Source organism: Natrialba sp. PRR66 (genome assembly GCF_034808065.1).
Taxonomy (GTDB): Archaea; Halobacteriota; Halobacteria; order Halobacteriales; family Natrialbaceae; genus Natrialba; species Natrialba aegyptia.
Genome location: NZ_JAXHGN010000001.1, coordinates 115343 through 171795, shown reverse-complemented (window position 1 = coordinate 171795; position 56453 = coordinate 115343). Strand labels below are relative to the sequence as shown.

56 protein-coding genes and 2 pseudogenes (2 of these 58 running past the window's edge) are annotated in these 56453 nt (G+C 64.4%); 34 read left to right on the top strand and 24 right to left on the bottom strand.

Annotated elements, in window-relative coordinates:
- Both SM755_RS00780 and SM755_RS00775 read right to left on the bottom strand, forming a co-directional pair.
- Positions 1-841, bottom strand: the 5' portion of a protein-coding gene (locus SM755_RS00780; RefSeq protein ID WP_323171032.1) for a hypothetical protein. Its footprint begins 278 nt before the window's first position; 841 of the gene's 1119 nt are visible here — the first part of the coding sequence; it begins with the start codon at positions 839-841; its stop codon lies off the left edge, out of view.
- Between the two features lie 231 nt (positions 842-1072).
- The gene (locus tag SM755_RS00775; RefSeq protein WP_323171031.1) at positions 1073-2377 is read right to left on the bottom strand and encodes a transposase; all 1305 of its coding nucleotides are present in this window, start codon (positions 2375-2377) and stop codon (positions 1073-1075) included.
- Between the two features lie 44 nt (positions 2378-2421).
- On the opposite strand from SM755_RS00775, the gene tnpA reads away from it, so the two are divergent.
- The gene (tnpA, locus tag SM755_RS00770; protein WP_323171030.1) at positions 2422-2829 is read left to right on the top strand and encodes an IS200/IS605 family transposase; all 408 of its coding nucleotides are present in this window, start codon (positions 2422-2424) and stop codon (positions 2827-2829) included.
- 51 nt (positions 2830-2880) lie between these two features.
- Here the strand turns inward: tnpA and SM755_RS00765 are convergent, their stop codons facing one another.
- The 3 genes from SM755_RS00765 to SM755_RS00755 all read right to left on the bottom strand — a co-directional run bounded on the left by SM755_RS00765 (position 2881) and on the right by SM755_RS00755 (position 5741).
- A complete protein-coding gene (locus SM755_RS00765) occupies positions 2881-4077 on the bottom strand; it encodes an ABC transporter substrate-binding protein (protein WP_323171029.1) in 1197 nt (398 codons plus the stop codon).
- 75 nt (positions 4078-4152) lie between these two features.
- Complete coding sequence (locus tag SM755_RS00760) at positions 4153-4914, bottom strand: SIMPL domain-containing protein (protein ID WP_323171028.1); 762 nt, start codon at positions 4912-4914, stop codon at positions 4153-4155.
- A gap of 41 nt (positions 4915-4955) precedes the next feature.
- Positions 4956-5741 (bottom strand): glycerophosphodiester phosphodiesterase, encoded by a 786-nt coding sequence (locus SM755_RS00755; protein ID WP_323171027.1) that lies wholly within the window; start codon positions 5739-5741, stop codon positions 4956-4958.
- A 158-nt stretch (positions 5742-5899) separates the two neighbouring features.
- Here SM755_RS00755 and SM755_RS00750 point away from each other — a divergent pair, with 158 nt between their 5' ends.
- Complete coding sequence (locus SM755_RS00750) at positions 5900-6271, top strand: hypothetical protein (protein ID WP_323171026.1); 372 nt, start codon at positions 5900-5902, stop codon at positions 6269-6271.
- Between the two features lie 23 nt (positions 6272-6294).
- Here the strand turns inward: SM755_RS00750 and purH are convergent, their stop codons facing one another.
- Positions 6295-7938, bottom strand: coding sequence for a bifunctional phosphoribosylaminoimidazolecarboxamide formyltransferase/IMP cyclohydrolase (purH, locus tag SM755_RS00745; protein WP_323171025.1), 1644 nt, complete (start codon positions 7936-7938; stop codon positions 6295-6297).
- A 176-nt stretch (positions 7939-8114) separates the two neighbouring features.
- Here purH and purB point away from each other — a divergent pair, with 176 nt between their 5' ends.
- From purB to SM755_RS00730, 3 genes are all read left to right on the top strand, one after another.
- Entirely contained in the window at positions 8115-9527 is a 1413-nt protein-coding gene (gene purB / locus SM755_RS00740; RefSeq protein WP_323171024.1) for an adenylosuccinate lyase, read from the top strand.
- Between the two features lie 183 nt (positions 9528-9710).
- Complete coding sequence (locus SM755_RS00735; protein ID WP_323171023.1) at positions 9711-10880, top strand: hypothetical protein; 1170 nt, start codon at positions 9711-9713, stop codon at positions 10878-10880.
- A 170-nt stretch (positions 10881-11050) separates the two neighbouring features.
- Complete coding sequence (locus tag SM755_RS00730; RefSeq protein ID WP_323171022.1) at positions 11051-11707, top strand: metalloregulator ArsR/SmtB family transcription factor; 657 nt, start codon at positions 11051-11053, stop codon at positions 11705-11707.
- Between the two features lie 109 nt (positions 11708-11816).
- Here the strand turns inward: SM755_RS00730 and SM755_RS00725 are convergent, their stop codons facing one another.
- On the bottom strand, positions 11817-12440 hold the full coding sequence (locus tag SM755_RS00725; protein ID WP_323171021.1) for a hypothetical protein: 624 nt from the start codon (positions 12438-12440) through the stop codon (positions 11817-11819).
- Between the two features lie 142 nt (positions 12441-12582).
- Here SM755_RS00725 and SM755_RS00720 point away from each other — a divergent pair, with 142 nt between their 5' ends.
- The 3 genes from SM755_RS00720 to SM755_RS00710 all read left to right on the top strand — a co-directional run bounded on the left by SM755_RS00720 (position 12583) and on the right by SM755_RS00710 (position 15080).
- Entirely contained in the window at positions 12583-12801 is a 219-nt protein-coding gene (locus SM755_RS00720; RefSeq protein ID WP_323171020.1) for a hypothetical protein, read from the top strand.
- Between the two features lie 80 nt (positions 12802-12881).
- Positions 12882-14144: a Glu-tRNA(Gln) amidotransferase subunit GatD gene (gatD, locus tag SM755_RS00715; protein WP_323171019.1), complete on the top strand. Its 1263-nt coding sequence runs from the start codon at positions 12882-12884 to the stop codon at positions 14142-14144.
- Between the two features lie 6 nt (positions 14145-14150).
- A complete protein-coding gene (locus tag SM755_RS00710) occupies positions 14151-15080 on the top strand; it encodes a GNAT family N-acetyltransferase (protein ID WP_323171018.1) in 930 nt (309 codons plus the stop codon).
- 30 nt (positions 15081-15110) lie between these two features.
- Here SM755_RS00710 and SM755_RS00705 read toward each other — a convergent pair whose 3' ends face one another.
- On the bottom strand, positions 15111-15395 hold the full coding sequence (locus SM755_RS00705) for a ubiquitin-like small modifier protein 1 (protein ID WP_006664675.1): 285 nt from the start codon (positions 15393-15395) through the stop codon (positions 15111-15113).
- 139 nt (positions 15396-15534) lie between these two features.
- Here SM755_RS00705 and SM755_RS00700 point away from each other — a divergent pair, with 139 nt between their 5' ends.
- The 3 genes and pseudogenes from SM755_RS00700 to SM755_RS00690 all read left to right on the top strand — a co-directional run bounded on the left by SM755_RS00700 (position 15535) and on the right by SM755_RS00690 (position 20800).
- Complete coding sequence (locus SM755_RS00700) at positions 15535-16716, top strand: NAD-binding protein (protein ID WP_323171017.1); 1182 nt, start codon at positions 15535-15537, stop codon at positions 16714-16716.
- A 367-nt stretch (positions 16717-17083) separates the two neighbouring features.
- A complete protein-coding gene (locus SM755_RS00695; protein WP_323171016.1) occupies positions 17084-19354 on the top strand; it encodes a cation:proton antiporter in 2271 nt (756 codons plus the stop codon).
- A gap of 182 nt (positions 19355-19536) precedes the next feature.
- Positions 19537-20800 (top strand): annotated as a pseudogene (locus tag SM755_RS00690) (sodium:calcium antiporter).
- Between the two features lie 5 nt (positions 20801-20805).
- Here SM755_RS00690 and deoC read toward each other — a convergent pair.
- On the bottom strand, positions 20806-21471 hold the full coding sequence (deoC, locus tag SM755_RS00685) for a deoxyribose-phosphate aldolase (protein ID WP_323171015.1): 666 nt from the start codon (positions 21469-21471) through the stop codon (positions 20806-20808).
- A 71-nt stretch (positions 21472-21542) separates the two neighbouring features.
- On the opposite strand from deoC, the gene SM755_RS00680 reads away from it, so the two are divergent.
- From SM755_RS00680 to SM755_RS00660, 5 genes are all read left to right on the top strand, one after another.
- The gene (locus SM755_RS00680; RefSeq protein WP_323171014.1) at positions 21543-22526 is read left to right on the top strand and encodes a ribose 1,5-bisphosphate isomerase; all 984 of its coding nucleotides are present in this window, start codon (positions 21543-21545) and stop codon (positions 22524-22526) included.
- A gap of 108 nt (positions 22527-22634) precedes the next feature.
- Entirely contained in the window at positions 22635-23456 is an 822-nt protein-coding gene (locus SM755_RS00675) for a DUF63 family protein (RefSeq protein WP_323171013.1), read from the top strand.
- A gap of 32 nt (positions 23457-23488) precedes the next feature.
- On the top strand, positions 23489-24424 hold the full coding sequence (locus tag SM755_RS00670; RefSeq protein ID WP_323171012.1) for a PfkB family carbohydrate kinase: 936 nt from the start codon (positions 23489-23491) through the stop codon (positions 24422-24424).
- Between the two features lie 138 nt (positions 24425-24562).
- On the top strand, positions 24563-24862 hold the full coding sequence (locus SM755_RS00665; protein ID WP_323171011.1) for a HalOD1 output domain-containing protein: 300 nt from the start codon (positions 24563-24565) through the stop codon (positions 24860-24862).
- A 56-nt stretch (positions 24863-24918) separates the two neighbouring features.
- Entirely contained in the window at positions 24919-25647 is a 729-nt protein-coding gene (locus SM755_RS00660; RefSeq protein ID WP_323171010.1) for a nucleoside phosphorylase, read from the top strand.
- Positions 25648-25685: 38 nt separating this feature from the next.
- On the opposite strand, the gene SM755_RS00655 is transcribed toward SM755_RS00660, so the two are convergent.
- From SM755_RS00655 to SM755_RS00645, 3 genes are all read right to left on the bottom strand, one after another.
- Positions 25686-26816: a hypothetical protein gene (locus tag SM755_RS00655; protein WP_323171009.1), complete on the bottom strand. Its 1131-nt coding sequence runs from the start codon at positions 26814-26816 to the stop codon at positions 25686-25688.
- A gap of 114 nt (positions 26817-26930) precedes the next feature.
- On the bottom strand, positions 26931-27128 hold the full coding sequence (locus SM755_RS00650; protein WP_323171008.1) for a hypothetical protein: 198 nt from the start codon (positions 27126-27128) through the stop codon (positions 26931-26933).
- A 110-nt stretch (positions 27129-27238) separates the two neighbouring features.
- Complete coding sequence (locus SM755_RS00645) at positions 27239-27400, bottom strand: hypothetical protein (RefSeq protein ID WP_323171007.1); 162 nt, start codon at positions 27398-27400, stop codon at positions 27239-27241.
- Between SM755_RS00645 and SM755_RS00640 the strand changes: the two genes are divergently transcribed.
- From SM755_RS00640 to SM755_RS00620, 5 genes are all read left to right on the top strand, one after another.
- Positions 27399-28094 (top strand): DUF1508 domain-containing protein, encoded by a 696-nt coding sequence (locus tag SM755_RS00640; RefSeq protein ID WP_323171006.1) that lies wholly within the window; start codon positions 27399-27401, stop codon positions 28092-28094. The two genes, SM755_RS00645 and SM755_RS00640, sit on opposite strands and share 2 nt — an antisense overlap.
- Positions 28095-28261: 167 nt before the next feature.
- Positions 28262-29281 (top strand): AI-2E family transporter, encoded by a 1020-nt coding sequence (locus SM755_RS00635; protein ID WP_049903349.1) that lies wholly within the window; start codon positions 28262-28264, stop codon positions 29279-29281.
- 68 nt (positions 29282-29349) lie between these two features.
- Positions 29350-30603 (top strand): tRNA (N(6)-L-threonylcarbamoyladenosine(37)-C(2))-methylthiotransferase, encoded by a 1254-nt coding sequence (locus SM755_RS00630; protein WP_323171005.1) that lies wholly within the window; start codon positions 29350-29352, stop codon positions 30601-30603.
- Between the two features lie 151 nt (positions 30604-30754).
- Entirely contained in the window at positions 30755-31744 is a 990-nt protein-coding gene (locus SM755_RS00625) for a trypsin-like peptidase domain-containing protein (protein ID WP_323171004.1), read from the top strand.
- 90 nt (positions 31745-31834) lie between these two features.
- Positions 31835-32077: a glutathione S-transferase N-terminal domain-containing protein gene (locus SM755_RS00620; RefSeq protein WP_323171003.1), complete on the top strand. Its 243-nt coding sequence runs from the start codon at positions 31835-31837 to the stop codon at positions 32075-32077.
- A gap of 30 nt (positions 32078-32107) precedes the next feature.
- On the opposite strand, the gene SM755_RS00615 is transcribed toward SM755_RS00620, so the two are convergent.
- Positions 32108-32647: an HIT domain-containing protein gene (locus SM755_RS00615; RefSeq protein ID WP_323171002.1), complete on the bottom strand. Its 540-nt coding sequence runs from the start codon at positions 32645-32647 to the stop codon at positions 32108-32110.
- 327 nt (positions 32648-32974) lie between these two features.
- Between SM755_RS00615 and SM755_RS00610 the strand changes: the two genes are divergently transcribed.
- Entirely contained in the window at positions 32975-33175 is a 201-nt protein-coding gene (locus SM755_RS00610; RefSeq protein WP_006664692.1) for a hypothetical protein, read from the top strand.
- A 376-nt stretch (positions 33176-33551) separates the two neighbouring features.
- On the opposite strand, the gene map is transcribed toward SM755_RS00610, so the two are convergent.
- Positions 33552-34454: a type II methionyl aminopeptidase gene (gene map / locus SM755_RS00605; protein ID WP_006664693.1), complete on the bottom strand. Its 903-nt coding sequence runs from the start codon at positions 34452-34454 to the stop codon at positions 33552-33554.
- Positions 34455-34514: 60 nt separating this feature from the next.
- On the bottom strand, positions 34515-35510 hold the full coding sequence (locus SM755_RS00600) for an isoaspartyl peptidase/L-asparaginase (protein ID WP_323171001.1): 996 nt from the start codon (positions 35508-35510) through the stop codon (positions 34515-34517).
- 118 nt (positions 35511-35628) lie between these two features.
- Between SM755_RS00600 and SM755_RS00595 the strand changes: the two genes are divergently transcribed.
- The 3 genes from SM755_RS00595 (at position 35629) to SM755_RS00585 (ending at position 38262) form a co-directional block, all read left to right on the top strand.
- Positions 35629-35931, top strand: a complete 303-nt coding sequence (locus SM755_RS00595; protein WP_323171000.1) for a hypothetical protein — start codon at positions 35629-35631, stop codon at positions 35929-35931.
- Positions 35932-36339: 408 nt separating this feature from the next.
- Entirely contained in the window at positions 36340-37602 is a 1263-nt protein-coding gene (icd, locus tag SM755_RS00590) for an isocitrate dehydrogenase (NADP(+)) (protein WP_006664696.1), read from the top strand.
- A 153-nt stretch (positions 37603-37755) separates the two neighbouring features.
- Positions 37756-38262 (top strand): GNAT family N-acetyltransferase, encoded by a 507-nt coding sequence (locus SM755_RS00585; RefSeq protein ID WP_323170999.1) that lies wholly within the window; start codon positions 37756-37758, stop codon positions 38260-38262.
- An 80-nt stretch (positions 38263-38342) separates the two neighbouring features.
- Here the strand turns inward: SM755_RS00585 and SM755_RS00580 are convergent, their stop codons facing one another.
- The 7 genes and pseudogenes from SM755_RS00580 to SM755_RS00550 form a co-directional block, all read right to left on the bottom strand.
- Positions 38343-39395, bottom strand: coding sequence for an SDR family oxidoreductase (locus SM755_RS00580; RefSeq protein ID WP_323170998.1), 1053 nt, complete (start codon positions 39393-39395; stop codon positions 38343-38345).
- A gap of 259 nt (positions 39396-39654) precedes the next feature.
- On the bottom strand, positions 39655-39888 hold the full coding sequence (locus SM755_RS00575) for a Fic/DOC family N-terminal domain-containing protein (RefSeq protein ID WP_323170997.1): 234 nt from the start codon (positions 39886-39888) through the stop codon (positions 39655-39657).
- Between the two features lie 112 nt (positions 39889-40000).
- Positions 40001-40903, bottom strand: coding sequence for a carbonic anhydrase (locus tag SM755_RS00570; protein ID WP_323170996.1), 903 nt, complete (start codon positions 40901-40903; stop codon positions 40001-40003).
- 170 nt (positions 40904-41073) lie between these two features.
- Positions 41074-41786 (bottom strand): annotated as a pseudogene (locus SM755_RS00565) (IS5/IS1182 family transposase); the annotation flags it as partial.
- Between the two features lie 69 nt (positions 41787-41855).
- Positions 41856-42203, bottom strand: a complete 348-nt coding sequence (locus tag SM755_RS00560; RefSeq protein ID WP_323170995.1) for a sensor domain-containing protein — start codon at positions 42201-42203, stop codon at positions 41856-41858.
- A gap of 27 nt (positions 42204-42230) precedes the next feature.
- Positions 42231-43592 carry a divalent metal cation transporter gene (locus tag SM755_RS00555; RefSeq protein WP_323170994.1) on the bottom strand — a complete coding sequence of 454 codons (1362 nt, stop codon included), beginning with the start codon at positions 43590-43592 and terminating at the stop codon, positions 42231-42233.
- A gap of 62 nt (positions 43593-43654) precedes the next feature.
- Positions 43655-43996, bottom strand: coding sequence for a cupin domain-containing protein (locus SM755_RS00550; protein ID WP_323170993.1), 342 nt, complete (start codon positions 43994-43996; stop codon positions 43655-43657).
- A 151-nt stretch (positions 43997-44147) separates the two neighbouring features.
- Here SM755_RS00550 and SM755_RS00545 point away from each other — a divergent pair, with 151 nt between their 5' ends.
- From SM755_RS00545 to SM755_RS00535, 3 genes are all read left to right on the top strand, one after another.
- Positions 44148-45098 carry a zinc-binding dehydrogenase gene (locus tag SM755_RS00545; RefSeq protein WP_323170992.1) on the top strand — a complete coding sequence of 317 codons (951 nt, stop codon included), beginning with the start codon at positions 44148-44150 and terminating at the stop codon, positions 45096-45098.
- A 79-nt stretch (positions 45099-45177) separates the two neighbouring features.
- Positions 45178-45702 (top strand): DUF5817 domain-containing protein, encoded by a 525-nt coding sequence (locus SM755_RS00540; protein ID WP_323170991.1) that lies wholly within the window; start codon positions 45178-45180, stop codon positions 45700-45702.
- 70 nt (positions 45703-45772) lie between these two features.
- Positions 45773-46120 (top strand): hypothetical protein, encoded by a 348-nt coding sequence (locus tag SM755_RS00535; protein WP_323170990.1) that lies wholly within the window; start codon positions 45773-45775, stop codon positions 46118-46120.
- Between the two features lie 53 nt (positions 46121-46173).
- Here the strand turns inward: SM755_RS00535 and hmgA are convergent, their stop codons facing one another.
- Entirely contained in the window at positions 46174-47448 is a 1275-nt protein-coding gene (hmgA, locus tag SM755_RS00530; RefSeq protein ID WP_323170989.1) for a hydroxymethylglutaryl-CoA reductase (NADPH), read from the bottom strand.
- Between the two features lie 174 nt (positions 47449-47622).
- Between hmgA and SM755_RS00525 the strand changes: the two genes are divergently transcribed.
- The 4 genes from SM755_RS00525 to SM755_RS00510 all read left to right on the top strand — a co-directional run bounded on the left by SM755_RS00525 (position 47623) and on the right by SM755_RS00510 (position 52553).
- On the top strand, positions 47623-49281 hold the full coding sequence (locus SM755_RS00525; RefSeq protein WP_323170988.1) for an amidohydrolase: 1659 nt from the start codon (positions 47623-47625) through the stop codon (positions 49279-49281).
- A 100-nt stretch (positions 49282-49381) separates the two neighbouring features.
- Positions 49382-50611, top strand: a complete 1230-nt coding sequence (locus SM755_RS00520; RefSeq protein ID WP_323170987.1) for an ABC transporter permease — start codon at positions 49382-49384, stop codon at positions 50609-50611.
- Positions 50612-50699: 88 nt separating this feature from the next.
- The gene (locus SM755_RS00515) at positions 50700-51458 is read left to right on the top strand and encodes a GIDE domain-containing protein (RefSeq protein ID WP_323170986.1); all 759 of its coding nucleotides are present in this window, start codon (positions 50700-50702) and stop codon (positions 51456-51458) included.
- A 111-nt stretch (positions 51459-51569) separates the two neighbouring features.
- Positions 51570-52553 carry an LLM class flavin-dependent oxidoreductase gene (locus SM755_RS00510; protein WP_323170985.1) on the top strand — a complete coding sequence of 328 codons (984 nt, stop codon included), beginning with the start codon at positions 51570-51572 and terminating at the stop codon, positions 52551-52553.
- A 111-nt stretch (positions 52554-52664) separates the two neighbouring features.
- Here the strand turns inward: SM755_RS00510 and gfo6 are convergent, their stop codons facing one another.
- Entirely contained in the window at positions 52665-53750 is a 1086-nt protein-coding gene (gene gfo6 / locus SM755_RS00505; protein WP_323170984.1) for a D-xylose 1-dehydrogenase Gfo6, read from the bottom strand.
- 209 nt (positions 53751-53959) lie between these two features.
- Between gfo6 and nadA the strand changes: the two genes are divergently transcribed.
- Both nadA and SM755_RS00495 read left to right on the top strand, forming a co-directional pair.
- Positions 53960-55093 (top strand): quinolinate synthase NadA, encoded by a 1134-nt coding sequence (gene nadA, locus SM755_RS00500; RefSeq protein WP_323170983.1) that lies wholly within the window; start codon positions 53960-53962, stop codon positions 55091-55093.
- A gap of 11 nt (positions 55094-55104) precedes the next feature.
- Positions 55105-56453: the 5' portion of an FAD-dependent oxidoreductase gene (locus SM755_RS00495; protein ID WP_323170982.1), read on the top strand. The gene runs 169 nt beyond the window's last position; 1349 of the gene's 1518 nt are visible here — the first part of the coding sequence; the start codon lies at positions 55105-55107; its stop codon lies beyond the right edge, outside the window.

Genomic DNA, 56453 nt, shown 5'->3' with positions numbered 1-56453 from the left:
TTTCTCCGCCGTCAGTCGAAATCGACACCTCGGGGGCTTTCTCGAATCCCTCGTCGACCCACTCCGGTCTCTCGAGTTCGGTCTCACCGACGCTCGAGAACGATGTTTCCACCGCAATCGTTTCGGTAGCGCCGGCCGATGTCCCCTCCAACTCGTACGCGTAGCGCTCGATGCCGTCGTCGGAGACGGAGACCGTTGCGACGAACTCGTCGTACTCGTCCGCCGGATTCATCCGCTCGAGAGCGTCACTCATCTCTGTCCCTTCGTAGGTGACGACCGTCGTCCCGTCGGACTCCTCGATGTCGATCAAGTCGTACTCCGAAACTCGCAGTACGGCTTCCAATTCCCGCCGAATGCTCCGTTCGTTCGTCGAGGGAGCCGTCGGTCCGTTCGCGATCCGGTACCGGTCGCCTCCGTCGAAGGTCTGGCGGACGAGCGTTTCGTTCGCCGATTCCGTGAAGAGCCAGGTTTCCTCCGTCGACGATTCGTGTCGGAGCCTCGTTTTCTGTACCTTTCGCTCGCCGTCGACGGCGAGCGCGATCGACTCTTCGAACGTTCTGGCGTCGGTGCTGATCGTCTCGGACGTGTCGACCGTGTACGAACCGTCTTCGAGAATCGCCGCCTGTCGAGACGCGAGTTCGTCGGCATCGAATCCGGTTTCGCCGGTTCCGTCAGGGTAGTCGATGGTCCTGTCCGTTTCGTTTACGGCCGTCTCTCCCTCTGCTGCCGCTCCGTCGGCGCCGTCGCCGGTGTCGGTGCTGCCGCCGTCGAGGACGCCCGCACACCCCGCGGTCGTTGCCAGTATCGCAACGGCGAGTACGATAACTAGTGACTTTTTCACGGCGTAATTATTCGATCCCCCGGTTATGACACTACCGGATAGAGGGCGACACGAGGACGATCACGCCGTATTCGGAACGGCACTCCGTATCAGAACTCGTCGGTCTCGATCTCCGCGGCCCGCTCGCGGATCACTTCGCCATCGAGTGCGGCGGCGAGGCGCCGATATCCAACGCGGATTCGCCCAGTAAACAGCCTCGGGCCACCGCGCCCGAGGCTTTTGTTGGTTCCCTCAGCTGTGTGCTAGCACTCCCTGCTCGGCAAGCGAGCGGGATGAGGTTGGGCGGCTTACGCGCCCCGACCCGGACAGACGCACCAACCGAACCTGTGGTTGGGTTTTGTGAGACCGGTAATTCGATTCGTTACCATCGAGTTTCGCCTTCTCACGCCACGCGATGTTCACCGACGCATTCCGGTCGGCGTGGTCTTGCGCGACGTCACACTCGTCGTTCGGACACCTGAACCGCCGACCCTGCCGATACCCACACTCACCACAGCACGAACACGTCTGTGAGTTGTAGTAAGCGTCCACCGTATCCGTCGGAATCTCCCGCCACGTCGCCTTGTACGAGACGAACCTCTCGAATTTGTGGAACGGCAGTTTGTGCAACCGGCGGTTCATATACGACCCGTACTGCATCTCCTCGCGGATACCACTCATATCCTCGAACACGATAACCGGGTTCGGGAACTGCTCTGCGAACTCTACGACAGCACGGGAAAGACGGTGCAACACCCACTCGGTGAATCGCTCTTCTTTGTCACTGAGTTTCTGGTGGATGCTCGTCTTGCCGTGTTCCTGACAACGTTTCGTAATGGTGTGGTAACGTTGGCGTTCCTGCTTCACCCGTCCGTAGTCAAGGACGAGCGTGCCCTTCGTTCGCATCGTGTCGCGGTCGAGGGCGGTGAGAGCGACGTTGCGCTCGTTGATGTCCACACCGACTACCGTATCGACGGTATCGGGTTCGGGCACGTCGAACTCGCGTGTGACCGTGACGTGTAGGTAGTACACGCCATCGCGGTACAGGAGTTCGGCCTGCCCTATATCCACCTCATCCGACGTGAGGGCGTCTCGAAGTTCGTCCATTGCGTCCGGCTCACCGCGAAGATGGCCCTTGACCTTCTTGTAGGGTTTCGGGCTGATGCGGAACTGGACGCGGTTCGTGTTGTCGTTCACGGTGAGGCGGTAGCCTTCCGTGTGCGCCATCACAAGCGGGTAGGCACCAGATTTGTCCGTACTCGGCGGCGTCGGCTTCCCTCGGTCAGGGTCGTCTTGATTCTCCCACCAGTCTTTGAGTGAGTGGTAGGAGTCCCATGTTTGGAGGGCTTTGCCGACGACCGCGCACTTGTTGTTCCGTAGGAAGTCGTCGCGGTCAACCTCCTTCTGTATCTCGGTGCGATTGTACCCTTGTTGTTTGAGGCGGATGGTTTGGTTGAATATCTCGCGAGAGGCGAGGCGGGCGTCGTGAAGCCACGATCGTTCACCAGACGCTATGTGGAGCCGCGTCTGGATCGTCTTCGTGGCTTCTTCACCCATGCATTGACAATCGTTCCAGATTGTCATAAATGTAGGGATTAGGGATGGAAGAGTACCGCAGTCACGCACATTCGGTTAGTTCCTGCAAGTATCATTTCGTGTGGTGTCCGAAGTATAGACACTCTGTTCTCGGTGTGGTCGAGGAGGACGTGAGAGAGTTGTTTGCGGAGACTGCCGACCACTTCGGCCACGAGATTTTGGCGTTGGAGATTGCAGACGACCACATTCATCTGTTCGTGCAAACAGACCCGAAACATAGCCCTGCTGAGGTAGCACGGCAGTTCAAGTCGTACTCTGGAAAGCACTTGCTGGAACGGTATCCCGAGATTCGAGAGTCGTATTTCTGGGGCGGTGGATTCTGGAAGGTTGGATACTACGTGGGAACGACGGGAGCAGTATCGGAGGAAGTGGTTGAACGGTATATCGAGGAGACAGAACATACGCCGGAGTGACGCGCTTCACCCCCGCCCACGGTGGGGCGGGGAACTCGCGCTGCTTTTCGTTTAGAACTCCCCGCGGACGATCGTCGCGACGCGCTCGCGGTCGAACAGCCGTTCGTCCTCGGGGATATCCGGGTACGGTGTCCCGGGCTCGTAGCCGGGCCAAGCACCGAACTCGTCGGGATAGAGCTGCTTGGCCGTCATCTCGAGTTGGAAGAGGTTCATGAGCGGCCCCTGGTATCGCATGCCGCCGGCGACGACGCGGTCGTTTTGCACCGCCGTCAGGTCGCTTCCGACGGGATGGCTTTCGAGTTCGTCGCGGATGTTGTCGATGCTGTACTGGGAGGTGATTCCCCAGAGGTGTAAGATAACGTCGGGATCGGCGTCGAGCATCGTCTCGTAGTCGACGGTACCCCAGTCGCCCGACCAGGAGCGGTCGGCGAGCGCGTCGTTGGCGGCGAGTGGACGCGTATCCGCCTGCCAGTAGCCGGGTGCGTTGAGGTGGTAGGTATAGAACTGGCCGTCGCCGAGCGTGACGCGGGCGGCGGTCGGGCGCTCGTCTTCCGGCGGAAGGTTCGACGCGATGTGATCGTGCAGTTCGTCGTACACTGCTTTGAGTTCCGCGTAGCGCTCGCGCTCTTGGAACACGTCCGCAACACGGTCGAACAGTTCCCAGAGCGTGTAGAACTCGTACTGGTCGGCGTAGGCGTCCGCGGGATCGCTGTGGACGCCGCTGTGGAAGTTGCCGATCCACGGCCCGACGGTCGAGGCGATGTCGTCGATGTCGTCCTCGGTCCAGTCGTCGTGTTTCAGGACGTAGGACGGGTCCAGAAAGTGAACGTCGCTGTCGAGTTCGTAGAGCTGTTCCTTCCGGAGGCCGCCCTCGAGCGGGTTCGGGAGGCCCTCCCAGTCGAAGGAGACGCCGGGGAGGTGGTCGTAGAACTTGTTCATCGTCGTGCCGGACATCTCGGTGGAAAACAGCGTGGTGACGGCATCGCCGTGGCCGAGTGCGACGGCCATGTCGGCGTACTGCGGGAAGGCGACGAAGACGCGTTCGGGGACGGTGTCGAACGAAACGTCGCCCACCGGTTGCAACGTTGCGGTGTGACCGTCGCCGTTCGACTGGCCGTTCCCGGACGGATCGTCTCCGCCGGAGATGCAACCGGCGAACACCGCACCGCCGAGTGCCGTACTCGCGGCGACGAATCGGCGGCGGCTCCGGTCGACCCCCACCCGTCCAGTGACACTTCGGTCGTCCATACGGTTTAGGCCGACCTAATCAGTCAAAAACGATTCGATTTAGGCCAGCCGAAACCTGTCGGCTGACAGCGGCGTTCAGTTTTGGAAGGCGTACACGACCGTCGCACTCGCCGTCACGGTCACAGGATCGGCGTCGATCTCGGTCGGCGGCGCATTCCCGTCGTCCGCCGAGGTTGCGAACTCGACATCGTGTCGCACCGAGTTCACCCGGACATCGTTCGTCGTCACCGATTTCGTCCCGGCGAGTTCGACCTCCCGATTCGATGCGATGTGGGCCGCCTCCTCGTCTGCGGTCGCCAGCGCGTCGTCGATCGCATCCTTGCGAAGCGCCGCTCGCGTCTCCTCCTGTAGCGTGAAGTTCACCCGGCCGATATCGTCGGCCCCGGCGGAGACGGCGGCGTCGATGACCTCGCCGACTCGATCGACATCGTCGATCGTCACCTGGTACGAGTGCGTTCCGGCGAACTCGTCGACGCCCTCCTCCCGTCTCGCCGCCGCCGACGGGCTGATCCGATAGCGGCCCTCTTCGACGTTCTCGTCCGGAATCCCGAGGTCGTCGATGGCGTCTCGGAGCTGTTCGGACTGCGTGGCCAACTCGTCGCTGACCGCCTCGGCGGACTCGTCGGTCGCCTCGACGCCAAGGCTCACTGTCGCCGTATCCGGCTCGGCCTCGACCTCGCCCTCGGCGCTAACGGTAATCTCGTTGTCCGTCGCGCTCGATCCCGTCTCGTCGCCCGAGTTCGCCGGATCGTCGGTCGAGAGTGCGCTGCCGACACAGCCTGCCATCGCCGCCACAACACCGACGCTCGATACCGCAAGGAACTGTCGTCGATCCATACGCTCCCGACACGTGCACGCCAAATAATGATTCGCCAGGGTCAAACCGCTCTTTCACCCTTCCGGGGCGTCGAGTTCAAGAACTCGAACGCGTAGTCCGGCCGGTTCGTGACGAACACGTCGGGTTCGGTGGTCAGTGCGTCGCGGACGCTGCCTTTGGTGTCGACGAGTTTCCAGACACCGGCGGTGAGTCCCGCCTCGCGCGCCGTCTCGAGGAATCTCGGGATGGCGCGTGGAACGTAGTGACTGAAGACGCTCCCAGCGCCGCAGTCGGTGGCATCATCCGCCAGCCCCGATGTCGGCACCGAGCCGACCAGACCGGTTGGAACGTTAGATGTCTGTGCTTGCTCGAGCGGCGCAGTCTCGAACGAGATCACTGTGACCCGGTCGAGAACGTCGTACTCGCGTGCCATCTCGAGAATGGCATCGGTGTAGCCCGCTTCTTTCAGTTCGAGGTAGATCGACACGTCGGTGTCGGCGAGGAGTTCGAGCGCGCGGGCGAGCGAAATGAGCGGTTCGCCGTCGATGCGAGCGCCCTGGATCTCCTCCCAGGTGGTGTTTCGAATCCAGCCGTGACCCGTCGAATCCCAGTCCAAAACGGGGTCGTGAAACAGCATTAGCGTGCCGTCACGAGTTCGGCGGACGTCGAGTTCGACGCCGTCGACGCCGAGCTCGATGGCGCGTTGAATCGCGGCTGCCGTGTTCGGCGGTTCCAGTCCGGATGCGCCGCGGTGGCCGACGATACGCGGGCGCGTCGATGGCACTGACCCGCTCGTAATAAGCGGCGACAGCCCCCAGACGGCAAGTGCGGAGACTCCCGTCCCCACCCCCGCCAGGAGTCGACGTCGGGAGGGACGACAACGTGACCAATCGGGCATGCGAAACACGTTGTTCTCGAAGACAGTAAGTTTTCTCAGTTGAGACGTTCACCTCGTGTGCACCGTCTTCCAAAATGACTATAGTGTCAACCCGCCAATCCGACCACGTGTCCCGCCTCGAATCCCTCCTGGAGCGGGCGGCCGACCGGCCCGTCACGACCGTCTTCGTCCTTCTCATCACCGGGCCGCTCGTCCTCGCCGGCCTCTCCTTTCGCCAGCCGATCGCGCTTCCGGACGCCCTGCTCACCGAACTCGAATGGGTGTTCTGGCTGCTCGTCTACGTGCCGGTCAGCGCGACCAGGAGGCTGTTGTTTGACCCGCTCGGTCTCGAACGGCTGTTTGCGGTTCCCGTTCTCGGACAGGGGCTTATCGTCCTCACGCTGGGTGGGCTCTACTACCTCGTGAGCTACCTCTTGGTCTACGCCGGTAGGACCCTGCTCGAAACGGCCGAGGCCGATGCCGACGGAGACGGTCGGTAGTCCTGTCCTGTCCTGTTCCGTCGTTAGTCGTGGCGGAAACTACGGCTGCCCGTAAACGCCATGGCTATCCCGTGCTCGTCTGCGGCCTCGATCACGTCGTCGTCGTTGACGGACCCGCCCGGCTGGACGACGGCCTCGATACCCGCCTGGGCGGCCTCCTCGATGCCGTCCGGGAACGGGAAGAACGCGTCCGAGGCCATCACGGCCCCCTCGGCGTCCTTGCCCTCGGCGTGTTCGTCCGCCTTCATCGCCGCGAGTCGAACCGCGTCGACGCGGGAAACCTGGCCCATCCCGACGCCGACGGTCTCGGTCCCGTCCGCGAAGAGGATCCCGTTGGATTTGACGTGTTTGAGCGTCTGCCAGGCGAAGACCATCGACTCGAGTTCGGCGTCGGTCGGCGAGCGCTCGGTGACGATTTCGAGGTCGTCGATGGAAATCGACTGCAGATCGCGTTCCTGGACGAGTCGGCCGCCGACGAGTGGTTTTTCGGTAAAGCGTTCGGTTCGCTCGACGAGATCGTCAACGTCGAGCACCCGCAAATTATCCTTCTCGAAGAGGACCTCGAGCGCGTCGTCGGTGTAGCCGGGCGCGACGACGACCTCCTTGAACGAGTCGATGATCTGCTCGGCGGTGTCGGCGTCGCACTCGCGGTTCAGGGCGACGATGCCGCCGAAGGCGCTCATGGGATCCGTCGAGAGCGCCTTCTCGTACGCCTCGGCGAGCGAGCCAGCGGTTGCACAGCCGGCCGGGTTCGTGTGCTTGATGACCGCGGCCGCGGGCTCGTCGAACTCCTTGATGAGGTTGAGCGCGCCGTCGGCGTCGTTGTAATTGTTGTACGACAGGGCCTTTGCACCCTCGTTTAGCTGTTCGGCGTGGACGACGCTCGCCTCGTCGCAGGTGGCGTCCGCGTACACGGCGGCGTCCTGGTGTGGATTCTCCCCGTACCGGAGCGTCTCGACGCGGTCGTTCGAGACGAATCGGCGGGCGGGTAGGCCGCTGTGATCATCGGCGTCGCCATCGGTACCCGCCACGTCGGCGTCGACGGATACCGTCCCGGCGTCGCGGTCGACGGTCACGACGCCCTCGGCGGCCCACTTCACCGCACGCGGGTATGCGCGGAACTCGCCCTCGTAGAGGACGCGCTCTTTCAGGCTCTCGGCGTCGTCGCCCTCGTAGATCGGCACGGGCTCCTGCGTGACGATCGGCCCGCCGTCGACCTCGTTCTCGACCACGTCGCCCTCCTCGTCGGTCGCGTCCGTGACGACGTGGACCGTACACCCAGTAACCGACACGCCGGCCTCGAGCGCGTCGCCCCAGGCGTCCGTGCCGGGGAACGACGGCAGCAGCGAAGGATGGACGTTCAGTGTCATCGGTGCTGCATCGAGGAACGTGTCCGAAAGGATGCGCATGTAGCCGTCCAGACAGACCAGGTCGAACTCGTAGTCCGCGAGCGCCTCGAGCACGGCCTCCTCGTGCTCCCGGCGGGTCATATCGTCCGCGAGCGGGACGACTTCGGTCGGAATCCCGCGCTCGGCGGCGGCTTCGAGCACCGGCGCGTCCTCGTCGGTCGTAAGGACGACCCCGAGTTCAGCGCCGCCCGGTCGTCGGTTGGCGATGTTCAACAGGTTACGCCCTCGGTTGCCGGCCATCCCGGCGATTCGCGTCATAGGTGTAACCCCACCCGCGAGAGCCAAAGTGGTTGCGGTCTCTCTCCACTAGATATACACATACGTGGGTATATTCTGCAATATACTCAGCAGTATCCGGAGAGGTATGCACACCCGTGGACGAACCCGACGATCGTTTCGATACGCTTTTGGACAGGGATAGAAACGCTCACACGATGAGCGACACCGACGCACTGTATGCGGTCTCGCCGCTCGACGGGCGCTACGGCAACCGAACGGAGCGGCTCTCGCCGTACGCCAGCGAGGCCGCCCTCATGCGCGCTCGCGTCCGCGTCGAAGTCGAGTACCTGGTTACGCTCGCCGAACTCGAGGCGACGCCGCTCGAACTCGGCCTCGACGAGCGCGAGGAGCTTCGGGGCCTGTACAAACACTTCGCCGAGGAGGACGCCCGCCTGATCAAGAAACTCGAGACCGAGGGCCACGACGAGTTCGAGGCGACGAATCACGACGTCAAGGCCGTCGAGTACTTCATCCGCTACCGGCTGGGCGACGACAGCGACGCGTCGGCGTGGATCCACTTCGGGCTGACGAGCGAGGACGTGAACAACCTCGCCCACCGACTGCTCGTCCGCGATGCCGTCGACGACGTCCTGCTGCCGGCGCTGTACGACGTGCAGGACACGCTCGCCGACATGGCTCGTGAACACCGGGACCTGCCGATGCTCGCGCGCACGCACGGCCAGCCCGCGACCCCGACGACCTTCGGCAAGGAATTGGCCGTCTACGCGGCCCGCCTCGGTCGCGCGACGGGACAGATCCGCACGGCGACCGACGGGTTGCGCGGGAAACTCGCCGGCGCGTCGGGCACCTACGCGGCCCACGTCGCCGCCTACCCCGATGTCGACTGGCAGGCCGTCGCCGCCGAGTTCATCGAGCGACTCGGCCTCGACTTCACCCGGCTGACGACGCAGGTCAATCCCTGCGACGACCTTGCGACGCTATTTGACGCGATCAAGCGTGCGAACACCGTGCTCCTCGATCTCGATCTGGACGTGTGGCTGTACGTCTCCGACCGCTATCTCGGGCAGGAGGCCGTCGAGGGCGAAACCGGCTCCTCGACGATGCCCCACAAGGTCAATCCGATCGACTTCGAGAACAGCGAGGGCAATCTCTCGAAGGCGAATGCCGACCTCTCGTTCCTCGGCGACTACATCACGACCTCGCGGCTCCAGCGAGACCTCTCGGACTCGACCGTCAAGCGAAACATCGGGGCCGCGTTCGCCCACTGTCTGATCGGCTACTCGAAAACGGCCGCCGGCCTCTCGAAAATCGTCCCGAACGAGCAGGTCATGCGCGAAGACCTCGAATCGACGCCCGAAATCATCGGCGAGGCGGTCCAAACGATCCTTCGCCGTGAGGGCCGAGCGGATGCCTACGAGCAGGTCAAAGCCCTGACCCGCGGAAAAACCGTCACGCTCGAGGACTTCCAGGACCTGTTCGACGACCTCGACGTCGACGCGGACGTGCGCGCTGAACTCGGGGCACTGACACCAGCCGGATACACCGGTCTCGCGAGCGACCTGGTCGATAACATCGATACCGACGCGAACTCGTCATCACGAAACTGATTGTTTCATCGTTCACGGTCTTCCTGTCGGCTGAAAATCGGCGCGAGATCGACCAACGGGAACGGCGCTGGGCGGGAGCGAGCGGTCCCGTTTCACGACCGTTCACCGCCCACCATCGGTAATGAACGGTTCGAACGAAAGATCGACTTTTTAGGACGGTCCGAGTGAGCCAACGTGAATACGATGTGTGCCACCCGGATCGTCGGTCTCGTCCTCCTGACGGTTATTGGACTCGCGATCGCACCGGTTGCAGGGAGCGCCCTCACAACGCCGGCCGCCCACCAGTCGGCTGCCGGCGCGAACGAACCGAGTGGGGGGCTACAGGCGCAGGTACAGGGACAATCACACGGACAGATACAGAGACAAACGCAAGCACAGACGGCGAATACAACCACAAACACGACCGTCGCAACCTACCTCCAGACCACGAGCGCAGACGCCCAATCGAGCGTCGACGACGGCCTCTTCGACGCCACGTACCACGCCGCAGACACCGAGCGTCGCGCCGCACTCGTCACCGACCGCGCCGACGAGTTCGAACAGCGCCTCGGCGAACTCGAGGCCGAACGCGAGGAACTCCGTGAACAGGAGGACTCGCTCTCATCGGCCGCATACGAGGCGCGCCTGACGAGACTCACGGTCTCCATCGCGTCGCTGAACCACTCGATCGAACGGACGAAGAGCCAAGGCGTTGCCGCCGGTCTCGACGAGGAGCGCTTCGAAACGCTCCAGCAAAACGCGAGCAGGCTCGCCGGACCAGACATCGCGGCGACGGCACAGAAGGTAGTCGGCATTGACCAGCATCCGGGCGGCGGCATCGGCGTCGCTAACGGTCCGCCTGCTGACCGCGGCCCGCCGAACTCGTCGGCGTCGGCAGGAGCCGCGGAGCCGCCCGGACGGCAGCCGTCGGCGGCTACCCCGGGTAACAGCCCGGAGAACAACGGACAGGAAGCCGGTCAGGATCGCGGCAAGGAACACGGCCAAAATCAGAGCCAAACTCACGGGCAAAATCCGACTCCGACTCCGACTCCGACCCCCGCACAGAACGCAGGCTCCGGGTCGCCCACTGACGAGACGGGAACCGACGACAAAACCGGACAGGGAAACCAGTCCAATCGGGGCACGGCTCAAGAACAGAACTCGGGGAATTCGGGTGAGAACTCCGACCCACCGGGCAACGGCTCGCCGGCACAGACCGGCCCGCCGACCGACGCCGCGGAACCATCCACGCCGGAGACGGACTCGGGCTCGCCCGACGGCGCGGCCACCGACGACACGAGTTCAGCGGACGCTGATACTGACGCCGATAGCGAGACGGACACGACAACCACCGAGACGACGACAGACGACTGATACTGCCGAATACTACGGCAGACGCCGCGAGAGAGCGGCCATCGCTGTCGGCAGTCGGCATCGAGATACGATCGAGCGGTGACAGATCGGCGGCTGATAGGATGACCGCACGCAGTCGGAACTTCCCCGAGCAGACACGCTTTTCAGCCGCGACGCCATACGGCCCCACGATGGATTCCGCCGCCTTGTTGGATCTGCTGGGAAACGAGAACCGGAGGCGGATTCTCCGCCTTCTCGCTCGCAAACCCTGCTACGTAACCGAAATCTCCGAATATCTCGGCGTGAGCCCCAAGGCGGTCATCGAACACCTCCGGAAACTCGAGTCGGCCGGACTGGTCGAAAGTCGCGTCGACGACCAACGGCGCAAGTACTTCCACATCGCTCGCAACGTTCGCCTCGAAGTCACCGTCTCTCCCTACGGCTTCGCGAGCAAGAGCGCCTATCCGACCAACAACGGCTTCGACATCACCACCTGCCGGCATCTCTCGCTCGACATCGCCTGTGATGAACTCGACGAACTCGGTGACCTCCTGCAGGCGCTCGAAGAACTCGAACAGCTCGAAAACGAACTCTCGCTCGCCCAGCGATGGGTCCAGAGCCAACTCTACGACGTCCTCGATCAGATATCCGAAACCGTCGGCGACGGCCCGGAAAGTCGCATCTACGCGGATCTCCTGGCGACCATCCGGTCGGAGCCGAAATCCGTCGGCGAACTGCGTTCGGAACTGGACGTTCCCCGCGAGGTCATCGCCGAACTGCTGGAATCGATGGCCGACAACGGACTCGTCCGCCGAACCGAACGCGGCTGGGAGCTAACGACCGCCTGACGGCCGGTTCGAACGGGTATCGTTTCTGTCTCGGAGAACCGAGCGCCGCGGGCACGGGAACGGGCACGAAAAGGAGAGTATTACGGCCAAACGCCCGGTGGAACGGCGGCTATGTCACATCTCGCGAGAGGCCGTCGCGGAGGTCCCGACCGAAATAGTAGCCGGCGACCGACGCGACCAGCCCCATTGCGACGCCGATCGCGATGAGCGTCCGGCCGGCCCCGAGCGCCACGTAGACTGGGTCCAACGACGTTATTGCGCCGGCCGAGGCACCCGCAGCGGTCAGCTCCAGATACCGCCGCTTCGACGTGATGAGTCCGACTAGGAAGGCCGTCGCGAAGATACCGATCATCTGGCCGGCGATCGGGAGCACCGCGTCGCCGGCGAACAGGCCGACCCCGAGCGTCACTACCAGCGCGAGAAACGCCTTCGGCGAGAAGTACTTGCCAGGCGACAGTCGGTCCGTGAATCCGGCGAGGCGAGAGTCGTCCGATCGGTCATCCGCCGGCTCGGCCGACGTGGCTGGCTGGGCGAACTCGTCGGCCGACTCGGACCCGACAGCGGGCCCCGAGTCGATCGCACCCTGCTCGCGTCCCCGGTCTCCCGAACTCGTACTCGTATTCGGCCCGGTTCCAGAACCGGTGTCTGAGAGCAACTGCTCCGTCTCTGAGAGGAGGTCGTCCGTCGAGGGGGACTCTCGACGCTCGGTCACCTCGTCCGAGCGATCGTTCATATCCGAAGACTGGGCGGCCGGCACCATGGTCTTTTCGCCACGCTGTCAGCTATCCCGTCGAGGGAAACGAGAGAAAGCGCAGTCGCTCGTCCGATCCGGTTTCGGGGGATGACCGTCCGCTTTGGCACGAACGACGTTTATCATGGCTCGGCTGCTAGAGAGCAGTGTGAACGTCGATCTGGTTGCTTTCGGGATCATTGCAATCGCGATCGGGTTGGGAGTGCTCTCCGCAGCCCGTCACTTCTATCCCCGACTCGACCTCACCAACGATGCGCTCGCGACGGTGCGGCTACTGACGGCGCTGATCGCCGCCGTACTCCTGCTGGCCGGCATCGGCCTCGTCGTCGTTGGAATCACCTGACTGGCTAGCCCGCCCGACTTCGTACCATAAGCCGGAATCGAAAGCGTGCCTTCAAGTCCGCCGACGCGCAACGCTTTCGCATGAATCCAGGCGATCGCGTTCGCGTCGACCGCGCGGATCGCACGTACGAAGGCGTGTTGCTTCCCTCCAGCACGGACGACAACCTCGTGGTGAAACTCGACGGTGGCTACAACGTCGGCATCGATCGGGACGACGCCGACTGCGAGGTCCTCGACGAAAACGTCTACGAGATCGGTGGGAGCGATACCGAAGACGAAGATGAGAGCACCGGTGCGGACTCCGAAATCGAGTTCAACGACGATCTGCCGACGATCTCGCTGATCTCGACTGGCGGCACCATCGCCTCGACGGTCGACTACCGAACCGGCGCGGTGACGGCCCAGTTCGACGCCGAGGACGTGCTGCGGGCCGTTCCCGACCTCGCCGGCCGCGCGAACTACCGCGGGCGCGTCGTCGCAAATATCCTCTCGGAGAACATGGAGCCGCCGATCTGGCAAGAACTCGCGCAGGCGGTGTCCGAGGAAATCGAAGCCGGCGCGGACGGCGTCGTCGTCATGCACGGCACCGACACGATGCAGTACTCTGCCTCTGCGCTCGCGTTCATGCTCGAGACGCCGGTTCCTGTCGTCTTCACAGGCAGCCAGCGCTCGGCTGACCGTCCGTCCTCGGACAACGTGATGAACGCCGTCTCTGCCGTCGAGGCCGCAAAGAGCGACTGCGCGGAGGTGCTGGTCTGCATGCACGCCTCCGAATCCGACGACGCCTGTGCCCTCCACCGCGGGACCCGCGTCCGGAAAACCCACACCTCCCGCCGCGACGCCTTCGAGACGATCGGCGCGAAGCCGCTCGGCACCGTCGACTACGATGCCGAAGCAGTGACGTTCCGCCGCGACCACCAGGAACGCGGCGAGGCAGAACTCGAACTCGCCGCTGAACTCGAGGACGACGTGGAACTGCTCAAGTTCACGCCGGGGATGGACCCCGCCTTCCTCGATGTCGTCGAGGGCGCGGAGGGACTGGTCATCGAGGGGACCGGCCTCGGACACGTCCACACCGATCTCATCCCGCGGATCGAGGAATTGATCGACGACGGGACGACGGTCGTCATGACCAGTCAGTGTCTCGAGGGACGAGTCTGCGATCGGGTCTACGATACCGGCCGCGACCTCCTCGACGCCGGCGTGATCGAAGCCGGCGACACCCTCCCCGGCACGGCGAAGGTCAAACTGATGTGGGCGCTCGCGAACGAAGAATCCGCCGAAGAAGCGATGCAGACCTCGCTGGCCGGCGAACTACAGGAGCGGTCGGTTCCCTGGGAGTGATCCCAAATGGCTGTTGGAATTGAGATACGGCAAGCGACGCACGACGACTACGAGGGCGTCGCGGCCTTTACCGAGACGCTCTGGGAGGATCGCGGCGGCGACTACATTCCGGAAATCTACCACGACTGGCTCGAAGAACCGGACGAGAGCCACAAGAAGACGTTCGTCGCCGACGCCGGCGACGCCATCGCCGGAATCGTCCAGGCCGTCCTGGTGTCGCCCGACGAAGCCTGGTTTCAGGGCATGCGTGTCAACCCCGACTACCAGCGGCAGGGGCTGAGCGGCCGGCTCAACGATGCCTGCTTCGAGTGGGCCCGCGAGCAGGGTGCGACCGTCGGCCGGATCATGATCTTCTCGTGGAACGCCGCCTCGCTCGGCGCGGCGCGAACGAGCGGCTTCGAGCCGACGACCGAGTTCAGGATGGCGCATCCGAAACCGGACCCGGACGCGTCGGGACCGGATCCGGTCTCGAACGATCCCGCCGCAGCGTGGCGCTACTGGACGCACAGCGACGCCCGCGAACACCTGCGGGGTCTGGGACTCGCGCCGGAGGAAACGTGGGCCGTGCGCGAACTCACGCGCGAGGACTTCCTGGCGTTCGCGGCCGATCGTGACGATGACACTGCCGTCTTCTCGGTCGAACGCGACGGAAACGGGGTGGGAGCGGCCTATCGGGTCCGAAGCTACGAGCGGGAAACCGACGACGGCGAGACCGAAACGTGGGCCGAATACGGCGTCAGTGCCTGGGACGACATCGACGCGGCCCGCTCACTGCTCGCCGCACTCTCCCGCGACGCCGCCGCCCTCGGCGCGGACCGAACGCGAGTGCTGATCCCCGAGACGACGGCCGCGGTGAGCGACGCCTCGTATGCCGGTGTCAGCATCGCCGAAGAACCGGACTTCGTCCTCAGCGCTGCACTCGGTGACGGCGAATAAGGAATAGGGAATAGGGATCGCAGGACAGTGTTACCCGCCGCTGACCGGCGGAAACAGCGCCAACTCGTCGTCGGCTTCGAGTTCAGTTGCGAGTCCGTCTTCTTCGACGAGGACGTTCGTGCCGTTTCGCAAGACGTTGATCTGGGATCGGAGATCGCCGTCGTCAGTGAGGATGCGCTCGCCGACGGCGGGACGGTCGTCGACGAGTTCGTCGAGGGCGTCGCCGACGGTGTCGCCGGCGGCGGCGTCGACGGTGACGTGTTTGTCGCCGGCGCGTTCGGCGAGGTCCGCGAACAGTTTCCACTCCGTTGGCATAGGTGGCGGTATCGGTGCCGGAGGCAAGTAGCTACCGCTCCGAAGGTGGCGGGTGCCGGCGTCCGGGATACTGTGGCGCTTGCGATCGAGTCTGGATCGACGGAGACGCTTAACTACGCCCGGACTGGAAACGGTATGTATGGTCGGCGAGCGGATGACGGAGCAGATACCGGAGAACTGGCGCTGGGCCGTGACGACGCGCGCAGTCGTCGGCCTCGCGCTGGTTGTTGCGCTGCTCTCAGTTGCCACCGGCATTCTCAGAATCGATCAGGAGGCGGCCGATTTCGGTCCTATCGCACCGCACGTACCGCTCGCCGTCCAGGAAGCCGTCGGGTTCACCGGTGCACTCACCGGGTTTCTCATGGTCGCCAGCGCGCTCGCGCTCAGGCGCGGCTTGCGCGTCGGCTGGTGGGCGACGCTGCTGTTGTTACCGTTGACAGCGATCCAGGGGCTGCTCCAGGCGAGTCAGTACTCGCTGCCGCTCGTCGTGCTGTCGCTGATCTCGATGCCGACGCTCCTCCTCACCCGCAAGCGCTTCGATCGATCGCTCTCGCTGACGACGACGCAACTCGCCGCGGGCGGCGCGCTCGTCGGCGTCCAGGCCTACGGTACCTTCGGCGCGTACGCGCTCCGGGACGACTTCGAGGGCATCGAGCACCTGCTCGACGCCTTTTACTTCACGCTGATCACCTCGAGCACCGTCGGCTACGGCGACATCGGACCCGAAACCGCGGAGGCGCAGCTGTTTACCATGTCCGTCGTCGTCCTCGGCGTCGCCAGTTTCGGTATCGCCATCGGGGCGCTCGTGGGTCCCGCAATCCAGGACCGCATCTCGAAGACACTCGGAATGATGACCGACTCAGAACTCGAACTCCTAGACGACCACGTCCTCGTCCTCGGCTACGGGGACCTGACCGAACCGATCGTGACCGAACTCGACGCGACGGGCGAACAGTTTCTCGTCGTCACCGAAAACGAATCAGCGACGGGTTCGCTCACGGACCGCGACATTCGCGTTCTCGATGCGAACCCGAGTGACGAAGAGCCGCTCGAGCGAGCGAAAATAGAAGACGCGCGTGCAGTTCTCGTCGCGACGAACGACGACGCCAGGGACGCCCTGGCGGTCCTCACCGCACGCGAACTCCGACCGGACATTCGCATCGTCGCCGCCGCCACCGACCGCGAGAACACGCCGAAACTCGAGCGTGCCGGTGCCGACGACGTCATCAACCTGACTGAACTCGGCGGCCACTTGCTGGTCCGCTCGGCGCTCGGGTCGGATGAGTCGCCGGTGGTGTCGCGGTTACTCGAGACGGAATAACGATCCTCGATCGTCTTTGCTTGCTGCGTTTGTGGTTACCAGTCGCGTTCGACCGCCAGCATCAACAGAGCCGGTGCTTCCGTGGAGTCAGGCGTCGAACCCCGGACGGCGTTACGCCGCAAACGGCTGATCCGAATCCTGTCATCACTCCGCCGAGGGGTTGCCCGTTCTGGCCCCGCAATCGAAGCCACCGATCACCACATAGCCACCAACACGTGAACACCGACCGTCCGTAGTTCGTGCTCGCCGCATGCCAGTGGTGCTGCGCTTGCGATCGTATAAGTCCTCGATTATGTCACAGGAACGCCACATATGAAACGAAGGGTCGCGGTCGTGTACGAGCAATGCGACGGCTACCGAGGAAGGTATGGAAGTAATCGAACCGCTCAGTCACCACGAACTGTTGCTCGTCATCGTCCAGCTTACCGTCTTGCTCTTCGTCGCACGGCTGCTCGGCGAACTGCTCAGTTCGATCGGCCAACCCGCGGTCGTCGGCGAACTCCTTGCGGGGGTCCTGCTCGGGCCCTCCCTGTTCGGCCTCGTCGCGCCGGGTGCGTACGAGGCGCTGTTCGTCGTCTCGGAGAGTCAGTTTCACCTGCTCGAGATCGTCTCCTGGCTCGGGCTCATTATGCTGCTGGTCGTTACCGGTCTCGAGACGGATATCGATCTCGTTCTCGCGAACGGGCGAACGGCGATCGTTCTCTCGCTCGGCGGAATCGTCGTCCCGTTTACGACCGGGTTTGCGCTAGGGTGGGTCTTGCCGGCCGAGTTCATCGCCGCGCCGGCGCAACGACTCGTGTTCAGCCTGTTTATCGCCACCGCAATGAGCATCTCGGCGATCCCGGTTATCGCGAAGGTGCTCATCGAACTCGATGTCGTTCGACGCGACGTGGGGCAGTTGATCCTCGCGGCCGGGATGGTCGACGACACGATCGGGTGGGTCTTGCTGGCCACCGTCGCGGGGCTCGCTCGGACGGGTGTCGTGGATGTCGGGACGGCCGCAACGACTGTCCTCTCGGTGCTTGCGTTCCTCGGCATTTCGTTTACGATCGGCCGTCGGGTTGTCGCGGAGACGATCACATGGGTGGATAACGCCGTCGGCAGCGATGCCGCATTGCTGTCTACGGCGATGCTCTTCGCGCTCGCCGCGGGGGCGATCACGCAGTACATGGGGCTCGAAGCGATTCTCGGCGCGTTCGTCGTCGGCGTGCTGGTCGGACAGGTAAACCGGTTTGACTACCGGGTTCGACACAGTTTCGAGACGATGACGCTGTCCATCTTCGCGCCGCTTTTCTTCGCTATCGCTGGACTGCGGATGGATATCGCGGCGCTGGCCGATCCGACCGTGTTCACCGTCGGACTCGTCGTCTTCGCCGTCGCCTGCGTCGGAAAGTTCGGCGGGATCCTCGGCGTTTCCCGCCCGGCCGGGCTCTCGGTCTGGGAGGGGATTACGATCGGCGGCGGAATGAACGCGCGCGGGGCGATGGAGATCATCGTGGCCACGATCGGACTCGGGTTGGGAATCCTGACGACGAGCATGTACAGCATCATCGTGGCGGTCGCTATCGGCACGTCGCTGATGGCCCCCGCGATCATGCGCTGGTCGATTCCGAAGATCGAAATGAGCGAGCAAGAGCGCACGCGGATCGAGCGCGAGCGATACTTACAAGAGAGCTTCGTCAACAACCTCACTCGGGTGCTGCTGCCGACGCGGGGCTCCGTCGACACCCAGTACGCCGCCCGACTGGTCAGTTCCCTGTTCCGCGATCGCCAGACGGATATCGATCTCCTCTGCATCGACGAGTTCGCGTCGTCGAGTCGACGGGGCGGCGGACTCCGCGAGCGCCTCACGCGACTCGGGCGGTTTCTCGCCGGAGGCGGCGTCGGGTCATCGGAGACGGGGCCAAACCGGCGAGCGGATATCGAGGCGACAGATCGTCGCTTCGCACGGATCGAAGCGCGACTCAGCGAGCAGGCGGGCTCGACGCGGCGTCTCGTCCGAGGACTCGACGGGAGCGCGTCGGACACGATCCTCGAGCAGGCAAACGCGGGATACGACCTGGTCGTGCTCGGCGAACGAACGCTCGGGAGCGCTTCGGAGACGCCGTTGTTTAGCAGGACGATCGACCGCGTTATTCAACGGACGCCATGTCCGACCATGGTCGTCAGCACGTCCGATGCCGTGAAACGAACGCCGGCGCTGATAGACGACCCGATACGGCGCATTCTCCTGCCGACGGTCGGCACCCGATCCAGTCGCCACGCCGCCGAGGCGGCGTTCGCCATCGCGACCGCCGAGAACGCCCTGGTCGAAATCGCCCACGTGGTCGCCGATCCGCAACCGAGCGACCGATTCGTCGGCGGAGCCGATCTCTCGGACGCGCGGGACATCGGCGGTCAGATCGTCGATCGAGAGGCGGAACTCGGGAGGCAACTCGGTGCGAAGGTCGTAACCACGGTTACGGCGGCGGACAACCCCGGTGCAGCGCTCGTCGCGCTCGCCGATCGGAACGACGCCGATCTGATCGTGATGGGATCGAACACGCGTCCAATCTCCCGGCGGGCGTTCTTCGGTCCTAACGTCGAGTACGTCGTTACCAACGCCCCCTGCCCCGTCGCGGTACTGAACTCGGTGTGAGGACCTCCCAGCCGTATTCGGGCGATCGACCGCGTTTCCGGCCGGTCACGGACGACGTGGCCGACGATACCGAGGAAAGAATAGATAGCCGACAGATGGGTGTCAGACAGCAGCAGCTTCCCCGAACGGACAGGTGACGTTGACGGCAGAACACATACGAGCGGTATCGGCGTATCGAAGATATGAACGAACGCGGGGTTCGACCGCTCTTTCCCGTCCTCGTTGCGCTGTTGCTCACGGCTCCGTGGCTCACCGTCGCAGCAACCGGACCGACACTGGATCTGGTGGCGACGGTCGCCCTCTCGGGAACTTCGATCCTCGGTGCGGCGTTCTTGCTCGCCTGGGCCGCTGAAACCGCCGAAAAAGACGTTTCTCGTTCGTTCGCTATCGCAGTGCTAGCGGTGTTGGCGGTCGCCCCGGAGTACGCGGTCGATGCGCTTTACGCGTGGGAAGCGGGTATCGCGCCGGCGACGACCGCCTCGCGGGAAGCGGCCGACCTCGCGGTCGCGAACATGACCGGTGCCAACCGCATCCTCATCGGCATCGGCTGGTCGGGGATCGTGCTGTTTACCATCGCCCGGGCGAAGCGGGTCCGCGATAAAACCGTCGAACGCGTCGACGGCTTTCTCGCCGATCGAGTTCATCTCGACCGCGAACTCTCGCTCGAGATCGTCTTCTTGTTCGTCGCGACGGTCTACGCCTTCTTTATCCCGATGACGGGATCGATCGCGATCCACGATATGGTCGTTCTCGTCGGCCTCTACGGTGTGTACATCCTCGCCGCGATCCGGACGCCGCCCACGGAGGAGGAGTACGTCGGCGTTCCGGCCTACCTGCAGTCGTTTCGAAAACCGTATCGGATCTCGACCGTCATCGCGCTGTTTGTCTTCTCCGGCGCGACGATCCTCATCGCGGTCGAACCGTTCGCCCATGGCCTGGAAGCACTCGGGCTCCAGTACGGAATCCAGCCGTTTCTGATGATCCAGTGGGTCGCCCCGCTCGCGAGCGAAACCCCCGAGTTCATCATCGTCGTCTTGCTCGTGACGAAGGCCCGCTCGAGCGCCTCGTTCAACGCGTTGATCTCCTCGAAGCTCAACCAGTGGACGCTGCTGATCGGGACGCTCGTGCTCGTCTACAGCGTCTCGCTCGGGAATTACGGTTCATTGCCGTTAGGGACGCGACAGGCCGGCGAGATCTGGCTCACCGCCGCCCAGAGTTACTTCGCGATTTCGCTGCTCATCGATCTGCAAATCAGCGCTCGCCTTGCTCTCGCTCTTTCTCGTGCAGTTGCACCCGACGTTTCACCGGCACGAGTGGCTCCTCGCGTTCACCGCGCTGTATCTCGTGCTCGGAACGATGCTGCTCGTCCGTCGGTTCGAGGACGTTCGCAGGGTGATGGAACTCGCCCGCAAGCGGGTACACGGAGCGTCCGTAATGCGGGAGTGACACTGCTACTCCGCGTTCGATTCGGGTGCCCCCTCCAAAATTGCCACCCCGCTTGAGGCTCCGATCCGCTCCGCGCCGGCGTCGATCATCGCCATCGCCTCGTCGTAGCTGCCGATCCCGCCGCTTGCCTTCACGGGGAGGTACTCGCTCATGAGTGCGACGTCTTCGACGGTCGCTCCACCATCGGCGAACCCGGTCGACGTCTTGACCATCGCCGCGTCCGCCGCGACGGCGGCCTCGCAGGCCCGCCGCTTCTCTTCGTCGGTGAGCAGCGCCGTCTCGATGATCACCTTGACCGGAATCGGCACCGCGGCGACGAGTTCAGCCAGTTCGGCGCGAACGGCGTCGTCCTCGCCGGCCTTCAGGCGGCCGACGTTGATGACAACGTCGAGTTCGTCCGCGCCGGCCTGCCAGGCCGTCACGCCCTCGCGGCGTTTGACCTCGTGGTCGTGCTGGCCGTGGGGAAAGCCGACGACCGTCGCGATGGTCACGTCGGGAGCGTACTCGAACTCGACGGCCTCGGCGACCGCATAGGGAGGGATACAGGCGTTCATGCCGTGGTCGCCGGCCGCCGCGAGGACGGTTTCGACATCGGCCGGCGTCGTTTCGGGGCCGAGCACCGTGTGATCGATCAGCGGCGCGAGTTCGCTGCGAGTGAGTTCCGTGGCCATAGCGGACCGACTCGGTGGACGGGCAAAAACCCGCCCGATTACTTTTGACCTGGGGCGTGTAACCAGGTGGCATGGATTCGGACCAGCCTGTCGTCGATCCGGCCGTCACGGCAACTGCCGACGACATCGCAGCCATGCGGATTCGCGGGGCGGCGACGATCGCGGACGCGGCCGCAGCGGCGCTTGCGACGCAGGCGGAACGCTCTGACGCGGCGACCCCGGCGGCGTTCGAACGTGATCTGCGGGCCAGTGCACGCGAACTCTACGAGACGCGCCCGACGGCGGTCAGTCTGCCGAACGCACTCCGTTACGTGCTCCGCGGAACGGAGGGCGATACCGTCTCGGCACTGCAATCGTCGACCGTCGAGTCCGCCGAGACGTTCCGCGCTGAACTCGAGCAGGCTCAGTCAAAACTGGGGAAGATCGGCGCGAATCGGTTGCGTGACGGCGATGTCGTGATGACTCACTGCCATTCGACCGATGCGCTCGCGTGCATCGAGGCGGCGCTCGAGTCGGGGACGGCCGTCGAGGCGATCGTCAAGGAAACGCGTCCCAGAAAGCAAGGTCACATCACGGCCCAACGGTTGCGGGAGTTGGGCGTGCCGGTGACGCTGATCGTCGACAACGCGGCGCGTCGGTATCTGGACGAGACTGATCACGTCCTCGTCGGGGCGGACAGCATCGCCGCGGACGGGAGCGTCATCAACAAGATCGGTACCAGCGGACTGGCGGTCAACGCGCGCGAACGCGGCGTTCCCGTGATGGTTGCGGCCCAGACGATCAAACTGCATCCGGACACGATGACGGGACAGACGGTCGCGATCGAGATGCGCGAGGAGGCGGAAGTGCTCTCGACGGACGAGCGGACGGCGATTGATGGAAACGCCGACGGGATGGCGCCCTTGCGCGTCGAAAACCCCGCGTTCGACGTTACCCCGCCGCGCTACGTCGATGCGATCGTCACCGAACGCGGCCAGTTCCCGCCCGAGAGCATCGTCACGCTCATGCGCGAACTGTTCGGCGAAACGACCGCTGAACCCTGGGATACCACCTAACTCCCAGACAGGGAGCGCCGCCCTGTGTCCGCGTTCGAGACCATCTTCCGCCCCGAAGTGTCACCGCTGATCGGAAAGTGTTAGTTACTGGTGTCGACAGTAGGGGGTATGGTATTGCCTGAGGGATTCGTGCTGCCACCGTGGTACCTGTTGGTGCCGCTGCTCGCCGTGCTGGGGGGTGTCGTCGCACTGCTGTGGGCGCTCGATCCGCCGGTCACCGACCGGACCGTTCTCGCGTTGACCCCGTGGATGATGTTCGGGGCGACGTTACACGTCCTGCACCGGTTCGAGGCCTATCCGGATTCGATCGAAGTCCTGTTTGCCACGCCGACGGTCTATCTCATCACGGCGACCGGGGCTGGACTCGTCTGGATTCTCTCTATTTTCATCTATACGGGCGGGCTCCAGCCCTCGATCGAACGCGTTCTCGGGACCGTCGGCACCGGCTTCTTCGTCGTCTTTACGATGTTCGCACTCCTCCAGAGTCTCGAGTCGGGAACGTTCGAGCCGTTCTGGTCCGTTATCGCCGTCGTCGCCGCGGGCATCGCGACCGCCGTCGCCTGGCTCGTCCTCGGACTCTGGTTTACCGACGTCGCCGCAGTCACGGGCACGACCGGCGTGCTCGTTATTTTCGGTCATGCGCTCGACGCCGTCTCGACGGCCATCGGCTACGACGTGCTCAACGCCGGCGAGGAAGTCCCCCTCTCGGCGCTCATCCTTACTGTCGGCGACGAACTGCCGACCGCCGAGTTCATCGGCGCGGGTTGGCTGTTTGTCGTCGTCAAGGTCGCCCTCGTGATGGGTGTCCTCGGACTGTTCCGCGAGTACGTCGAGGACGCGCCGCGCCAGGCCCGACTCCTGCTTGCGTTCATCGCGGCCGTCGGCTTCGGACCGGGGATTCACAACGTCATCCTATTCGCAGTTGCCTAGACTTTTCTCGTCGGCGGTCGTCGGTTCGGTGCATGGTCAGGGTGCTCACTGCCGGTCACGTCAACTGGGACGTGACCCTGCGCGTCGACAGGCTCCCCGAGGCCGACTGCGAGGCTGCGATCCGCTCCCAGCACCAGTCCGGCGGCGGGAGCGCCGGAAACGTCGCGACCGCACTCGCAACGCTCGCCGTCGACACCGGCCTTATCGGCAGCGTCGGTGACGACGACAACGGACTACTCGCCAGCCGTGAACTCGAGGCCGCCGGGGTCTCCCTCGATGGGCTCCGCGTCGTCGACGGTGCCGAAACGGCCGTCAAGTACCTGCTCGTCGACGACGACGGCGAGGTCGCCGTCCTCGGCAACGACGGCATCAACGAGGCGGTGACGCCGGCCGAACTCGACCGGGAACGGATTCGAACCGCCGAGCACGTTCACCTGACGAGTCAGCGCCCGGATACCGCCGCGGCTATCGCCCGCACGGCGACCGAGGCCGGCCTCACCGTCAGTTTCGACCCCGGCCGCCGACTCGGCGACCGCGACTACACCGACGCGCTCGGCGCTGCCGATATCGTCTTCGCAAACGACCGCGAAATCGCGGCCCTCCTGGAAGACGAGTACGTCGGCTCCGACTTCGACGACCGCATCGTCGCCGTCAAATACGGCGGCGACGGCGCGGAAGTTCACACCCCCGCCGGCTCGTACGTCCACCCGGGATTCGACGTCGAAACCGTCGACACGGCCGGTGCCGGCGATGCCTTCGCCGCCGGCTTCATCGCGACCCTCCTCGACCGAGTCGACACGCTGGCGACACTCACAGCCGACTCGACACCCGAACTCGAGGCCGAGGCGGATATCGAACGCGCTCTCGAGTTCGCAAACGCTTGCGGAGCCCTGACGGCGAGCCAGGAGGGGGCTCGAAGCGCGCCGACGAGACCGGCAGTCGAGGGGTTTCTCAGAACGCGATTCTAACCGAAAAATACGTCATACGCTCGAGTGGGGCGATGTCGACGCCGTCCGGCGTTCTCACCCCATGTTGTCTGACGGTAGCTATATGGGCGATCCCGTTGGCAATTAGCATAGAAAGTCACGGAGACGTGACGGAGAGACATGACAGATCAAAGGCCACGCAAGTCCTACGGATGTGAACTCGGGCGGCGCGTCCGGTACGATCGAACAGCATCGGAACCGCCGAGTATCGCCGCTGCGACGGCACTGGCGCGCTTCCGGGACGAAGACGTGACAGCAGCCAGTACCCGTCTATACGACTACGTCGACCCCGAGGCCCTCGACGCCCTCTTCGAGGACACGAACACGGGGATGCCACGGTCGGTGGAGGAGGTGACGTTCCGCGTCGACGACGCCGCAGTCACCGTCTATCCGGAGGAGATCGTCGTCTCGGCTGAGTGACGGTCGACTCCGCCGCTCTCGAATCTTTTTTCTCGCCACCCGCGGAAGGCGACGGTATGGGTACACAACCGCATCTACTGGTTGCAGAGGGTGACCTGACCGATATCGCGCTCGTCCCCGGGGACCCGGGTCGCGTCGATCGGATCGCAGACCACTGCGACGAGTCCGAGACGGTCGCTCAGAACCGCGAATACAAGGTCGTCAATGCCACCTACGAGGGCCGCGAGTTGACGATCTGTTCGACCGGGATCGGCTGCCCCTCGGCCGCCATCGCCGTCGAAGAACTCGCGAACGTCGGGGTCGAGACCTTCGTACGCGTCGGAACGACCGGCGCGCTCCAGTCGGGCATCGAGATCGGCGACATGATCGTCGCCAACGGGGCGGCGAAGAACGAGGGGACCTCGAAGCGCTACGAGGACGTCTCCTATCCGGCCGTCCCGTCCTACGACGTGCTCTCGTCGCTCGTCGACTCGGCGGAAGCGAACGACGAGGCGGTCCACGTCGGCCCGATCGCCTCGGACGACGCGTACTACGCCGAGACCGACGCATACATCACCGACTGGGAGGACGCAGGGCTGCTCGCCGTCGAGATGGAAGCCGCATCCATCTTCACGCTCGCCCGCCGGAAGGGGCTACGCGCCGGCGCGATCTGTACCGTCGACGGCAACCTCGTCGAGGGAACCCAGAAGGGAACCGACACGGAGGACGACGAACTCCCCGAAAAGGCGAAGAACAACGTCGGCCGCGCGATCGATATCGCACTCGAAGCGACGACCGACCTGTAACACGCGACGCCGACCCACGACGGCCCACCGCTTTTGCGCTATTTTTCGACGAGTTCAGTTGCGAGTGCCGTCGTTCGCTCGGTGAGCGTCTCGGTCGTGGCCGCGGCGTCGCGGAGGGTGTCGTTCGTCGCCGAAAAGAGGCGTTCGAAGTCGACGGCGTTCGAGTCGGCGCGGTGCCACGCTTCGGTATCGCGGGGGGACTGGGCACAGGTCGGACAGGGCTGTGACGGAGTCGGTCCGTCGGGAGCAGCACCGACGGGAAGTGGCTCGAAGCAGTTGTGGCACCGACCGATCGATGCGGCCACGAGTTCGGCCAGCGAGACGAGTTCGTGGAGTTCCGACTGCAGGTTCGTTGCCGTGTCGACGAAGTCGAGTAGCAGCGGCGCTGCTGCCGACTCGGTCGCGTCGCCCTCGAACTGATCGAGTCGGGCGAGTCGGCGGTCGACGACCGAGAGCGTGAGTAAGAGCGTCCGCCGAGCGGTGACGAACTCGCGTGAGAGGTTGTCGACGCTCGCTTCGGGTTCTGTGTCTCCGGTTTCGTCTCCAGTTGCAGGAGCAGTGCTCTCGGGGCTGTCGGGGCTGTCGGGGCTCTCGGGGCTCTCGGGGCTCTCGGGGCTCTCGGGGCTGTCGGGGCTGTCGGGGCTCTCGGGGCTCTCGGGGCTCTCGGCGCTCTCGGCGCTCTCGGCGCTCTCGGCGCGATTAGCGCGATCAACGCTATCAGCGCGATCGGTGCTATCAGTGCTACCAGCACTCGCGTCGCCGTCGCCGTCGGAGCCCGCAAGCGCGGACGGGAGCGTCGTCGCGAACGAGGCGAACGCGGCGGCATCGGAGACTGCCGTTCCCTGCTCGCGGGTCGTCTCGTGGACGAGCGCGAACAGTTCGTCGGGAGCGATAGCCGCCAGCGTCACCGAACTGTCCGCGTCGATCGAAGCGGCCGAGTCGACGGCGCTCCCCTCGCGAGCAGGTCGGGCGTCGTCCCGGAGGACAGCCGCACACGTCGAACAGACCGTCACGAGTGAACTCTCGTGGACCGGGCCGTCGATCGGGACGGTGCCGACTGGATACAGCCGAAGCGTCTCCTCGTCACCCGCGCGCTCGCAGTGCTGGCAGGTGAACTCGTCTCGGTCGAATACGGCGCGCCGGTCGATGTCCCACTCGCGGGAAGTCACGAGCGAGCGAAGACAGCGCGCCGACAAAAACACACCGGCCCCGGTCGCCCCTTCTCGGCGACCAGCGGGGTGTGACCCGATCCGCCGCACAATCCGTGCGCGGCCCGTTCGCCGTTATTCGTTCGGATCCTGCGCCTGCGTCGCGTCCGAGTATCCTCGTAACACGTATTTCGCAATCCAGAACAGCAGGGAAGACCCGGTGATGAACAGCACAGCGATCGCCTGCGTAGTACCCAAGACGCCTAGCGCGGAGAGGGTGACGGAGACGATAATTAGGATAGCGACGGTATAATCAAACGACCGGTCAAGCATAGGCGTTACTCGACTGCTCGGGTAATAGGCCTCCCGTCGGCGAGTTCGCACACGTAGTCGCCGAACAGCCGAGTCACTTTCAATCCGAGTTCCGAACGAAGAACTCGCCACTACTGGAACAACGCGTCATCGCCGTCGAGTCGGTCGTTGATTCGGGTCTCGACTGGAGCCGGATTCGAATCCGAAATCGAATTTGAATCCGAATCCGTACCCGAACCCGAACCGTAATCGTCAGCAACCATTACACCCTCGCGTGCCGTACCCTCCGCCATGGACGACGACCACCCCTCGGAGTTCGAACTGGAACGAGAGACGGCCGTTGACCGAGACGAACTCGGAGCGCTGTTTCGAGACCTCGCCGTCGCTATCGAGGACGAGCGTCCGATCCACCTGCTCGGTGACGAGAACGACGACCGGACCGTCTCCGTAACCATCCCATCACAGGTCGACCTCGAACTCGAAGCCGAACGCGAGCCGGCTGACGGGGACGAGGGCGATGAAGACGACGAGGACGAAGCTACGGACACAGCAGACGCCGACCGCCCCGCCACCGTCGAGTTCGAAATCGAACTCGAGTGGGACGAGGAAAACGAAACTGCCCGAATCGTCGACGGCACCGATGTCGACGCGTCTGGACCCGATCCCGTGGTGCTCTCCCCGAGAGTCGAGACCGGAACTGACGCGGTGGACGATGCGGAAGAAGTAGACGGTTCCACTGCGGAGAGCGTAGAGGAAACGGGCGAAATGGAACCGGAAACAGAAACGGACGCCCAATTCGGCCGCACCAGCCGCTTCGAAGTCTACCAGGACCGCGCCGACGAGTGGCGCTGGCGGCTGGTCCACTGGAACGGCAACATCCTCGCCGACAGCGGCGAGGGCTACACCAGTCGAGCCAACGCCGAGCGCGCCGTCCGCAGCGTCCGGCGGGCCGTCCCCGCCGCAACGGTCGCCGACCGAGAGGACTAGGTCCGGATTAGCGACGAGGTGAACTCGACGAAGCGATTTCCGGTAACCAGGCGGACCGGTATCTGCAGGTCTCTTTCCGCAGGCGAGGAGTCGGGCGGCCGGTTGAACGGCGGAGACTGATCGATGCCGGTAGCAATTTTATCCCGGCGAGCGTGGTCGGTTCACTCGTGAACATCAGCAAGGGCTATCTCCTCACGCTCGTCGCGATCTTCGCATACCTCTCCTGGCAGCTCGTCGTGCCGTTTCTCCAGTACATACTGATGGCGATTTTGCTCGCCTTCGTCCTGTATCCGCTCCAGCGCCGTCTCGAACGGCGGTTTTCGCCGACAGTTTCGGCGTTTGCCCTCCTGGCGTTCGCGATCACCGTGTTTATCGTTCCGTTCGTTATCGTCCTCGCTGCGGTCGCCGACGACGCGGCGCGGATGCTCCAGAATCTCGATTCAGAAACGCTCCAGGTCGCAGAAATCGAGCGCTACATTGCGGCCGAAACCGGGTACGAGGTCGACCTGGCGGCCACGCTTTCGGATTCAGCACAGCAGATCGGCTCCGTCCTCGTCGAACAGACGACGGCCTGGATCGGCGTCCTCACGCACGCCCTGGTCGGGTTCGGCGTCGCCCTGTTTCTGCTCTACTACCTCCTCCGAGACGGGGACAAGCTCCTGGCCTGGATTCGCGATGTCACGCCGCTTCCGTCGGACGTGCAAGACGAGTTCTACACTGAACTCGACGAGGTCATGTGGGCCGTCCTCGCGGGTCACGTCCTGATCGCGCTCATCCAGGGGATTATCGCCGGACTCGGGCTCTTTGCGACCGGCATTCCGAACGCCGGTTTCTGGACGGTCATCATGATCGTGCTCGCGCTCATCCCGCTGGTCGGGGCGTTTCTGGTCTGGGGACCCGCGGTCGTCTATCTCCTGGCGATGAACCAGCCGATCCTGGCCGTCGCGTTGTTCGCTTACAGCGCGGTCATCGTCGGCATCTCCGACGATTACCTGCGGCCGATCGTCGTCGATCGATACGCCCAACTCAACCCCGCCGTCATCATCCTCGGCGTCCTCGGTGGCGTGTACGCGTTCGGCGTGATGGGGTTGTTCTTCGGTCCGGTCGTCCTCGGCGCGCTGATCGCGACGATCAACGTCCTTGACGACAACTACGAGCGACTCGCGGAGGAGTACGGGATGACGTGAGCGGACGAGTTCGAGAGCCCCGATCCGTCGGGCTTTTGCCTTCCCGACCCTGAACCGAATCACAACGGATGGCCCGCTATCACATCGAAACGTACGGTTGCACGTCGAATCGCGGCGAGAGCCGCGAGATCGAGCGACGGCTCCGCGACGCCGGCCACTACCGGGTCGACGGCCCCGACGAGGCCGACGTCGCCATCCTCAACACCTGCACCGTCGTCGAGAAAACCGAGCGCAATATGCTCCGGCGGGCCGAAGAACTCTCCGAGGAGACGGCCGACCTCTTTATCACCGGCTGTATGGCCCTCGCACAGGGCGAAGAGTTCGCTCAGGCCGATGTCGACGGCCAGGTGCTTCACTGGGACGAGGTCCCCGAGGCCGTAACCAACGGCGAGTGTCCGACGACGACGCCCGATGCCGAACCGATTCTGGACGGCGTCGTCGGCATCCTCCCGATCGCTCGGGGGTGTATGTCGAACTGCTCGTACTGCATCACCAAGCACGCGACGGGCAAGATCGACTCCCCGTCGATCGAGGAGAACGTCGAGAAGGCTCGCGCCCTGATCCACGCTGGCGCGAAGGAAATTCGAATTACGGGCCAGGACACCGGCGTCTACGGCTGGGACGAGGGCGAGCGCAAGCTCCACCGTCTGCTCGCCGAAATCTGCGAACTCGAGGGCGACTTCCGCGTTCGCGTCGGGATGGCCAACCCGAAGGGCGTCCACGGCATCCGGGAGGAACTGGCCGATGTCTTCGCCGAGTACGACGAACTCTACGGGTTCCTGCACGCGCCCGTCCAGTCGGGCAGCGACGATGTACTCGGCGACATGCGCCGCCAGCACCAGGTCGAGGAGTACGTCGAGGTCGTCGAGACCTTCGACGAGGCGCTCGAGTACTGGACGCTCTCGACGGACTTCATCGTGGGGTTCCCGACGGAAACGGACCACGATCACGAGCAGTCGATGGCGCTGCTCCGCGAAACCCGCCCCGAGAAGATCAACGTGACCCGCTTTTCCAAGCGGCCGGGGACCGACGCCGCCGACATGAAAGGACTCGGCGGCACGATCAAGAAGGAGCGCTCGAAGGAGATGAGCGAAGTCAAGCGCGACATCGTCGCCGACGCCTACGCGGACATGGTCGGCGAGCGTCGCGAGGACGTGCTGGTCGTCGAGGAGGGAACCGCCGACTCCGTGAAGTGCCGCGACGCCGCGTACAGACAAATCATCGTCCAGAACGCGAGCGAGCACGGGATCGAACCCGGCGACTTCATCGACCTCGACGTGACGGCCCACGAGACGATGTACGCCTTCGGCGAGCCGGTGTGACGCCTCGCGCGATGACGCGACCCCACGTTCTCTCGTTGTGCCGTACACCCGTCGGAGAAGCGTTCATCGCACCGATTGTCTTATGTTATCACACCCCCTAACCGGTGGTGAACCCGGCGGCAGCACGGCGGTGTGGTGTCCCGGGAGATAAATGAGTACGCCAACTACGTTCGAACAGTTGTACCGTGAAACGATTCCGTCGGTCGTCTCGGTGTACGTCGATCCGGAGCGCCGTCGACCGGGCGGGACGGGATCCGGATTCGTCTACGACGCCGACCACGTGATCACGAACCGGCACGTCGTCGGCGACGTCGATGCGGTCGACCTCCGGTTCAGCGACGCGTCCTGGGAGACCGGACGCGTGATCGGAACCGACGCCCACACGGACCTCGCGGTGATCCGTACCGACGCGCTGCCGTCGGACGCTGATCCCCTGCCGATCGCGGACCGGCCGCCGACGCCCGGCGAACCGGTCGCGGCGCTCGGTAATCCGATGGGCCTGGACGGAACGATCACGACGGGGATCGTCAGCGGCGTGAACCGGTCGTCGCCGACCGGAAGCGGGTTCACCATCCCGGACACCGTCCAGACGGACGCGCCGATCAATCCGGGTAACAGCGGCGGCCCGCTCGTCACGCTCGACGGGACCGTCGTCGGCGTCAACCGGGCGAAAACCGGCGAGAACATCGGGTTCGCCATCTCCGCGGCCGTCGTCTCCAGGGTCGTTCCGGACCTCGTCGAACGCGGCCGATTCCGCCATCCGTACCTGCGAGTTCAGACGGTGGATGTCTCGCCCACCGTCGCCGAGGCCAACGACCTGGCGACTCCGGAGGGTGTGCTCGTCGTGGACGCCCCGCTCGGCCCTGCAAGCGCCGCACTGCACGGGTGTCGAAGCGTCCGCCGGGTACGCGGTCGCGACGTTCCCGTCGGCGGCGACGTGATCGTCGGCATCGACGGCCACGAGATCGACTCCCACGAGGAACTCCAGCGCTACCTGTTGACCGAAACGCGGCCGGGACAGCCCATCGAGATCGCGGTGCGGCGGCAGGGGCGGCGGACGACCGAGGAGGTCGTGCTCGCCGAACGTCCCGGTCGCGCCACCGATCCGGCCGAAACGCGAGCCCACGTCCCGATCGAGTGATTCCGAGTTCACCGCGTCCCGCACCGCCGTCGATTTCGATCCGCGTCGACCGTCACGTACGCTTTTACCGCCGCAGCTCGAACGCCCGCCATGGGTGCGATTACGCTCTACCAGCTCGAGGGCTGTCCGTACTGCGAACGCGTCGCCGACCGGCTCGATGAACTCGACGTTGATTACGAGAGCAACTGGGTCGAGAGCTTACATTCCGAACGCGACGAGGTCAAGCGCGTCTCCGGCCAGCGTCAGGTCCCCGTTATCGTCGACGAAGACACCGGTGTGACGATGGCCGAGTCCGAACGGATCGTCGACTTCCTCGACGCGAGTTACGCCTGACGAGCGATTCGACGGCGAGTTCTCGCACGATTAGTCGAAGGTGACGGCAGTCTCCGCATCGACAACGCGCGCGCCGTCCTGGGCTGCAAACGCTTCGTGGAGCTGATCGTACGTTTCCTCGAGCGCCTGCACGATCACGTTCGTATCGCTGATAACGGGCATGAAGTTGGTATCGCCCTGCCAGCGCGGCACGATGTGCGTATGGAGATGATCGTCGATCGAGCCGCCGGCGCCGTCGCCGAGGTTCAGCCCCGCGTTGAAGCCGTCGGGTCCGAGTCCCGTCTCCAGCGCATCGAACGTTCGCTGCTTGAGTCGCGCGTGATCGAGCAGTTCCGCATCAGTCAGGTCGCCGTACTTTCCCGTATGAGCGTATGGAATTACCATCACGTGTCCCGGACTGTACGGATAGTTGTTCAACAGGACGAACGCGTGCTCGCTCCGCGCGACGATCCGATTTTCCCGGTCAGCATCCATCTCCGGGAACTCGCAGAAGACACACGCCTCGATATCGGGGTTTTGCTCGTCGCGTTTGATCCACTCGATCCGCCACGGGGCAAACACCTGGTCCATACACGATACCACTTGCGGCGACCCTATACTGATTGTGTCTCCGGACAGGCGGCCCGCAATCGATCCGGGATTCGTTTCCCCACTCGAGTCGTGATCGGAAATAGCATAACGTGTGTGTCAGTTACGAGCGTCCCCATCTCGATCCGAGCGTAGCTGTGCCTTTCACTACCGTGATATTGAATACCTAGGCTATAGAGACAATCGCTCTCTTCGTTCGAGAATAACTATTGAAAGATCTAGTGGGATCCAAGAACATATCAGATCTTATGACTCAGCGTTCGAAATGAGACGCGCCTTTAAGAGTTCACTATCGCAACTACTCCAGTAATGGCAACGACTGACGACTCTGTAAACGGCCTTACTGAATACTGCGATGACTGCGACTTGCAAACGCTCCACGAAGTGTCGGTCCAGATTCGAACCGAGAGTGTCAAGCAGGAAAACGCTCAGTTTTCCCGTGAACCCTACCGCGTAAGCGAGTGCCAGCGCTGCGGGAATCGGACGAGTCAGCGGATGAACAACGCCTGATCTGTCGTACTGCTGCCGCCCTCTCTGCTATTTCCGCGCGTTAATCGCTCTCCCGGATATCATCCTCACTGTCACCCCTCGACACGGATAGTGCGCTCTACTGTCCGCCCCTGTCGAGTGCATTCGGACCGTCTCTAGAATCGTCGCCGTCGCGTTCTCCTCGCGGCCGGCGAATTCTCGTCGACTCGCGGCCGGCGAATCCGTTATTCACCGCGCCCGAGAGCGAGACGGCGGACCGACGGGACCGAGCGGGGCTGTGGGCTGTGAACGAGAACGGGCACGGGAACGGGAACGAGAACAAGAGCGGAAACTGATCGCGCACAACCGGAAAAGACAGACGAAAACCGACAGACGAAAACCGACGGCGGCGAACGCCCTACTGCGTCGTCACTTCACACCCGTCTTCGGTCACGATCACGGTATGCTCCTTCTGACTAACGAGGAAGCCGTCGTCCTCCTGTAACACCGGATAGCCGTGGACGATATCGTTTCGCTTGAGCCGTCGCAGGGCCATCTCCGCCCGATCCGTCTCGAGCCATCGCGTCGCGAACGGCAACGTCTTGAACTCGTCGGTGATCTGTGCGAGCGCCTCGCGGGCCTGTCGGTTCCGGACGGTGCCCTCGCGTTCGAGCCCGAAAATCTCCTCGGTCGCGCCCTCCGTGACCTTGCCGCCGCCGTCGGTCGCGAAGGGTTCGATCGCAACGACATCGCCGACCTCGAGCGTTGTTCCCTGGGAAACGGCGCGGTTCGGAATGTTGGGGCTGGTGTGTTGCTCCCAGTGGTCCAACCCGTGCCCGGTGAGATTGACGACCGGGTTGTAGCCGTAGCCGTCGATCACGTCTTCGATTTCGGCTCCGATCTCGCCCGTCTCGACGCCGGGTTCGACGATTTCGAGAGCGGCTTCGAGCGCCTGCTCGGAGGCCTCCGCGAGTTCGGGAGTGCCCGAGAGGTCGACGGTGATGGCGGTGTCCGCGAGCCAGCCGTCGACGTGGACACCGATGTCTAAGTTGACCATCTCTTCACCGAAGGTCGAGTCGTCGTCGATCGACGGGGTTGCGTGGGCGGCCTCTTCGTCGATCGAAATGTTGACCGGGAACGCCGGTTTACCGCCGAGTTCGCGGATGCGGTCCTCGGCGTATTCCGCGATCTCGAGGTGGCTGACGCCGACCTCGACACGTTCGGCTGTCTCCTCGCGAACCTGCGCAAGGATGTCGCCCGCTTCGCGGTGCTTCTCGTACTTCTCAGACTGGAGGTCCACCTGATCCTCGGAGTCGGCCATGCACTGGAGTTGCACCGGTCGGCAAAAAGAGGTTGCGTCTCCGATCGTTGCGGGATGCTCTCAGCGGTCCGTCGCCCGCGCCGTCTGCATCGCGGCGCTGTTGTACGCCGAGCCGAGCGTCCCGGTTGCATCGACGGCGATCACGCCGGCCGTCGAACCGGTGAGTTCGGCGAACTCGTCGATCGCAAGCGCAGCAGCGGTATCGGCGTCGCAGCCCCGTTCGACGTGTCGGGCGACGCGTCGCGAGAGCGTGACGCGGGCGATGTCCTCCCCGGCACCGGTTGCGCTGACGGCGGCGGCGGGTGCACAGTAAAAGCCGGAGCCGACCTGCGGGACGTCGCCGACGCGGCCGGCGAGTGCGAGCCAGCGGCCGCCCGTGGAGGTCGCGGCGGCGAGGCGGCCGCTGTCGTCATCGAGGGCGACGGCACCGACGGTGTCGTGATCCGTCGGATCGCTGCTCGTTGGGCGTTGTCCGGCGGTGTCGTGACCGAGGGTGCTCTCGTGCGGGTCGGTCGCCGTCTGTGCTGGCTGATCCATCTCGTCGTCCGTCTCGTCGTCGCGTCCCCCTGGGTCCGTTCGGCCGTACCGGTCCTCGATCCACGCGAGTTCACTCTGCACACCGTCCGCCGGTCGATCGAGTTCGGCCCACCGCTCGCGCGTTCGATCGGACCAGAGATCGACGCCGGTTTCGATGCCGAACGCGTCGGCGAGCGAGACGGCGTGATCGCCGGAGACGAAGCCGTGTGGCGTCGCTTCCATGACGACGCGGGCGACGCTGACCGCGTGTTCGATGCCCGGCATCGAGCAGGCGGCACCGACCGCTCGAGAATCGGTCATGATCCCCGCATCCGTGCGGATCTGTCCGTCGCTCTGAACGGCGCTGCCGACCCCGGCGTTGAACCGCGGAGAGGATTCGAGGACGTGCAGCGCCGCTTCGACTGCACCGACTGGGTCGGTCGTCGCTGCAGCGGTTGCGGCAGCCTCGTCAAGGACTGCCTGTCGCGGGGCCGGGTCGTCGGGGTCGCTACCGGCGCCGCCGTGGACGAGTACCTGCATACCCTGACTGACGGGGACCGGTCATAACGGGTTTTGGATTCGACCGACGGCCGGCGACGGGTGAAGACGCATCGAAACAGACATACTTACCACGGCAGCGCGAGAACCGCCACCGACGATGACGACGCCAGCCGCGTTGCTCGGGGTCTTCTGTACGGCGATGGCACTGCTCGCGGTCGTGCGGCTGGGAATCGAGGCGGACTGGGATCGGGTCGACCTCGGCTCGACGGCCCTGGTCGTCGGGATCGCGCTGTTTTCGATACTGTGGACCGTTCGCACCCACTCGCGGCTTTCGGGCGGCGTACAGCTCCTGCTCGCGCTGGCTGGCGGGGCCAGTTGCTGTGTCGGCGGCTGGTTGCTCGTACGCCACTGGGATGAGACGGGGAATGACGATATCGATGCGAAGGGGCCCCGTTCCTGAAACCGGGGGCGACGCGCCGGAGAGAAAGACGCGATCCGAACACCGGGAATGACACACCGGTAACGACACTGCCAGCCGTCCCCCGAAGAGAAGTAATACTAAACAGGACTCCAGAGTTAAAGAACAGCCGTTGCCCAACAGTCTCGACCGAGAGCGCATCTGCCACAGAGCACGTCCGTGAACGACAACGCTTCACCGGATCGCGTTCTCATCGGAGACCGCCCATAAACGGGATTTTACAGGCAGTACTCGGCGTCTCACCGACACTTTCGATCACCGTACTCGATCCGGCTCCCGTCTCAGTCTGCTCCCCCCGGTGAAAACTCCTGTCGAACTCGGGTGCAATATTCGCCGGTCGCAATAGAAATGGTAGCCCTTTTACCACAGTCGGAGAACCGTCTAGACGAGATGAGCTACGACAAGATCGAGGTCCCCGAGGACGGGGAAAAGATTACGCTGAAAGAGGGAACCGAGGACGAACTCGAGGTCCCCGACAACCCGATCATTCCGATCATCCACGGCGACGGCGTCGGTAGCGACGTCGGCCCGGCCGCACAGAAGGTGCTCGAGGCCGCAGCCGACGCGACCGGCCGCGAGATTAACTGGATGCGCGTCTACGCCGGCGAATCCGCCCGCGAGAAGTACGACGAGAACCTGCCCGACGAGACCGTCGAAGCCATTAAAGAACACCGCGTCGCGATCAAGGGTCCGCTCACGACGCCCGTCGGTGCCGGCTTTCGATCGCTGAACGTCGGACTGCGCAAGCTGTTGGATCTCTACGCGAACGTTCGTCCGACCTATCACCTAGACGGCGTTCCGTCTCCCGTCTCCGAACCGGAACAGATGGACATGATCACCTTCCGCGAGAACACGGAAGACGTCTACGCCGGCATCGAGTGGGAGGCCGGCACCGACGAAGTCGAGCAGGTCAAGGAGTTCGTCGAGGACGAGATGGGCGAGGACGACGTCATCCACGACGGCCCCGTCGGCATCGGCGTCAAGCCGATCACGGAGTTCGGGACCAAGCGGCTGGTTCGGCGCGCCATCGATTACGCCCTCGAACACGACCGGGACTCGGTCACGCTGGTCCACAAGGGCAACATCATGAAGTTCACCGAGGGTCAGTTCCGCGACTGGGGCTACGAGGTCGCCGAAGAGGAGTACGGTGACGAGGTCATCACCGAGGACACCCTCTGGGAGGAGAACGACGGCGAGGCACCCGAAGACGCCGTCGTCGTCAACGACCGCATCGCGGACAACATGCTCCAGCAGCTGTTGACCCGCACCGACCAGTACGACGTCATCGCGACGATGAACCTGAACGGCGACTACATGTCCGACGCCGCCGGTGCACAGATCGGCGGCCTCGGCATCGCTCCCGGGTCCAACTTCGGCGACGGTCGCCTGCTCGCCGAACCCGTCCACGGCTCCGCACCGAAGTACGAGGGCCAGGACAAGGTCAACCCGACCGCCATGATCCTCTCGGGCCGCATGATGCTCGAGTACCTCGGCTGGACCGACGCTGCAGACCTCGTCCGCGACGCCGTCGAAGAGACGATTTCTTCGGGCAAGGTCACCTACGACCTCGAACGCCAGCTCGACGACGCCGAGAAACTCGCCACCAGCGAGTTCGCCGACGAAGTCGTCAGCAATATCGAGAAACTCTCGTAAGCTCGAGCGCGGTCGAACGCGAATTTCTACTCTTCTTTCGTACTGCCGGTACAGTGGCGATCGTTATCGGATGACTCACTCGATCGAGTTCGGGTTTCGCCCGGTCGCGTCGGAGTCGTAACGTTCTCGAGAGCCGAGGCTGAAGAACACACAATGGTCGACGTACGTGTCGCCGACGCGGATGCCGCGCGCGAGGACGCCTTCGACGTTCGCCACGAGGTGTTCGTCGACGAACAGGGCGTCGACGAAGCGCTCGAGTACGACGAATACGACGACCCTGAGGCCGATGCCGTGCACTTCGTCGCGTACGGCGACAAAGCCGACGCCTCCGACGCTTCTGATGCTCCCGACGCTTCTGACTCCCCCGATGCGGACCCGATCGGCGCTGCACGGCTCCGAACGGCGGATACCGACGAAACAGGGAAGGTCGAACGCGTCGCCGTCCGCGAACCCTGGCGCGAGACCGGCGTCGGTCGCGCGCTCATGCTCGCCATCGAAGCGCAGGCCGACGAGCAGGGACTCGCCGCGCTCACGCTTCACTCTCAGACGCACGCGGCCGGCTTCTATCGTGAACTCGGCTACGAATCCGTCGGCGACGAGTTCACGGAGGCGGGCATCCCGCATGTCAAAATGCGAAAGAAACTGGGAGACGAACACTGAGGATCCAGCGGAGTCGAATCGATAGCTGACGACCGGGGGTACCGGTCACCGGACATCGATCATCAGTCACCGGACACCGATCACCGGTCACCGGGATCGGTACCGCGGAGCACCCTGTAGAGGACGTACGCCCCGATCGCAGCAGCGCCGGCACCGAGCGTCGTCGGAAGCGACCGCCGCTGGAGGAGCCTGGTGTATGAACTCGTCTCGGCGACGTGGCCCTCGTAGTCGCCCCGTTCGTCGAGCGTCCCGGACGGGGTGTCGAGATCCCGCTCCGGCTCCGAGCCGGAGGGGCGGTCCGTTCGCTGGCGATCGACGAACACCGCCTCCATAATCCGATCCAGCAGTCCCGGTGCGTAGCGGTCGAGCACCGTGAGACTCTTGCCGCCCCCGCCGACGGTTACCTCCCGCTGTGGGTGCGCTGCTGCGTGGAGAATCGCCCGCGCGACCGTCTCCGGTGCGTACACGGGCGGCGGGAGCGTCGGGTCGTCGTCCATGTAGTTTTTCGCGTGATCCGGGTACGGGGTATCGATCGAACTCGGTTTGACGAGCGTCACGGAGACGGGAGCGCCCTCCTCCTCGAGTTCCATTCGCAGGGCGTCGGTGAATCCCTTGACCGCGTGTTTGGACGCCGAGTAGCTGCCCTGCAGTACGATGGCGCGCTCGGAGGCGATGCTTCCGATATTGATGAGTGCGCCGCCGTAATCTCGGTCTTGCTCCTGCGCTCGCTCTCGGAACTGTTCGGCGGCTTCGAACGATCCGTACAGGAGCCCCCAGACGTTGACGTCGAACTGCTTGTGGAGGTCCTCGATCGGGATCTCCCTCAATTTGCCGTAGATCGGGACGGCGGCTCCGTTTACCCACGTATCGAATCCGCCGTAGGCCTCCCGTGCAACCCGCGAGATTTCGCGGATGTCGTCGGGCTCCGAGACGTCGGCGACGACGTATTCCGCGTCACCGCCCTCGCGTCTGATCTCCTCGGTCAACTCCGCGAGGGCCGCCTCGCTCCGGGCCACGAGAACCAGTTGCGCCCCGCGGTCGGCTGCCATCCGCGCGGTGGTCAACCCGATGCCGGAGGATGCGCCGGTGATGACGATCACCTGCTCGTCGAGCGGCTTGAGTGCTACGGTCATGGCGCAGTAGCGTCGACATCGATATGGTGAGTCGAGTTCAGAAACGGAACCGAACGCTGGCCGACCAGCGTGGGATGTGAACTCGTAAGTTCGAGACGACAACGCGGGCGACCGTCCCGTCTCGCTATCTCGGGTAGCTGCATTCGACGTTCCTACGGCAATGATACCCTTGCGACCGCCGCCTGTATTCGCATGGTCGACGATCCGAAGACACAGCGCGAACGTGAATGCGGCCGTCCGTGGCCGCGTTCAGGTGGCGCTATGCCGGGTCGACCGGGTCGCGATCGGACGACGCCCCCTGATCCCCGAGCAACGCGACCGCCAGCGTTTCCATCGAGTCAATACAGCACACGGAGACTGTGATATCAGTACCTTCGATTTGCGAACTTATCGCCGCCTCACGGACGATGATCGGAGCGATGAGAAGGTTCTCGTTCTCGATATCGTCGTGGAGTGCCGAGAGTTGTCCATGTTGATCCTTTAACCGTGACACTGCTTCTTCGCACCGTCTACACCGTGGCACTGATGACTGATTTGGGTTGCCGTATTTGGGTAGAGAAAACCCATCCCTTGCCACTTAAAAACCTGTGAGATATAGTTTGCACTTACTGAAGTTTACTCTGAACAAACATCTTGTACTGATTCGGAACTTGTTGCTTGAGTTGACACTGGTCGGTTTCACCGTCGATATTGACCAAATAAGTTCGTCCTCGCATACCTTCGTACGCCCCTTGGAAATCGTAGACGAACCCATAGAGATTCCGCTCTTCAGATACTGCGTCACTGTCGAGAAGGAATTGAATCTGTCGATGAACATTGTATTCGACGAGTTGATTGATGACCTCAAGATCCTTCGTCTCTGTGTTAACAAGGTCAGATTTGAGCCCATCATCAACAATGTCTACCAGTACTTCCAGTTCTTGTCTGATTCCAGGTGGTTCATTGAGTTGTTTTCCAGTTGCAACCTCATAGGCAGCAGTAATCGCACCGCAGTCAGTATGCCCGACAACAACTCCGTTTTCGGAATCCGCCTTTTCAAGTCCGTAAAGAAAATCACCGTCTACAACTCGTTCACCATCTACTACACTAATCGCTTTATTTCCTATATTACTCGGTTTGAACAAGAAATCCACTCCAAGAGAACCAAGAAACATGCCTTCTTGGGAGACTCGTGAATCAGAGCAACAGACTGTGGTCACAGAGGGTGCTTGACTGTTTTGGACATCGCTGAAATAGTCGTCCGGTAATGCGTTTGTCCACATTTGGTTTCGCTGTAGCAGACCAATGAGTCCATTGCTGAAAGAGTATTTATTTACAGGTCTCTGGAGGGGAGTGTTTATACTGGATCGTTGAGTAGTTTTAGCATCTGCTACCCCGGAGACGTCCCATACTCCTAGCATCGCGAGACCCATCGCCCCCGATCGAACGAATTTCCGTCGCGTGGTCTCTCTTTCATCCGTTTCTCCGGTGTGCCGCAGGTCAACGTCCGTTTCTGAGCTATCGGGCATGATCAGGTTTTTGTAGACGGTCTATTAAAACTTAAAATGTACTATTATTCCACTCGTTTAAAATTTGATTACTTGATCTTTATCGAATGAATCTGCTGTCATGATTAGATAACTCTATATTCTGTTGTGTTGAATAGGGTTCGGCGCGGTGATCATAGCGGATCACAGAGTTATTCGATATCAGAGATGTCGAACATCAGGACAATCTCTAACTCTCGAGACGAGAACTGCGCTCGCACGGCATCGCCGAGCGAGCACTTGATTGACGAATACGACGTTCCACCCATCCATCGTTGCGTGTAATCTTGTTCTCGGATCACTGCGTTGTGTCCCACAGCATTCAGCGAGGAACTGTGATAGTGAACCAGCGGCTCAACGTCAAGGATATAGTACTCGTACTCGGTGTGCCAATCTTGAAACCCGTTATCAGCGGCCACGTACTGCAGGTCGTCCGCGTTCCGGCGGACGACCTACGGGCCAGTCTTCGTATCATGCCTCTGGGTGTAACACTGCACATCAAGCGCAGCAAGTGACTCCATATCGGTCAGCGATGTCACTTGGAGAATTTCTACCGTTTGGTCTGATCTATTGAGATAGTACGCTGACGTGTTCCCACGGTCGAAGAATGTGCTGTCGAGGGCGACATGACCAGATTGCGGGTGTTGCTGCGCTGAAATGCGCAGCAACGCCCGCCAGACTCACATCTTAAATCGATCAAACGACTTGTTGAGCGTATTGAAGTCAGGCACGTCTCCGTCCTCCAGATTAAGCACTTCCCGAATGTCGCACATGTACTTCAGTCGATTCTCGGTTTTGCGGAAGCCGTGGCTCTCTTCATGGCGAAAACAGTGACTGTGACGTGCTTCCAGCGGGCGAACCCACCGCCCTTCCAGGTCGTCTGCGAGCGGACGAGTTCAACGAGCCTCGAAACGAGTCCGTCGTCGGCGACCGTTTACCGGTCGGCCGGCCGCCGAATGTCGGTCGTCAGCAGTCGGTTGGCGAGTCGCCGCTCGAACGCGGCGAGGTAGCGAGCGCCGACGATGGTACACAGCAGGATCGGGATTCCGACGAGAACAACGGCGAAAATAGCGCCCAGGAAGCCGAGCGTGAGTCCGAACTGGTAGACGATCCCGATCGGAATCGCCAGGAGCAGGTAACAGAGGTTCCGGTAGGTCTGGCGCTCGGCGGCGACAGCCTCGACGTCGGCGGCCGGACCGAGCCGGGAACGCTCCGGGAGGGGGTGCGCTCGCTCATACCGGACGATTCGACCGCGGCCCCTAAAATATCCTCGATCGAACACGTTCCAGCGAAACGGGTTACGGCTCCGTCACCAGTAGCGCTCGCGAACGTATCGCCCCGCGAGTCCGCAGATCGCAAGCGCCATCGCGGTCGCGAAGGCGACGACGAACACCGACACCGGGTCGCCCGCCGTCGCTCCCGTCAGTTCATCGAGCACGAACTCGCCGGCGAGCACCGTCGCGACCGCAAAGAGTGCAATGCCGCCGAGGTTTTCGAGCGCCGAGTTCGGCTCCGAAACGACGGCGGGGTCGTTGAGCAGGTAGAGGATCACGGCGAGCGCAAAGGGCGTGCCGACCAGCCCGAACGCGAGGACGAGCACCAGCAGTTGGACGAACGCCCCCTCGAGGACGACCCCGAGCGCGGAGCCGAGCGCGACGACGACGAGCGCCGCCCGGTAGCGCGGGTCGGCGACCGACTGCTCCCAGCCGAGTTTATCGGCGACGAGATAGGGCGGCACGATCGTGTTGCCGCCGAGCGTCGAGACCGCAGCCCCGAGGAGCCCGACCAGGAACACCCACATCGCGTGCTCGCCCGCGATCGGCCCGAGCGCCTCCGCGGCCTGAATCTCCGTGATCGTCGCCGGGTCGAGCCCGGTCGCCGGCAACACGCTCGCCGCCACGAGGAAGACGGCGAGGCTAAAACCCCCGAAGGCGACGAGCAGTGAACTCGCGACGTCGAAGGTCGCGATGTCCCGGTCCCGCTCGGTCCAGCCGCGGGCGCGCATCGTGTAGCTCTGCATCGTCAGCAGCGTGATGTGAACCGCGCCGCCGAGGACGCCCGCGGCGACGATCGCGCCGCCGGCCGGCAGTTCGGGAACGAGCCCGGTCGTCGCCGCGGCGGGATCGATCGGAACGACGACCAGCGAGGCGACGAACGCGAGGACGACCAGCGAGACGAGCACTTTGGCACCGATCTCGGCGATTCGGTAGCCGCCGCCGGCGAGGCCCAGCGCGAGCAGCACTGCCCAGGTGAGTCCCCAGAGTCGGGGATCTGCAAGCGCGGTGAGTCCGGCGTTGCCGACGATCGTCGCGCTGACATCCGCGAGCGTCTTCATGATCGCCAGTTGTGCGAGCCCGGCCGCGAGGACGGCGTCGACGACGAGGACCCAGGCCCAGAACGAGCCGAGATGATCCTCGACGACGGCGACGATACCGGCCTCGGTAAGCAACCCCAGCCGCATCGCGAGGTACTGGCCGACGGTGCCGAGGACGGCCGAGAGGACGACGACCCACAGCAGCGAGTAGCCGAAACTCGCTCCCGCGACCAGCAGGCTGACCATCGTCGCCGGGCCGGCCGCGATCGCGCCGGCGAGCCACGTCGGCCCCAATCGTCTCACAAACGCCCCGATTCGTCCGAGCGACCGTTCGGTCGAGCGCGTCTCGGCTGCCATTGGGCTCCCTTGCCAAGCCCGTTATATAACTCCGTGGTATTCTACCGTGGTATCGGGGCCGGCTACTTCGACTGCCAGGTCGGATTCTCGCGCGGCGGACTGAAGATGTCGACGCCGCGAACCGTCACCTCGCCCCGGTTCTTGGCGGCGTGTGGCTGGTCGCCGGGCAACGCGTAGGAGTCGCCCGGGCCGCAGACGAGTTCGTCGCCGTCGGTGCGGAAGGTGAGTTCGCCCTCGTAGATGAATCCCGTCTGTTCGTGGGGGTGGCTGTGCTCTTCGACGGTCGCGCCGGGTTCGATCTCGAAGTGCTGGACGTTCATCGAGTCGGACCCGGCCATGAGCGCCAGGTGCACGCCCTCGGCGGCTTCCGTGCTGTCAACGTCGGCGAGTGAGCGCCGTTCCATGGGTGGCGAGACGAGCGGCGCCACCAATAATGTACGGGCTGGCCCTGATTTCGGCAGCTCTCACGGCCGGAGCGTGCGTTCCGACGCGACTGTCACGACGCGGCGAACGAAGGTCGAACCTATATCCAGTCACTCGACGACAGCGGTCCGTATGGACGCGATGGTAATCACCGAGTTCGGCGAGACGGATGTCTTCGAACGGCGCGACGTGGACCGCCCGGAACCCGGGCCGACGGAACTGCTCGTCCGCGTCCACGCGTCGTCGGTCAATCCCGTCGACTGCAAGATCCGGCAGGCCGGCTCGTGGGCCGGCATCTCCCCGCCGACGATCATCGGCTACGACGTGTCGGGCGTCGTCGAGGACGTTGGCGAGGCCGTCACCGACTTCGGAGTCGGCGACGAAGTCTTTTACACCCCCGAAATATTCGGCGAACAGGGGAGCTACGCCGAGTTCCAGACGGCGGACGAGTCGATCGTCGCGCCCAAGCCCGAGTCGCTGTCCCACGAGGAGGCCGCGGCGCTGCCCCTCGCCGCGGCGACCGCCTGGGAGGCGATCGTCACGCGGGGCGACGTGACGGCCGGCGAGACAGCCCTGATCCACGGCGCGGGCGGCGTCGGGGCGCACGCGGTCCAGATCGCCGACGAGAGCGGCGCGACGGTGGTCGCCGTGACCAGCCCCGAAACGGTCGATCAGACCGAAGAACTCGGTGCCGTGCGAGCCATCGATTACGAGTCCGAGGACTTCGCGGACGTGATCGACTCGGAGTTCGACGAGGGCGTCGACCTCGTCTTCGACACCGTCGGCGGTGAGACGCTGGTCGACAGCACCGCGGTCACGAATCCGCACGGCCGACTCGTCACGATCCTCGAACCCGAGGGGGAGTGGGGGAGCGCGTACCAGCAAAACTACACGCTCGAGATGTGCTTCTTGGAGCGCGACCGCCGGCCGCTCGACGCGCTCCGCCGACTCGTCGAGGCGGGGCGACTCGAACCCGTCATCGACTCGGTGCGTCCGGTCACGGAAGTCGCACAGGCCCACGAACTGGTCGAGGGAAGCGGTCTGACGGGCAAGGTCGTCCTCGACGTCGACGGCGCGTGGTAGATGACGCGCCCTCGGTCCGGCGCTTCACTTTCGCCGCGGTTGCCCAACCTTCAACTACGACGCCGCCCCACGCACCAGCATGTACGCCGTCGTCGGCTGTAGCGAGTGTTCGAACCTCTGGATCATCGAGGGCCGCTCCGAGACGACCCAGTGCCCCCGCTGTGGCACCCGCCGCGCCTACGAAAAGCGCAAGAAGTTCGTCGAAACCGACGACGCGAACCACGCCCGCGAGGTCCGCGCCTCGATGCTCGCCACCCGCCAGGGCCAGGGCGAAGCCTTCGCCGAACTCGACTCCTTCGACGCGCTCGAAGACGACGTTGCAGGCGGCGTCGTCGACGACGCCGAGTACATCGAGCAATCGGGGCTCGACGCCGACGAAGTCGCGGCGGCCGGCGACCGCGACCCGCGCGGCACCTCCCGAAGCGGGAGCAAGAAAGAAATCGTCGAACGGGCGCTCGCCGAACTCGAGCGGCCGACCGAGGACGATATTATTTCGTTCGCCGGCGAACACGGTGTTTCCCCCGAGTTCACTCGAAACGCGCTCGAAAAACTCGCCAGACAGGGGACGGTGAGCGAGAGTCGAGGGCGGTATCGGCTGCTCTGAGCCGGCGTTCGCACTCGTTGTGCGGCCGGCGGAACGGCACGGCTTTACATCCGCTCTCGAAATGACGGCTATGGTCGAAACGGTGGATGCGCAGCGAGAGGTGATCGGGATCGGGTCGGCAATTGCGGTGCTTCTCGTCGGCTACGGGACGGCCATCAACGAGACGATCGGCGGCGTTCGAACGACGATTCTCGCGACCTGGGTCTTCGCTGCCACGTTCGCCCTTCTGGCCCTCTTACACGGTTCCTACGGTCGACGCGACTTCGCCGCGGCACACGGCGGCGCAGCCGTTGGACTGCTGGCCTTTTTGCTCGCGACGGCCGGCCCGCAGGCGCTCGTGGGACTCCTCGTGTTCGTCGGCAGCGGTGCGTACATCGGGATCGCGACGCTGCGCGCTCGTCCAACGGCCACATCGTGAGCTGAACTCGATAGGAAATCAAACCGCTCCGGAGAGGGATTGCTGAGTGTCCGTTAACGACCGAGATCCTCGTGTGCACTCGCCAGATGACGTGAGGAAAGCGCCGCGAGCAGGGAGAGTTCACCTGCGAGTGCGCCGACGGCGATGATCTCGGCGAGGGCATCAGCGTTCGAGCCGGCGGGGTCGCCACCGCCGCGGAGGCCGAGAACGTCGAGGGCTTCGGCCTGCGTCGGGAGTTTCGTCCCGCCGCCGACGGTGCCGACTTCGAGGGAGGCGAGCGAGACGGCGGCGTAGAGGTCGGTGGTGCCGTCCTCGCGCTCGCGGCTTCGCCGTTCGTCGGACCGAGGCGACGCTGTCGCCTCGCGGGCCTCCATCGTCGTGATCGCGTTCGCCGCTTCGACGACCTGGGCCTCGTCCTGGCCGGTCGCGAGGAAGGCGGCGGCGACGACGTTGGCCGCGTGGGCGTTGAAGCCGAGGCTGCCGGCCTTGGCGCTGCCGGTCAGGTTCTTGCGTGTGTTCGCCTCGGCGATGGCCTCGGCGGTCGTGTGCAGGCGCTCTTCGACGAGTTCACCCGGAATGACGACGTCGGCGGTGACGGAGCGGCCGCGGCCCTCGACGGCGTTGATGGCGGCGGGCTTTTTGTCGGAACAGAGGTTTCCTGAGACCGCGACGAGCGAGGCCGGCGTCTCGGCCTCGACGAGTTCGCAGGCCTCGCGGGTGGCGATGGTGACCATGTTCATCCCCATCGCGTCTTTGGTGTCGTAGGCGAACCGGAGGTAGACGGAATCGCCGACGACGTAGGTGTCGACCGCGAGGAGTTCGCCGTGGCTGGTGGTCGATTCGGCGGCCTCCCGGAGCGCGTCGACGTTGTCGTCGACCCATTCGACCGTCTCGGCGGCCTCGGCGACGCCGTCGACGCGGAACACGGGGGCGCGGGTCATGCCGTTTTTCGTCACGCGGGCGTCCGCGCCGTCGGCGTCGCGGATGACCGAGAGGCCGCGGTTGACCGACGCCAGAAGAGCGCCCTCGGTCGTCGCCATGGGGAGGTAGTGCTCGCCGTCGGCCGCGCCGCCCGAGACGGGGACGGGACCGACGACGCCCATCGGAATCTGGGCTGCGCCGATCATGTTCTCGATGGTTGACTCGGCCTGCTCGGCGGGGAAGGCGTAGTCGCCGACAGTGCTGAGGTCGGCGTCGGTTTCGCGTTCGACGAGCGTGCGGCGGGCCTCGGCTGCGGTGTCGGGGTCGGCGTGGTCCTCGAGTTCGTGGATGCGGAGGTCGCCGTCCTGCACGCGGTCGGCGAGGCCGTCCGGATCGGTTGCGGTCATGCGTTGGTGGAGACGGCGATGCGTCCTAAGGGTTGCTGATTGTCTGCGCGGCGGTCCGTGGAACGAACAGGGATCGGAGAACGGGAAGCGGCACTGGTCACCGAGCGGACGACGGACACCTCGTCGGACCGACAACCACCGAGTTCTTTGTCGGCGTGGCCCCTCAGGACGACCATGACCGAAGCCGCCGATCTCCTGCTCACGAACGGGGAGATTCACAGCCTGACCGAACCAGATACCGTCACGGAGGCCGTCGCGATCCGCGACGGTGAACTCGTCCGTCTCGGCGACGCGTACGAAATCGAGTTCCTCGAGGGCGTCGAGACGACGGTGATCGACTGCGAGGGCCGCACCGTCCTGCCGGGGTTCATCGACGCACACACGCACCTGGACCACCTGGGCGAGCGGCTGGTCCACGCCGATCTCTCGGCCGTCGAGAGCCGGGCGGGGGCCCTTGATGCGCTCGCCGCGCAGGCGGACGGCCCGCGGACCGGCGGCGGTGCCGGGAGCGACGGCGAAAGCGGTGCCGAACCCGATGACTGGCTCCTCGGCTTCGGTTACGACGAGAGCACGTGGGCGGACGCGACGGACTACCTCACGCGCGAGGATCTGGACCGGGTGAGCGAGACGCGACCCGTCGCCGCGTTCCGGGTCGACGTGCATACGGCCTCGCTGAACTCGGTCGCCCTCGACCGACTCCGGGACGACCTCCCCGAGGGCAACGTTCGCTTCGCGGACGGCGAGCCGACCGGTGTCGTCGTCGAGGATGCGGTTGGCGTTCTCAGAGACGCGGTCGCCGCCGGCCCCGCAGCAATGAGAGAGGTTATCGCGGCCGCCGCCGAGTACGCCGTCTCCCGCGGCGTCACCGGCGTCCACGACATGGTCCAGCGCTCGACGGCCGCCCGCGCCTACCGCGACCTGGCGGCCGCGGGCGAGCTTCCGCTGCGCGTTCGAATCAACTACTGGAGCGACTACCTCGACGATCTCGCGGCCGTCGGCCTCCCGACGAACGCGGGCGACGAGTTCGTCCGCGTGGGTGCGATCAAGTCCTTCTCCGACGGGAGTTTCGGCGGGGAGACGGCGAAGGTATTCGAGCCGTACGTCAGCGTGGATGAGGACGCGGCAGCCGTTGATACCGACGAGAGTGAGGACGGCACGAGCGACAACGCCAATCGCGGCCAGTGGGTCGTCGACCTCGACGACCTCGCGGCCATCGTCGACCGCGCCGACGCCGCGGACCGCCAGCTCTCGATCCACGCCATCGGCGACGAAGCCATCGAGGAAACCCTCTCGCTGCTCGAAACCACCGCCGACCCGGCCGGGGCGCGCCACCGCATCGAACACGCCGAACTCGCGACCGACGACCAACTCGCTCGCATGGCCGACGCGGGAATCGTCGCCTCGATGCAGCCGAACTTCCACCGCTGGGCGGACGAGGGCGGCCTCTACGAGCAGCGACTCGGCGAGGAGCGCCGGACGCGGACCAACCGGTTCCGCCGAGTTCTCGAGGCGGACGTCCCGCTCGCGTTCGGGTCGGACTGCATGCCGCTCGACCCGCTGCTGGGGATTCACCACGCCGTTACCGCGCCGACGGAGTCACAGCGGCTCTCGGTCACCGAGGCGATTCGAGCCTACACGCACGGCGGTGCCGACGCCGGCTTCGACGAGGATCGCCTCGGCACCGTCGCGGTCGGCAAGCGGGCCGATCTCGTCGTGCTCGAGGACTCCCCGTGGGAGCACCCGGGGCGGATCGACGAAATCGACGTGGCGATGACGATCGTCGACGGTGAACTCGTCTTCGACGGCCGCGAAGAGGCGACCGGACTCCAGTAGTACGCTCGCGAGACAGACACCGTCGGCAACCGGTTGAAACCACTAACTGGCTCGTGGCCGTAGCGAGGCGGGATGCGCTCACACAAGCGCCCGTCCGAACATGAACCTCCGTGAGAGTCTGCGGATTAGCTGGCGGTCGATCACGTCCCACAAACTTCGGTCGACGCTGACGACCCTCGGCGTGATCATCGGCATCGCGGCGGTGATCACGTTCATGGTCCTGGGCTCCGGCTTCTCCGAGAGTATCGTCGGGGACATCGAGGCCGATCAGGAACCGGTGATGGTCGTCCAGACTCAATCCGAACCGGAGAACGGGTTCGGCATTCTGACGGTACAGACGCCGATATACACCGAGAGCGACATCGAGGCGCTCGAGGAAATCGACGGCGTCGAGTTCGTCGCGCCGCAGGGGCCGCTCGACGTGATCCAGACGGGGACCGGCGACGAGCAGGTGACCGGCGTCGTCGACGTACAAGCGACGACGGCCGACTCGTTCGAGTTCTCGACGTTCGTCGACGGCGAGGCCTTCGACGGCGCGGCCGCAAACGAGGCGGTAATCAACGAACAGGCGAGTCAGGCGTTCGAGGAGAACGTCTCGGCCGGCGACGAGCTGACGCTCACGTTCGAGGACGGCGAAACGACGACGGTCACGGTGACGGGTGTCACCGAAAGTGAACTCGGCGGCCAGACGCCGCCGCAGCTGTATCTCCCCGCGGAGGCGCATTACACGACGACGATAGAGACGCCCGACGGGGAGACCGAACGCGCGTATCCGTCGCTGCAGGTGGGTGCGGAGAGTCTCGAACAACTCGATCCGACGCAGGACGCAGTCACCGACTACCTGCAGGACGACTCCCACGCCGCCGAGCTGAAGCAGGACGATGAGGACATCGCGGTCCAGACGATAGAGGATACGATCGACCAGTTCATGGATCTCGTCAATCAGCTGACCGGATTCGTCGCCGCCGTCGCCGCGATCGCCCTCGTCGTCGGCTCGATCGGCATCGCGAACATCATGATCGTCAGCGTCACCGAACGAACGCGCGAGATCGGCGTCATGAAATCCGTCGGCGCGACGAGGCGCGACATCATGCAGTTGTTCCTCGTCGAGGCGGTCGTGCTCGGGTTGATCGGGGCCGTCTTCGGGATCGCCCTCGGACTCGGCGTCGGCTACCTCGGCGTCCAACTGGTCGACTGGCCGATGGTCTACCCGGTCGACTGGATCGCCATCGCCGCCGCCGTCGGGATCGGCGTCGGCGTCGTGTCCGGCCTCTATCCGGCCTGGCGAGCCGCCAGGGTCGACCCGATCGAGGCGCTTCGGCGTGAATAGGACCGAGCGTTCGGGCGCGAAACTCGAACCCGGCACGCGCCCGGAACCGCTACCGTTATTGTGTCAAGTTGAGAGATCCAACTGAGAGATGCTCGGACCCGCCCTCTTCCTCGTCGGCGTCGTCGCCCTCGCATACACCGGGCTGCAGTTGCGCCCCGCCTACCATGTCTACCGCGGCGACACCACCGACGTGATCGCCGTCGAACGCGCCGAGGAACCGATCGAAATCGAGGGCACCGCAACCGAACTCGACGGCACCGTGACCGCTCCGCTGAGCGAGACGCCGTGTCTCGCCTACGAGTTCGAAGTCGAAGAACTCCAGTCCAGCGGGAAGAACTCGTCGTGGAACACCGTCGACGAGGGAGCCGCTGCTGTCCCGTTCAGACTCGAAGATCGCACGGCGAGCGTCCGCGTCGATCCCGCCGGTGCCGACCTGGCGCTTTCGACCGCGGTCACCGCTGAAGTTGACGGCGGCGATCCCGAACCGGAGCCGATCCGCCGGTTCCTCGAAACCGAATCCGACCTCGAATCCGAGAACACCTCCCTCGACCTCGGCGTCGTCGAACTCGCGACGGGCAACGACCGGAAGTACCACGAGCGGCGGCTCGAACCGGGTGACGACGCCTACGTCTTCGGCCGGTCCCGCTACGACGTTGAGGCGCGAGAGACGATGCGCGATATCAGTGCCGTCATCGAGGATCGTCCGGAGTCGCCGGCGTTCGTCGTCTCCGATTCGTCGCAGGACGGGGCGGCTCGCCTGCTCGCGAAACAGTACCTCTCCTGGCTCGCCATTAGCGCATTCTTGCTCCTCATCGGCGGGTGGATGACCGTCGCGATGGTTGTCTGAACGCCGGCGGTGTCTCACATCTGTTTCGCGGCAGTGATACTCCCAACAGAGTGATACGGTCGACTCGTGCGACCGGGGACTCTTTTATCAATACGCGTGTATCCACCGACCATGGACGTTGGACTCATGGTAACGTCGTTCGGGGAGGTCGATCAGGCGGACGTCGCCGTCCGCGCGGAAGAACGCGAGTACGACGCCGTCTGGGTCGGCGAGCTCTGGGGAGCGAGCGGCGTCGTCCAGCTCACAGAGATGGCCTGCCGAACCGAAGAGATCGAACTCGGCAGCGCGATTTTGAACGTCTACTCCCGAACGCCGGCCGTCCTTGCGATGACCGCCACCTCACTCTCGCGAGCGTCGAACGGCCGATTCACGCTCGGGCTGGGGACGAGCACGCCGAAGGCCGTCGAGGACCTGCACGGGCGCTCGTTCGATCGGCCCGTTCGGCGCGCCCACGAGACGATCGAGCTGATCCGGCGGTTTACCGCCGGCGACGGCGACCCCGTCTCCTACGAGGGCGAACTCCTGTCGGCCGCGGACTTTCCCTCGCTCGACGCGCCGGTGCCGATCTACCACGCCGGTCTCGGCCCGGCGAACCGCCGCGTCGTCGGCCGCCTCTGCGACGGCTGGATTCCACACAACATTCCGTTTTCGCACCTCGACGAGGCGTTCGAGGAAGTCGCAGACGCCGCGCGCGAGCGCGACCGAGACCCGGACGAGATCACGATCGCCCCGTACGTCCCGTCCGCCGTCAGCGAGAATCCCAAGGAAGCACGCGATACCCTCCGCCAGCACATCGCCTACTACGTCGGCAGCGGAGACGGGTATCGGCGCGCAGTCTCCATGACGTTCCCCGACGAGGCGGAGCGAATCGCCGAAGCGTGGCGGCGGGGCGACACCGGCGGGGCGACGGCGGCGGTGACCGACGAGATGCTCGCCGACCTCGGCGTCGCCGGAACGCCCGAGCAAGCCCGCGACCACCTCCGGACGCTCCTCGCGGAGACCGGTATCGACCGTCCGATCATCGTCATCCCGGAGCCGGCCTCGAGTTCAGTGACCGAAACAACGATCCACGAACTCGCGCCGGCGCGGTTGTAGCGAGCAGGTGCTGGCGATATCGTCCCGTTGTGTTTTGCTATCCGCCGTTCTATTCGTCCCCCATCTAGTAACGTGCCGGAGATCCTGTTCGGATGGCGTCCGGCAGCCGCCTCACTCGAGGTCGACGCGACAGCCGGTCTCTGCTGATTCGTAGGCCGCCTCGATCACGCGGCTATCGACGAGGCCGTCCGCGCCGTCGGGTTCTGGCGTCGCGCCAGTGAGCACGCAGTAGCCGAAGTAATCGAACTCTTCGCGGACCTCGTCGACCGGCGGCCCGGTGTGTTCCATGCGAACGTCACCGCTCTCGACGACTATCTCCTGGGGGACGACCCCGCCGAACGGAGATCTGATCGAAATCACGCCGCCGCTTCCGATCAGTTCGAGCCAACTGTTCGCGTGCGCGTCGAAACTCGCGGTACAGGACGCGGTCGCGTCGGTCGGGAACTCGAGTTGGAAGGTGACGTGTTCGTCGACGCCGGTCGAGACGGGATCAGTGCTCGAGGCCGTCGTCGCGTACACGCCCGTCGGATCGCGGCCGAGGACGAACCGCGTCGTGTTCAACGGGTAGATGCCGAGGTCGACGAGCGCGCCGCCGCCGGCGAGTTCGGGATCGAGCCGCCAGGTGTCGGAAGCATCCGTTTCGAGGAGCGGATGGGAGAATCCGGCGTGAACCTGGACAACGTCGCCGATAACGCCCGCGGAGACGAGTTCGCGCGTGCGACGGACGGCGGGTTCGGTCTGGAGGCGGTAGGCCGTCATCAGCGTCACGCCGGCGTCGTCACAGGCGTCGATGATCGTCTGGACGCGATCGGGTGCCGTTTCGAGCGGCTTCTCGCAGATGACGTGCTTGCCGGTGCCGAGGTCGGCCGCAGCCGTCGCGTAGCGCCCGTGAAGCGTGTTCGGCGTTGCGACGTAGACCGCGTCGTACGCCTCGGTGTGGGAACCCGCGAGAAAGGCGTCGTAGGTGATGACGTGATCGATCTCGAACGTTTCGGCCACCAACCGGCGCTGGTCGGGCGAGCCGGTGACCAGCAGCGTCGGCTCGCAGTACTCGCTCTCGGCGATGGCCGGAATCGCCCGATTGCGCGCGAAATCGCCGATGCCGACGATCGCGAGCCGAACCGTTCCCTCGACTGGCTCGCGCTCCCAGTCGCGCCGAGTGAACTCGTCGAAGATCGTCTCGAGTTCGAGTTCCATCGTTCGGTCGACCTACGACGGCTGGTGCCGAAAAGAATCGTGCCGTCGGACGGGAGAGTCTGCATCCCGAACGTGTTACCGCGCGTGATGGACGACGAAGGGATCCGCAATCTCCTCATCAAACGTCTATCGGACACCAATATCGGATATTGAAGGAAAAACTTATTCAATAGCTCGGTATGTGGCTAGTGTACCTACTGGGAGACACCATGGTCACGATGGAAACAACGGAGCTGGATACCGACCTGAGTTTGTTCAAATACGACTCGCTCGAACAGCTTCCACCACGGTACCGCGATCTCGAAGAGAGCGAACGAACGGAGCGCATCGACGCCGCGCTCGCTGAACTCGGCGACGACGTCGTCATTCTCGGGCACAACTACCAGCGGCGCGAAATCGTCGAGCACGCGGACTTCGTCGGGGATTCCTACCAGCTTTCGAAGGAAGCCGCCGAGGCCGACGCCGAGTACGTGATCTTCGGCGGCGTGACGTTCATGGCCGAGAGCGCGGACATCATCACCGACGACGATCAGACGGTGATCCTCCCGAGCATGGAGGCCTCCTGCCCAATGGCGGGGATGGCCGAGGCGCTGCAGGTCGACGCCGCCTGGGCCGAAATCACGGCTGCCGCGCCGAATTCGGAGATCATCCCGATCACGTACATGAACTCCTACGCCGATCTGAAGGCCTTCTGTGCGAGTCAGGGCGGCCTCGTCTGCACGTCCTCGAACGCCCACCGCGCCTTCGAGTGGGCGTTCGAACGCGGCGACAAAGTGCTGTTCCTACCCGACAAGCACCTCGGGGAGAACACCGCCCACCGGCTGGGCATGGAAGACGACATCGCGGAGTGGGACCCCTGGGATCCCGACGGCAAGGACGCCAAGGAAGTCGCAGACAGCGACATCATCCTCTGGGACGGCTACTGTCAGGTCCACGAGCGGTTCCGCACGGATCACATCGACCGGATTCGCGACGAGCATCCGAACGCGCGGGTCGTCGTCCACCCCGAGTGCCGACGCGAAGTCGTCGCGGCCGCCGACCGCGTCGGTTCGACGGCAACCATCTGCGAGACCGTCGCCACCGCCGACCCCGGCGAGACGTGGGCCATCGGCACCGAAATCCACCTGACGAACCACCTCCAGCGCTGGCATCCCGAGGTGAACGTCCTCCCGCTCTGTGGTGACGCCTGCATGGACTGCAACGCCATGCGCCAGATCGACCCCAACTACCTCACCTGGGTGCTCGAAGAACTCGTCGCCGGCCGCGAACGAAACGTGATCGAAGTCGCGCCCGACGAAAAAGAACTCGCGACGGTCGCACTCGACCGAATGCTCGACATCTAACGACTGTACCAATGACAGCTACCGACAATCCCGAAACCGCGGACGTGCTCGTCGTCGGCAGCGGCATCGCCGGCTGTTCGGCCGCCCTCGCAGCGGCCCGCGCGGGTGCCGAGGTCCTCCTTCTGACCAAAGCCGAGCGACCCGACGACGCCAGCACCGACTGGGCGCAAGGCGGCATCTCGACCACCCGCGGCGACCCCGCCGCGCTCGCGGACGACATCATCGCAGCCAGCGACGACACCGCCGACCCTGACGCCGTCGACGTCCTCGTCGAAACCGCCGATGAGGCAGTCGAGGACGTGCTCATCAACACCCTCGGCATCGAGTTCGACGAGACGGCCGCCGGTGAACTCGACTACACCCGCGAGGCGGCCCACTCCGAGCGGCGCATCCTCCACGTCGACGCGGCGACGGGCACCCACATTCTGCGCCCGTTCCTGAACCACGTCGACGATCACGAGCGCATCGAGGTGCGACAGGACACGGCCGCGCTCGAACTGATCACCCACGAAGGCCGCGTTCACGGCGTCGTCAGCGACGAAAAAGCAACTGGTACGCCGATCTACGCCGGGACGACGATCCTCGCAACTGGCGGCATCGGCGCGCTCTACGGGCGGTCGACCAACCCCGACGACGCCACCGGCGACGGCATCGCCATGGCCGCGCTGGCCGGCGCGGACGTGGCCGACCTCGAGTTCGTCCAGTTCCATCCGACCGCGTACGCGGGCAAAGAGCCGTTCCTGCTCTCCGAAGCGCTGCGCGGCGAGGGCGCGCTCCTCCGGAACGCCCACGGCGAGCGATTCATGCCCGACTATCATCCCGACGCCGAACTCGGGCCGCGGGATGTCGTCGCCCGCGCGGTCGAAACTGAGCGCGAGGCGACCGGCGAGGTCGTCCTCGACGTGAGCCCGCTCGAGTTCGGCGACGAGTTCCCGGGCATCGCCCAGAAGTGTCGCGACCGGGGGATTGACGGCAACGAAATTCCCGTCGCGCCTTGCGAGCACTTCCTCTGTGGCGGCGTTGCGGTCGACGACCGCGGGCGCACGTCGCTCGACCGGCTCTACGCCGTTGGCGAGTGCGCGCGGACGGGTGTCCACGGCGCGAACCGACTGGCGAGTACGAGTCTGCTGGAGGGACTGGTCTGGGGGCTGCGGGCCGGCGAGGATGCGGCCACCGCCGGAGCCGAACCCGAGGTCGTCGAAGCGCCCGACCTGCGCAATCGCGACCCCGACCTCCCCGAGCGCTTTGCCGCCGAGAAGTTCGCGCGGCTGCAGCGGACGATGGACGAGTTCCTCGGACTGGAACGCGACCCCGACGAACTCGCTCGCGCGGGTGCCGTCCTCCGGCGGCTCAAGGGCGA

Bases quoted from the DNA above. Each gene is read 5' to 3' on its own strand.
- SM755_RS00775 (WP_323171031.1), bottom strand. From the start codon at position 2,377: ATGGGTGAAGAAGCCACGAAGACGATCCAGACGCGGCTCCACATAGCG.
- tnpA (WP_323171030.1), top strand. From the start codon at position 2,422: ATGGAAGAGTACCGCAGTCACGCACATTCGGTTAGTTCCTGCAAGTAT.
- SM755_RS00765 (WP_323171029.1), bottom strand. From the start codon at position 4,077: ATGGACGACCGAAGTGTCACTGGACGGGTGGGGGTCGACCGGAGCCGC.
- SM755_RS00760 (WP_323171028.1), bottom strand. From the start codon at position 4,914: ATGGATCGACGACAGTTCCTTGCGGTATCGAGCGTCGGTGTTGTGGCG.
- purH (WP_323171025.1), bottom strand. From the start codon at position 7,938: ATGACGCGAATCGCCGGGATGGCCGGCAACCGAGGGCGTAACCTGTTG.
- purB (WP_323171024.1), top strand. From the start codon at position 8,115: ATGAGCGACACCGACGCACTGTATGCGGTCTCGCCGCTCGACGGGCGC.
- SM755_RS00735 (WP_323171023.1), top strand. From the start codon at position 9,711: ATGTGTGCCACCCGGATCGTCGGTCTCGTCCTCCTGACGGTTATTGGA.
- SM755_RS00730 (WP_323171022.1), top strand. From the start codon at position 11,051: ATGGATTCCGCCGCCTTGTTGGATCTGCTGGGAAACGAGAACCGGAGG.
- SM755_RS00725 (WP_323171021.1), bottom strand. From the start codon at position 12,440: ATGAACGATCGCTCGGACGAGGTGACCGAGCGTCGAGAGTCCCCCTCG.
- SM755_RS00720 (WP_323171020.1), top strand. From the start codon at position 12,583: ATGGCTCGGCTGCTAGAGAGCAGTGTGAACGTCGATCTGGTTGCTTTC.
- gatD (WP_323171019.1), top strand. From the start codon at position 12,882: ATGAATCCAGGCGATCGCGTTCGCGTCGACCGCGCGGATCGCACGTAC.
- SM755_RS00710 (WP_323171018.1), top strand. From the start codon at position 14,151: ATGGCTGTTGGAATTGAGATACGGCAAGCGACGCACGACGACTACGAG.
- SM755_RS00705 (WP_006664675.1), bottom strand. From the start codon at position 15,395: ATGCCAACGGAGTGGAAACTGTTCGCGGACCTCGCCGAACGCGCCGGC.
- SM755_RS00700 (WP_323171017.1), top strand. From the start codon at position 15,535: ATGGTCGGCGAGCGGATGACGGAGCAGATACCGGAGAACTGGCGCTGG.
- SM755_RS00695 (WP_323171016.1), top strand. From the start codon at position 17,084: ATGGAAGTAATCGAACCGCTCAGTCACCACGAACTGTTGCTCGTCATC.
- deoC (WP_323171015.1), bottom strand. From the start codon at position 21,471: ATGGCCACGGAACTCACTCGCAGCGAACTCGCGCCGCTGATCGATCAC.
- SM755_RS00680 (WP_323171014.1), top strand. From the start codon at position 21,543: ATGGATTCGGACCAGCCTGTCGTCGATCCGGCCGTCACGGCAACTGCC.
- SM755_RS00675 (WP_323171013.1), top strand. From the start codon at position 22,635: ATGGTATTGCCTGAGGGATTCGTGCTGCCACCGTGGTACCTGTTGGTG.
- SM755_RS00670 (WP_323171012.1), top strand. From the start codon at position 23,489: ATGGTCAGGGTGCTCACTGCCGGTCACGTCAACTGGGACGTGACCCTG.
- SM755_RS00665 (WP_323171011.1), top strand. From the start codon at position 24,563: ATGACAGATCAAAGGCCACGCAAGTCCTACGGATGTGAACTCGGGCGG.
- SM755_RS00660 (WP_323171010.1), top strand. From the start codon at position 24,919: ATGGGTACACAACCGCATCTACTGGTTGCAGAGGGTGACCTGACCGAT.
- SM755_RS00650 (WP_323171008.1), bottom strand. From the start codon at position 27,128: ATGCTTGACCGGTCGTTTGATTATACCGTCGCTATCCTAATTATCGTC.
- SM755_RS00640 (WP_323171006.1), top strand. From the start codon at position 27,399: ATGGACGACGACCACCCCTCGGAGTTCGAACTGGAACGAGAGACGGCC.
- SM755_RS00645 (WP_323171007.1), bottom strand. From the start codon at position 27,400: ATGGCGGAGGGTACGGCACGCGAGGGTGTAATGGTTGCTGACGATTAC.
- SM755_RS00630 (WP_323171005.1), top strand. From the start codon at position 29,350: ATGGCCCGCTATCACATCGAAACGTACGGTTGCACGTCGAATCGCGGC.
- SM755_RS00625 (WP_323171004.1), top strand. From the start codon at position 30,755: ATGAGTACGCCAACTACGTTCGAACAGTTGTACCGTGAAACGATTCCG.
- SM755_RS00620 (WP_323171003.1), top strand. From the start codon at position 31,835: ATGGGTGCGATTACGCTCTACCAGCTCGAGGGCTGTCCGTACTGCGAA.
- SM755_RS00615 (WP_323171002.1), bottom strand. From the start codon at position 32,647: ATGGACCAGGTGTTTGCCCCGTGGCGGATCGAGTGGATCAAACGCGAC.
- SM755_RS00610 (WP_006664692.1), top strand. From the start codon at position 32,975: ATGGCAACGACTGACGACTCTGTAAACGGCCTTACTGAATACTGCGAT.
- map (WP_006664693.1), bottom strand. From the start codon at position 34,454: ATGGCCGACTCCGAGGATCAGGTGGACCTCCAGTCTGAGAAGTACGAG.
- SM755_RS00600 (WP_323171001.1), bottom strand. From the start codon at position 35,510: ATGCAGGTACTCGTCCACGGCGGCGCCGGTAGCGACCCCGACGACCCG.
- SM755_RS00595 (WP_323171000.1), top strand. From the start codon at position 35,629: ATGACGACGCCAGCCGCGTTGCTCGGGGTCTTCTGTACGGCGATGGCA.
- icd (WP_006664696.1), top strand. From the start codon at position 36,340: ATGAGCTACGACAAGATCGAGGTCCCCGAGGACGGGGAAAAGATTACG.
- SM755_RS00585 (WP_323170999.1), top strand. From the start codon at position 37,756: ATGGTCGACGTACGTGTCGCCGACGCGGATGCCGCGCGCGAGGACGCC.
- SM755_RS00580 (WP_323170998.1), bottom strand. From the start codon at position 39,395: ATGACCGTAGCACTCAAGCCGCTCGACGAGCAGGTGATCGTCATCACC.
- SM755_RS00570 (WP_323170996.1), bottom strand. From the start codon at position 40,903: ATGCCCGATAGCTCAGAAACGGACGTTGACCTGCGGCACACCGGAGAA.
- SM755_RS00555 (WP_323170994.1), bottom strand. From the start codon at position 43,592: ATGGCAGCCGAGACGCGCTCGACCGAACGGTCGCTCGGACGAATCGGG.
- SM755_RS00550 (WP_323170993.1), bottom strand. From the start codon at position 43,996: ATGGAACGGCGCTCACTCGCCGACGTTGACAGCACGGAAGCCGCCGAG.
- SM755_RS00545 (WP_323170992.1), top strand. From the start codon at position 44,148: ATGGACGCGATGGTAATCACCGAGTTCGGCGAGACGGATGTCTTCGAA.
- SM755_RS00540 (WP_323170991.1), top strand. From the start codon at position 45,178: ATGTACGCCGTCGTCGGCTGTAGCGAGTGTTCGAACCTCTGGATCATC.
- SM755_RS00535 (WP_323170990.1), top strand. From the start codon at position 45,773: ATGGTCGAAACGGTGGATGCGCAGCGAGAGGTGATCGGGATCGGGTCG.
- hmgA (WP_323170989.1), bottom strand. From the start codon at position 47,448: ATGACCGCAACCGATCCGGACGGCCTCGCCGACCGCGTGCAGGACGGC.
- SM755_RS00525 (WP_323170988.1), top strand. From the start codon at position 47,623: ATGACCGAAGCCGCCGATCTCCTGCTCACGAACGGGGAGATTCACAGC.
- SM755_RS00520 (WP_323170987.1), top strand. From the start codon at position 49,382: ATGAACCTCCGTGAGAGTCTGCGGATTAGCTGGCGGTCGATCACGTCC.
- SM755_RS00515 (WP_323170986.1), top strand. From the start codon at position 50,700: ATGCTCGGACCCGCCCTCTTCCTCGTCGGCGTCGTCGCCCTCGCATAC.
- SM755_RS00510 (WP_323170985.1), top strand. From the start codon at position 51,570: ATGGACGTTGGACTCATGGTAACGTCGTTCGGGGAGGTCGATCAGGCG.
- gfo6 (WP_323170984.1), bottom strand. From the start codon at position 53,750: ATGGAACTCGAACTCGAGACGATCTTCGACGAGTTCACTCGGCGCGAC.
- nadA (WP_323170983.1), top strand. From the start codon at position 53,960: ATGGTCACGATGGAAACAACGGAGCTGGATACCGACCTGAGTTTGTTC.